The organism is Aquirufa sp. (genome assembly GCF_044377215.1).
Lineage (GTDB): Bacteria > Bacteroidota > Bacteroidia > Cytophagales > Spirosomataceae > Aquirufa.
On record NZ_JBILJM010000002.1, the window covers coordinates 57,672 to 115,342 of the forward strand.

At 40.1% G+C, this 57,671-nt stretch carries 54 protein-coding genes and 1 tRNA gene (2 of these 55 cut by a window edge); 19 read left to right on the forward strand and 36 right to left on the reverse strand.

Translation table 11 applies throughout. From position 1 onward, the window contains the following. Positions 1-316, reverse strand: the 5' end (the start) of a protein-coding gene (locus ACIQ6T_RS01425) for a helix-turn-helix transcriptional regulator (RefSeq protein WP_395783473.1). The gene continues 752 nt to the left of window position 1, outside the view; 316 of the gene's 1,068 nt are visible here — the first part of the coding sequence; its start codon is at positions 314-316; its stop codon lies off the left edge, out of view. A gap of 91 nt (positions 317-407) precedes the next feature. Between ACIQ6T_RS01425 and ACIQ6T_RS01430 the strand changes: the two genes are divergently transcribed. Next, positions 408-695: a hypothetical protein gene (locus tag ACIQ6T_RS01430; protein WP_395783475.1), complete on the forward strand. Its 288-nt coding sequence runs from the start codon at positions 408-410 to the stop codon at positions 693-695. Between the two features lie 83 nt (positions 696-778). Here ACIQ6T_RS01430 and madM read toward each other — a convergent pair whose 3' ends face one another. From madM to ACIQ6T_RS01490, 12 genes are all read right to left on the reverse strand, one after another. Beyond that, entirely contained in the window at positions 779-1,537 is a 759-nt protein-coding gene (gene madM / locus ACIQ6T_RS01435; RefSeq protein WP_395783477.1) for a malonate transporter subunit MadM, read from the reverse strand. 1 nt (position 1,538) lies between these two features. After that, entirely contained in the window at positions 1,539-1,895 is a 357-nt protein-coding gene (gene madL / locus ACIQ6T_RS01440) for a malonate transporter subunit MadL (RefSeq protein WP_377982413.1), read from the reverse strand. Position 1,896: 1 nt separating this feature from the next. After that, complete coding sequence (locus ACIQ6T_RS01445; RefSeq protein WP_395783479.1) at positions 1,897-3,348, reverse strand: acyl-CoA synthetase; 1,452 nt, start codon at positions 3,346-3,348, stop codon at positions 1,897-1,899. 125 nt (positions 3,349-3,473) lie between these two features. Beyond that, the gene (locus tag ACIQ6T_RS01450) at positions 3,474-4,547 is read right to left on the reverse strand and encodes a hypothetical protein (protein ID WP_395783481.1); all 1,074 of its coding nucleotides are present in this window, start codon (positions 4,545-4,547) and stop codon (positions 3,474-3,476) included. 2 nt (positions 4,548-4,549) lie between these two features. Continuing rightward, positions 4,550-5,986, reverse strand: coding sequence for an MBOAT family O-acyltransferase (locus tag ACIQ6T_RS01455; protein ID WP_395783483.1), 1,437 nt, complete (start codon positions 5,984-5,986; stop codon positions 4,550-4,552). 148 nt (positions 5,987-6,134) lie between these two features. Continuing rightward, positions 6,135-6,431: a Dabb family protein gene (locus ACIQ6T_RS01460; protein WP_395783485.1), complete on the reverse strand. Its 297-nt coding sequence runs from the start codon at positions 6,429-6,431 to the stop codon at positions 6,135-6,137. Between the two features lie 72 nt (positions 6,432-6,503). Then, positions 6,504-8,963 carry a PIG-L family deacetylase gene (locus ACIQ6T_RS01465; protein ID WP_395783487.1) on the reverse strand — a complete coding sequence of 820 codons (2,460 nt, stop codon included), beginning with the start codon at positions 8,961-8,963 and terminating at the stop codon, positions 6,504-6,506. Further along, a complete protein-coding gene (locus tag ACIQ6T_RS01470) occupies positions 8,960-10,327 on the reverse strand; it encodes a Gfo/Idh/MocA family protein (RefSeq protein WP_395783489.1) in 1,368 nt (455 codons plus the stop codon). The genes ACIQ6T_RS01465 and ACIQ6T_RS01470 overlap by 4 nt, the downstream gene beginning before the upstream one ends. A gap of 179 nt (positions 10,328-10,506) precedes the next feature. Further along, complete coding sequence (locus tag ACIQ6T_RS01475) at positions 10,507-11,883, reverse strand: glycoside hydrolase family 30 beta sandwich domain-containing protein (protein WP_395783491.1); 1,377 nt, start codon at positions 11,881-11,883, stop codon at positions 10,507-10,509. A 115-nt stretch (positions 11,884-11,998) separates the two neighbouring features. Next, on the reverse strand, positions 11,999-13,585 hold the full coding sequence (locus ACIQ6T_RS01480) for a SulP family inorganic anion transporter (protein WP_395783493.1): 1,587 nt from the start codon (positions 13,583-13,585) through the stop codon (positions 11,999-12,001). Between the two features lie 223 nt (positions 13,586-13,808). Beyond that, entirely contained in the window at positions 13,809-17,189 is a 3,381-nt protein-coding gene (locus tag ACIQ6T_RS01485; protein ID WP_395783495.1) for a HEAT repeat domain-containing protein, read from the reverse strand. Positions 17,190-17,197: 8 nt separating this feature from the next. Continuing rightward, on the reverse strand, positions 17,198-19,603 hold the full coding sequence (locus ACIQ6T_RS01490) for a TonB-dependent receptor domain-containing protein (RefSeq protein WP_395783497.1): 2,406 nt from the start codon (positions 19,601-19,603) through the stop codon (positions 17,198-17,200). 133 nt (positions 19,604-19,736) lie between these two features. On the opposite strand from ACIQ6T_RS01490, the gene ACIQ6T_RS01495 reads away from it, so the two are divergent. From ACIQ6T_RS01495 to ACIQ6T_RS01505, 3 genes are read left to right on the forward strand one after another with little or no spacing between them, the layout of a single operon-like run. Further along, complete coding sequence (locus tag ACIQ6T_RS01495) at positions 19,737-21,890, forward strand: penicillin acylase family protein (RefSeq protein WP_395783499.1); 2,154 nt, start codon at positions 19,737-19,739, stop codon at positions 21,888-21,890. Positions 21,891-21,940: 50 nt separating this feature from the next. Beyond that, positions 21,941-23,161 (forward strand): ATP-binding protein, encoded by a 1,221-nt coding sequence (locus tag ACIQ6T_RS01500; protein WP_395783501.1) that lies wholly within the window; start codon positions 21,941-21,943, stop codon positions 23,159-23,161. 2 nt (positions 23,162-23,163) lie between these two features. Next, entirely contained in the window at positions 23,164-24,219 is a 1,056-nt protein-coding gene (locus tag ACIQ6T_RS01505) for a response regulator (RefSeq protein ID WP_395783503.1), read from the forward strand. On the opposite strand, the gene ACIQ6T_RS01510 is transcribed toward ACIQ6T_RS01505, so the two are convergent. The 9 genes from ACIQ6T_RS01510 to ACIQ6T_RS01550 form a co-directional block, all read right to left on the reverse strand. Next, positions 24,216-24,896: a sulfite exporter TauE/SafE family protein gene (locus tag ACIQ6T_RS01510; protein WP_395783505.1), complete on the reverse strand. Its 681-nt coding sequence runs from the start codon at positions 24,894-24,896 to the stop codon at positions 24,216-24,218. The genes ACIQ6T_RS01505 and ACIQ6T_RS01510 overlap by 4 nt on opposite strands. A gap of 2 nt (positions 24,897-24,898) precedes the next feature. After that, positions 24,899-25,354, reverse strand: a complete 456-nt coding sequence (locus ACIQ6T_RS01515) for a FixH family protein (RefSeq protein ID WP_395783507.1) — start codon at positions 25,352-25,354, stop codon at positions 24,899-24,901. Further along, positions 25,347-26,741, reverse strand: coding sequence for a cytochrome c oxidase accessory protein CcoG (ccoG, locus tag ACIQ6T_RS01520; protein ID WP_395783509.1), 1,395 nt, complete (start codon positions 26,739-26,741; stop codon positions 25,347-25,349). Before ccoG ends, ACIQ6T_RS01515 begins: the two co-directional genes overlap by 8 nt. 35 nt (positions 26,742-26,776) lie before the next feature. Beyond that, on the reverse strand, positions 26,777-26,995 hold the full coding sequence (locus ACIQ6T_RS01525) for a DUF2892 domain-containing protein (RefSeq protein WP_395783511.1): 219 nt from the start codon (positions 26,993-26,995) through the stop codon (positions 26,777-26,779). A gap of 18 nt (positions 26,996-27,013) precedes the next feature. Beyond that, the gene (locus tag ACIQ6T_RS01530; protein WP_395783513.1) at positions 27,014-27,748 is read right to left on the reverse strand and encodes a cbb3-type cytochrome c oxidase N-terminal domain-containing protein; all 735 of its coding nucleotides are present in this window, start codon (positions 27,746-27,748) and stop codon (positions 27,014-27,016) included. A gap of 14 nt (positions 27,749-27,762) precedes the next feature. Continuing rightward, positions 27,763-27,924: a hypothetical protein gene (locus ACIQ6T_RS01535; RefSeq protein ID WP_395783515.1), complete on the reverse strand. Its 162-nt coding sequence runs from the start codon at positions 27,922-27,924 to the stop codon at positions 27,763-27,765. A gap of 4 nt (positions 27,925-27,928) precedes the next feature. Further along, positions 27,929-30,052: a cytochrome-c oxidase, cbb3-type subunit I gene (gene ccoN / locus ACIQ6T_RS01540; protein ID WP_395783517.1), complete on the reverse strand. Its 2,124-nt coding sequence runs from the start codon at positions 30,050-30,052 to the stop codon at positions 27,929-27,931. After that, on the reverse strand, positions 30,049-30,204 hold the full coding sequence (gene ccoS / locus ACIQ6T_RS01545; protein ID WP_395783519.1) for a cbb3-type cytochrome oxidase assembly protein CcoS: 156 nt from the start codon (positions 30,202-30,204) through the stop codon (positions 30,049-30,051). The genes ccoN and ccoS overlap by 4 nt, the downstream gene beginning before the upstream one ends. An 81-nt stretch (positions 30,205-30,285) precedes the next feature. After that, positions 30,286-32,712: a heavy metal translocating P-type ATPase gene (locus ACIQ6T_RS01550; RefSeq protein WP_395783521.1), complete on the reverse strand. Its 2,427-nt coding sequence runs from the start codon at positions 32,710-32,712 to the stop codon at positions 30,286-30,288. A 119-nt stretch (positions 32,713-32,831) separates the two neighbouring features. Here ACIQ6T_RS01550 and ACIQ6T_RS01555 point away from each other — a divergent pair, with 119 nt between their 5' ends. Further along, a complete protein-coding gene (locus tag ACIQ6T_RS01555; protein ID WP_395783523.1) occupies positions 32,832-33,233 on the forward strand; it encodes a cyclic nucleotide-binding domain-containing protein in 402 nt (133 codons plus the stop codon). A gap of 69 nt (positions 33,234-33,302) precedes the next feature. Here ACIQ6T_RS01555 and ACIQ6T_RS01560 read toward each other — a convergent pair whose 3' ends face one another. Further along, the gene (locus ACIQ6T_RS01560) at positions 33,303-34,109 is read right to left on the reverse strand and encodes an SDR family oxidoreductase (protein ID WP_395783525.1); all 807 of its coding nucleotides are present in this window, start codon (positions 34,107-34,109) and stop codon (positions 33,303-33,305) included. A 91-nt stretch (positions 34,110-34,200) separates the two neighbouring features. Between ACIQ6T_RS01560 and rlmD the strand changes: the two genes are divergently transcribed. Further along, positions 34,201-35,628 (forward strand): 23S rRNA (uracil(1939)-C(5))-methyltransferase RlmD, encoded by a 1,428-nt coding sequence (rlmD, locus tag ACIQ6T_RS01565; protein WP_395783527.1) that lies wholly within the window; start codon positions 34,201-34,203, stop codon positions 35,626-35,628. Positions 35,629-35,685: 57 nt separating this feature from the next. Here the strand turns inward: rlmD and dnaB are convergent, their stop codons facing one another. Continuing rightward, positions 35,686-37,284, reverse strand: coding sequence for a replicative DNA helicase (gene dnaB / locus ACIQ6T_RS01570; RefSeq protein ID WP_395783529.1), 1,599 nt, complete (start codon positions 37,282-37,284; stop codon positions 35,686-35,688). Positions 37,285-37,412: 128 nt separating this feature from the next. Here dnaB and ACIQ6T_RS01575 point away from each other — a divergent pair, with 128 nt between their 5' ends. Genes ACIQ6T_RS01575 through ACIQ6T_RS01585 form a run of 3 tightly spaced genes read left to right on the forward strand, consistent with a single transcriptional unit; the run spans position 37,413 to position 39,653 of the window. Continuing rightward, positions 37,413-38,351 carry a PhoH family protein gene (locus ACIQ6T_RS01575; protein ID WP_395783531.1) on the forward strand — a complete coding sequence of 313 codons (939 nt, stop codon included), beginning with the start codon at positions 37,413-37,415 and terminating at the stop codon, positions 38,349-38,351. Beyond that, positions 38,332-38,775: a GNAT family N-acetyltransferase gene (locus ACIQ6T_RS01580; protein ID WP_395783533.1), complete on the forward strand. Its 444-nt coding sequence runs from the start codon at positions 38,332-38,334 to the stop codon at positions 38,773-38,775. Before ACIQ6T_RS01575 ends, ACIQ6T_RS01580 begins: the two co-directional genes overlap by 20 nt. A gap of 8 nt (positions 38,776-38,783) precedes the next feature. Beyond that, positions 38,784-39,653 (forward strand): pirin family protein, encoded by an 870-nt coding sequence (locus ACIQ6T_RS01585; protein WP_395783535.1) that lies wholly within the window; start codon positions 38,784-38,786, stop codon positions 39,651-39,653. Between the two features lie 3 nt (positions 39,654-39,656). On the opposite strand, the gene ACIQ6T_RS01590 is transcribed toward ACIQ6T_RS01585, so the two are convergent. Both ACIQ6T_RS01590 and ACIQ6T_RS01595 read right to left on the reverse strand, forming a co-directional pair. Next, the gene (locus ACIQ6T_RS01590) at positions 39,657-42,086 is read right to left on the reverse strand and encodes an outer membrane beta-barrel protein (RefSeq protein WP_395783537.1); all 2,430 of its coding nucleotides are present in this window, start codon (positions 42,084-42,086) and stop codon (positions 39,657-39,659) included. Between the two features lie 125 nt (positions 42,087-42,211). Further along, entirely contained in the window at positions 42,212-42,586 is a 375-nt protein-coding gene (locus tag ACIQ6T_RS01595) for a DUF3127 domain-containing protein (RefSeq protein ID WP_395783539.1), read from the reverse strand. A gap of 71 nt (positions 42,587-42,657) precedes the next feature. Between ACIQ6T_RS01595 and ACIQ6T_RS01600 the strand changes: the two genes are divergently transcribed. Together ACIQ6T_RS01600 and ACIQ6T_RS01605 are read left to right on the forward strand one after the other, a co-directional pair. Continuing rightward, positions 42,658-42,741 (forward strand) — tRNA-Leu (locus ACIQ6T_RS01600). A 36-nt stretch (positions 42,742-42,777) separates the two neighbouring features. Then, on the forward strand, positions 42,778-43,761 hold the full coding sequence (locus ACIQ6T_RS01605; RefSeq protein ID WP_395783613.1) for a rhodanese-related sulfurtransferase: 984 nt from the start codon (positions 42,778-42,780) through the stop codon (positions 43,759-43,761). Here the strand turns inward: ACIQ6T_RS01605 and ACIQ6T_RS01610 are convergent. Genes ACIQ6T_RS01610 through ACIQ6T_RS01620 form a run of 3 tightly spaced genes read right to left on the reverse strand, consistent with a single transcriptional unit; the run spans position 43,758 to position 44,879 of the window. Further along, entirely contained in the window at positions 43,758-44,099 is a 342-nt protein-coding gene (locus ACIQ6T_RS01610; RefSeq protein WP_395783541.1) for an iron chaperone, read from the reverse strand. The genes ACIQ6T_RS01605 and ACIQ6T_RS01610 overlap by 4 nt on opposite strands. A gap of 4 nt (positions 44,100-44,103) precedes the next feature. After that, the gene (locus tag ACIQ6T_RS01615; protein ID WP_395783543.1) at positions 44,104-44,430 is read right to left on the reverse strand and encodes a DUF2834 domain-containing protein; all 327 of its coding nucleotides are present in this window, start codon (positions 44,428-44,430) and stop codon (positions 44,104-44,106) included. Further along, positions 44,427-44,879, reverse strand: a complete 453-nt coding sequence (locus ACIQ6T_RS01620; RefSeq protein ID WP_395783545.1) for a hypothetical protein — start codon at positions 44,877-44,879, stop codon at positions 44,427-44,429. Before ACIQ6T_RS01620 ends, ACIQ6T_RS01615 begins: the two co-directional genes overlap by 4 nt. A gap of 40 nt (positions 44,880-44,919) precedes the next feature. Here ACIQ6T_RS01620 and ACIQ6T_RS01625 point away from each other — a divergent pair, with 40 nt between their 5' ends. After that, positions 44,920-45,798, forward strand: coding sequence for a nucleoside phosphorylase (locus ACIQ6T_RS01625; RefSeq protein ID WP_395783547.1), 879 nt, complete (start codon positions 44,920-44,922; stop codon positions 45,796-45,798). Here ACIQ6T_RS01625 and ACIQ6T_RS01630 read toward each other — a convergent pair. Then, positions 45,752-46,249, reverse strand: coding sequence for a GNAT family N-acetyltransferase (locus ACIQ6T_RS01630; protein WP_395783549.1), 498 nt, complete (start codon positions 46,247-46,249; stop codon positions 45,752-45,754). The two genes, ACIQ6T_RS01625 and ACIQ6T_RS01630, sit on opposite strands and share 47 nt — an antisense overlap. Before the next feature lie 51 nt (positions 46,250-46,300). Here ACIQ6T_RS01630 and surE point away from each other — a divergent pair, with 51 nt between their 5' ends. Then, positions 46,301-47,068: a 5'/3'-nucleotidase SurE gene (surE, locus tag ACIQ6T_RS01635; RefSeq protein ID WP_395783551.1), complete on the forward strand. Its 768-nt coding sequence runs from the start codon at positions 46,301-46,303 to the stop codon at positions 47,066-47,068. Here surE and ACIQ6T_RS01640 read toward each other — a convergent pair. After that, complete coding sequence (locus tag ACIQ6T_RS01640) at positions 47,039-47,596, reverse strand: NUDIX domain-containing protein (RefSeq protein ID WP_395783553.1); 558 nt, start codon at positions 47,594-47,596, stop codon at positions 47,039-47,041. The two genes, surE and ACIQ6T_RS01640, sit on opposite strands and share 30 nt — an antisense overlap. Before the next feature lie 37 nt (positions 47,597-47,633). On the opposite strand from ACIQ6T_RS01640, the gene ACIQ6T_RS01645 reads away from it, so the two are divergent. After that, positions 47,634-48,608: a cation diffusion facilitator family transporter gene (locus tag ACIQ6T_RS01645; RefSeq protein ID WP_395783555.1), complete on the forward strand. Its 975-nt coding sequence runs from the start codon at positions 47,634-47,636 to the stop codon at positions 48,606-48,608. On the opposite strand, the gene ACIQ6T_RS01650 is transcribed toward ACIQ6T_RS01645, so the two are convergent. The 3 genes from ACIQ6T_RS01650 to ACIQ6T_RS01660 are packed head-to-tail and all read right to left on the reverse strand — an operon-like array spanning position 48,605 to position 50,380. Then, positions 48,605-49,291 (reverse strand): SDR family NAD(P)-dependent oxidoreductase, encoded by a 687-nt coding sequence (locus tag ACIQ6T_RS01650; RefSeq protein ID WP_395783557.1) that lies wholly within the window; start codon positions 49,289-49,291, stop codon positions 48,605-48,607. The two genes, ACIQ6T_RS01645 and ACIQ6T_RS01650, sit on opposite strands and share 4 nt — an antisense overlap. A 5-nt stretch (positions 49,292-49,296) precedes the next feature. After that, positions 49,297-49,998, reverse strand: a complete 702-nt coding sequence (folE, locus tag ACIQ6T_RS01655; RefSeq protein WP_395783559.1) for a GTP cyclohydrolase I FolE — start codon at positions 49,996-49,998, stop codon at positions 49,297-49,299. Next, the gene (locus tag ACIQ6T_RS01660; RefSeq protein ID WP_395783561.1) at positions 49,958-50,380 is read right to left on the reverse strand and encodes a 6-pyruvoyl trahydropterin synthase family protein; all 423 of its coding nucleotides are present in this window, start codon (positions 50,378-50,380) and stop codon (positions 49,958-49,960) included. Before ACIQ6T_RS01660 ends, folE begins: the two co-directional genes overlap by 41 nt. Before the next feature lie 81 nt (positions 50,381-50,461). Here ACIQ6T_RS01660 and ACIQ6T_RS01665 point away from each other — a divergent pair, with 81 nt between their 5' ends. The 4 genes from ACIQ6T_RS01665 to ACIQ6T_RS01680 all read left to right on the forward strand — a co-directional run bounded on the left by ACIQ6T_RS01665 (position 50,462) and on the right by ACIQ6T_RS01680 (position 55,265). Beyond that, on the forward strand, positions 50,462-51,814 hold the full coding sequence (locus tag ACIQ6T_RS01665) for a Gfo/Idh/MocA family protein (protein WP_395783563.1): 1,353 nt from the start codon (positions 50,462-50,464) through the stop codon (positions 51,812-51,814). A 4-nt stretch (positions 51,815-51,818) separates the two neighbouring features. Next, the gene (locus tag ACIQ6T_RS01670; RefSeq protein WP_395783565.1) at positions 51,819-53,015 is read left to right on the forward strand and encodes a sugar MFS transporter; all 1,197 of its coding nucleotides are present in this window, start codon (positions 51,819-51,821) and stop codon (positions 53,013-53,015) included. 70 nt (positions 53,016-53,085) lie between these two features. Then, a complete protein-coding gene (ispG, locus tag ACIQ6T_RS01675; RefSeq protein WP_395783567.1) occupies positions 53,086-55,074 on the forward strand; it encodes a (E)-4-hydroxy-3-methylbut-2-enyl-diphosphate synthase in 1,989 nt (662 codons plus the stop codon). 2 nt (positions 55,075-55,076) lie between these two features. After that, a complete protein-coding gene (locus ACIQ6T_RS01680; RefSeq protein WP_395783569.1) occupies positions 55,077-55,265 on the forward strand; it encodes a DUF6728 family protein in 189 nt (62 codons plus the stop codon). On the opposite strand, the gene ACIQ6T_RS01685 is transcribed toward ACIQ6T_RS01680, so the two are convergent. Both ACIQ6T_RS01685 and gldC read right to left on the reverse strand, forming a co-directional pair. Beyond that, the gene (locus tag ACIQ6T_RS01685) at positions 55,266-56,312 is read right to left on the reverse strand and encodes a thioredoxin family protein (protein ID WP_395783571.1); all 1,047 of its coding nucleotides are present in this window, start codon (positions 56,310-56,312) and stop codon (positions 55,266-55,268) included. It lies immediately after the preceding gene. A 9-nt stretch (positions 56,313-56,321) separates the two neighbouring features. Next, positions 56,322-56,711, reverse strand: a complete 390-nt coding sequence (gene gldC / locus ACIQ6T_RS01690) for a gliding motility protein GldC (RefSeq protein ID WP_395783573.1) — start codon at positions 56,709-56,711, stop codon at positions 56,322-56,324. A gap of 41 nt (positions 56,712-56,752) precedes the next feature. Between gldC and ACIQ6T_RS01695 the strand changes: the two genes are divergently transcribed. Continuing rightward, positions 56,753-57,671, forward strand: partial view of a competence/damage-inducible protein A gene (locus ACIQ6T_RS01695; protein WP_395783575.1) — the 5' portion only. It continues 335 nt past the right edge of the window; the window shows 919 of its 1,254 coding nt (coding positions 1-919); its start codon is at positions 56,753-56,755; its stop codon lies off the right edge, out of view.

Here is a 57,671-nt window from a genome sequence, read left to right on the forward strand (position 1 = left end):
CCTCAATCGATGAAGCTATTTGTTGCAATTCGCGATCTGAAAATGTAGGGAAAGCGCTAATGTCATCGCGTATGTATACGTAATTTCCCGTGGCACGCGAAAATCGCAGTAATTCGCCATTTTGGTCTTGGAGCGTTGGATAGCGTGTTTTCAGTAATTCCTTAAGCTCTCGAATATCTCGATTAAATGTCCGTTCGCTATAGCCAGGAATGTCGTGTTCGTCCTGCAAATAAGATGAAACACTTGTCAAATTCACTGCAAATGCTTTTTGCAGAAACAAGCCATTCAAAATTTTCAGTCGGTCCGTCGCTAACATCTTTTTTTCTTAAAGCTATGAAATTTCTTATTAACCGCCAAATGTTGGCGGTTAACTAGGATAGCTTTGTACCAACAAAAAAGCAAAACTTATGATCACACAATCAATTAAATCGTTGTTAACCTGTCTTTTGGTGGTATTTATTTTCAGTTATGTTAGTGAAGGAATCTTATTAGCCTTTGCCATGAAAAAATCACGTCGTTCAAATTGGATAAAAATCGGCCTTATCACGATTTTATTTCTAAGCTGCTTAGGCTTTATTATCGCTCCTTACCATGTCTTTGGACAAACCGAAGCAGACGGTTTATATACGTTGGCCTTCACGTTTTATGCGCTTGTTATGGCGATTGGGAGTGGAATTAGGACGCTAGCGAAATAATGTAGAGACGCGATACTTCGCGTCTATTTTTGTTTGCGTAAAAATGGATCTTAAATCATTCATAGACGCGAAGTATCGCGTCTCTACATCATTGCTTTCAGTGCAAAATACAACACCGACGGACATAGCAAACATCCAAGTCCCGTATAAAAAGTGGCCGTCATGGCGCCATAAGGTACAAGTTTAGCATCTGTGGCTGCAAGTCCTGCGGCCACACCACTCGTCGTTCCTAGTAAACCTCCAAATACCATCGCAGATTTTGGATTATCTAAACCAATGTATTTGGCAATTAAGGGTGTTCCAATAGTCACCAAAATGGACTTAATTACACCCGCGCCAATGCTTATGGCGATGATGTCCGAACTAGCGCCAACTGCCGTTCCAGTCACTGGACCTACGACGAAGGTACATGCACCGGCGCCGATAGTTGCCAAACTCTCGGCATCCGTGATTCCCATCGAAAACGCGAGTAAAGCTCCACTTGAAAACGTGATGAATACGCCAAGAAACAAGGAGAAAATACCTACTAGCCCCGTTTTTTTGATCACCGCAAAGCTGGCTCCCATGGCTGTAGATACAATCGCGAAATCCCGAAATACAGGTCCCCCCATTTGTTTAAAGCCACTCAAACCAGTTAAATCCGCAATTCCATTTTTGCCTTCTGTCAGAACGCCTGCAAAATAGGCTAAAACCAATCCCGCAAAAATGGCGATTGCAGATCCAGGTATTTTCTTTCTAAATATGATTTTGGAAATACCTTCGGCCGTATACATAATGATTCCTGTGACTAAAAACGCCACAATCAATCCATTTTTGTCCAATAATGTTTCGATGTAATTCATGTTAGCGTTGGTTTTTGTTGGCCAACAATGGCATGAGTGATAAACAAATGATTACTGGAATGATGCCTGCCAAAACTGCCAGCATTCCATTGGTAAAGGCTACGCGGACGTTTTGGATGGCCGACATCGCCACAATGATAGGGATGTACATTTTACTCCAGAACAAAATCCCTTCACCCATTTCGACATGAAATAGATTTCGTTTTTCCAATTCATTCTGGGCCAAAATTAAAAACAACATGGCAAAGCCCACGCCACCTACATTAGCCTCTATGTCTAATAATCTCCCTAAGGTCTCCCCGAGTAATTGACCTGCAATAAAACAGCCGGCTAATAAGGCCACTCCACGTAATAACATCTTATTGAATTAAGTTGACAACATCTTTTTTGGTTACTTTTCCCATCGTATTTCGAGGTAATTCGCTTACTACTAAGTATTTACGAGGCGTTTTGTAAGCAGGCATTTGTTCCCGCATCCAGGTATTTAAGTCCTTTTCATCGACAAGCCCTTGCGTGACAATCGCTGCAGCAACTAATTCTCCCCATTCATCATTGGGTAATCCCACTACGGAACAATCTTTAATGCCTGGATATTGACGCAAAACTTCTTCAATCTCCAACGCTGAAATTTTATAACCCCCAGATTTGATGATATCGACTGAGTTTCGACCTAAAATACGGTAGCCACCCAATTCATCCAACGCGGCGATGTCACCTGTTTGGAACCACCCATCCTCCGTAAATGATTCTGAAGTCGCTTTTGGTTTTTGCCAATATTCTTTAAAGACGTTCGCCCCCTTGACTTGTATTTCACCTTCTTCTGATAAACGAACTGATACACCTGGAAGCGGATAGCCCACATGTCCCGCTACGCGTGGTCCATCGTACGGATTACTCAAGGCCATGCCAATTTCCGTCATTCCATAACGTTCCAATAACAAATGCGTCGAAATCGTTTGCCAGCGTTCCATGACTGAAACGGGCAAAGCAGCTGAGCCAGAAATCATCAAACGTAATTTGGCCAACGCATTTGTCAACTCTCCCTGAACATCCTCTGGTTGCGCCTCCCAATAATTGATTAGCTTAAAATAGATCGTTGGCACCGCCATAAACACATTAATTCGCGCTTCTGTAATCAAGTCAAATATGCCCTTTTCACTGAAATTGGGCATAAACTCACAGCTAGCCCCTGCCCACAAGGAGCAAGAAACGACATTAACCACGCCATGCACATGGTGCAAAGGCAAGACACAAACAGTTGAATCTGCAGAAGTCCATTTCCAGGCCTCAATTAAGGCACTTATCTGGGCATTCAGATTTGCATGCGTGCTGACAACTCCTTTAGGTAAATTCGTTGTCCCGCTGGTATACAAGATCATGGCGCCACGGGAATCGTCGATTTCAGGTAAATCTTGCGTTTTTCCACCCTCATTTTTTCCAAGGACAATAAAACGACAACCCAATTCGGTTGCCAAATCGTTCATTAAATCTTCGAATTCAGGCGAGACAACCAAGATATTCGCACCCGAATTCTCTATCGTATAACGCAAGGATGGTATGGGATAGCTTAAGCATAGGGGAACAACGATCCCTCCGGCTTGCCAAATTCCCCATTGTACGCGCACATAATCAAATCCAGGCTGGACCATAAAGGCTACGCGACCTTCCTTTAGGTCCTGTTGGCCTGCTAATAACGTAAACGCAAATTGCTCTGCAGCTTGATGTAATTCGTTAAAACTGTAAGACTTACCGTCGGAAATGATAGCTGTTTTATCAGCAAATGGTTGGGATTTAATAAATATTTTAATCATTTATTAACTATTGATTAGTTTTAAACAACATCTATTTTTTGTCTCAATCACTTATTTTGTCAAAGAAAAATAGATGAAAGACAATTAATATATGGAATTTTTCTCAAAATACTTTGCATGGAAAATCACTGAATAACCATTGAAGATCTTATTTCTTTTGCAATTATTTTTGAAGCAATTGGCGACCAATGTGTATCATCAAACAGATAAACATCTTTTACATTTTTTGCCTTTTCTGTCAATATTTTTTTGGAGTCTAGATAAATATATTCCTTTTTCATTAAGCCCATGTGTTCAAAAAACAAGGGTTTAGTGTAGTTATTTTTGGTAGTTATTTCGTCGTAATAAAAATCAAATTTATCAGGACATGGTAAAACTATAAGTTTAATTCCTCTTTTCTTTAGTTTTCTTGCTAGCACATTTAACTCATTGTTGAGTAAAATAATATTAGCTAAATTATTGTTTATCTGTAGAGAATTGTAGTCGTTACTTGCAAAAAGTAATTTTTTGAATCCTGTAGAAAACAAAGGACGCTTGGTATTCACTTGATAAACAGCAGAAGAAAAAGCATCTTCATCAAATAAATATAAAAATGTTCTTAATGGAATTTTAAGTGTTTTTTGGCTAAAAAAATGGTCTTTGATTTTTACCGTTTCTTTTTCAGATTTGTTTTCTTTCTTTTTTTCTTGATTTGCTTTGAAAATCCTGATGAGGCTATCCGTTTTCAGTTGACCATTTTTATTTAAATCTAATCCTCTTTTTACCAATTCTCTCTCAACTGACTGTAAAACTATGTACTTAATTTGAATATGGTCGAGTACATCTCCATTTAAAATGTTACTGAGTAATTCCAATGGATTAGAATTTGAATATCGATCAAAATGTAGAACCGAAATATAATTAGAATCAGCTAAATAGTTCTTGTATCCATAATTTCCTTGCTCTGAAAACGAGTCTCCAATGACGAGCGCTGTGAATTTATTTATTTTTTTAAGGTCTAGTTCTGAAAATAATGTGTAATTCTTTTTTCGAAATAATTCATTTTGAAAAATATCCTTAATATCATAACCATATATATCAGCAATATACCCTAATCTTAACAAGTCCCCTTTATCCTCTCTGTAAAAATATACTCCTACTAAATATATGAGAAAGAATGGTGACACGAAATAGGCTATTTTCTTTATAAGTATTTTCATTCTTAAAATTCAAAATAAATAAATTGTTGGTCCTTTCCTCCAAACCAAAATAGAGAGGTAATAATCATGAAGTAGAATATGTAACGAATTGATTTATGCCATTTTAATCCAATTTTTGCTAAAGCAAAGTGTTCTTCTCTTCCAATCCATTCCAAAATAAAAAAAAATAGGATTAGTGATATTAAATCTAAATTTACGTCAAGCTCTTGAACAAAAGTGGCATTTAAGATTATACGCGATATGAAATAAAATGCATTTTCAATATTTTCGGATCTAAAAAATATCCAAGCCAAAACAGTTAAACTAAATGTTACTAGCATTGAAAAAAACTCATTTAATGTTGGTAATAATTTACCTTTGGCTACGATTTCTAAATTTTTCCTATTCGTTTGAAAGATTATTGAAGGCATAATATATAATGCATTGAGTAAGCCCCAAACAATGAAAGTCCAATTTGCTCCATGCCAAAGTCCACTAACAAAAAATATAATAAATGTATTTTTCACTTTAACTAAATTATTAACCCTACTTCCTCCTAACGGAATGTAAAGATAATCTTTAAACCACGATGATAGTGATATGTGCCATCGTCTCCAAAACTCTGCTGTGTCCCTTGAAAAATAGGGAAAATCGAAATTTTTCAATAATTCAATTCCAAAAAGTCTTGCTGTTCCTAACGCGATATCTGAATAACCTGAAAAGTCACAATAAATCTGAATTGAGAAGAACATCGCCCCTGAAATAAGGGCTAAACTGGAATAATTTTGAAAATCGTTAAAAACAATATTGGCAATTTCAGCACACTGATCTGCAATTACAATCTTTTTGAATAAACCCCACAATATTTGTCTTAAACCATCGATTATTTTAGTGTAGTTAAATATCCGCTTATTTTGAATTTGAGGTAAAAGGTGAGTGGCTCTTTCTATGGGGCCTGCTACAAGTAGCGGAAAGAAACTGACGAAAACTGAATAATCAATAAAACTTGTTTCTGCATTTATTCGTTTTTTATAGATATCAATTACGTACGAAAGTCCATGAAATGTATAAAAAGAAATGCCAATTGGTAATACGACATTTAAAGTCCATGGATTTGTATGGAAGCCCATACTACTAAGTAATTGAGTAAACGATTCGGTAAAAAAATTGTAGTATTTAAATACGCAAAGAAGACTAAGGTTAACGATCACACTCGACCAAAACCATACCTTTTTACTTGTTTCACTTTTTGTGTTAGCAATTTGAATTCCTGAAACAAAATCAAGTAGAGTAGAAAAAATTAATAGAAATAGAAATCTCCAGTCCCAGAATGCATAAAAAAAATAACTCGAAACTAATAGTAATAAATTTTGAAATTTTATACTATTTTTCGCTAAAGACCAATAAATTAAAAATACGATTGGTAAGAAAACAGCGAAATTTATTGAATTAAAACTCATTATTTATTTTTTTAAATCAATACAATTTTTGATAATTATGATCAAAAATGATTATTATTTGATTAAGCTAATCAATTGACAGTGCTAAATTAAATCATTTCGGTTCTTTAGAAGTTATAAATTTTTGTCAGCTTACATTTTAACGTTTCTAATTCTTAACCTCCATATGGTCTATCTCTTGCCATTTCTCGACCCTTGGAATCCAAACTTCCTGCACATAGTGATTATGAATCGGATGATTGGAATATAAATCATAAGCTGCTTGGTCCTCAAAATCCATACCCAATCCATGTGTATACGGATTGGTAGCATTGAATTCGAGTAGAACTTTTAGATTCATGACTCCAGGTATTTGAGCGAGCTTTCTTGATTCTGAGATGAAAAAGGATTGCTCAGCCTCTGAGGTCTCCGACTTGAATTTTAAAAATACACTGTGGTATAACATACTTATTTTGTTTACTGGTCCCAAACTTTAGCTAGGACCATCGACTAAAGTCTAGCGTCTAACGTCTAACGTCTAACGTCTAACGTCCAACATATTTGCCATTAACCTCCACGCCCCTGGTACCCCAGCTGGTAATTGGCGGAAGAAAACTAGCCCTGTATAAATAAATTGACCTTTTCCGTAACGTGCCACAGCAATATTTCCCTTTTGTTCCGCTTCACCCGGATCAGTAAATGCTAATGGAAATTTAAAGTTTGGATCGGATGATTCAGCTAAGTAAATACTGCGTTCCTGAACCCAATCAGCAAAATCGGATTCCTTTATCTCATTTGGTTTGTGAAAAATAGGAAGATCCGTTAGGAATTTTGGTGTAGCTTCTTCTTTGGTAATTCGGTTACGGGTAATGGCCAACGGGTATGGACCCATCTGGCTTTTTAGTGGACCTAAATTACTTTGTGTGTTGTACTGAACCACATAATTTCCACCTTGCTCCACATATTTCATTAATTCCGCATGAGCATTGGATAAGTAATCGACCGTATTATGCGCCCGAACACCCGTCAAAACCACATCATACTGAGCTAGATTTGTTGCCTTCAAATCAGATTCAAGTAGGTAATCCACCTGATACCCCATTTGGGTTAAACTCTCCGGAACCTTATCCCCCGCCCCTTTAATGTATCCAATGCGCTTACCTGTTTTCTTGAAATCAATATGAAGTAAATTGACAATTACAGGTGAAAAATAACGCTGTATAGGAATATGCGGGTAATTAATACTTTCCATTTGTAATGAATCAACCCAATTTCCGCGGCTTGTTTCATAGGCCAACTGTAATTTCCAAGTCTCCTTTCCATCAAATTTTTGATCCTTCTCACGTACGGTAATTGGGACATTTTTGCTCATTCCTATGGCTAGACCTTCCGGAAGATCCAATGTTCCCAAACGAGTTCCGGCTTGATTTAATACATCAACTTTCCCCGCTGCGATGGCTCCCATGGCCTTAATTTGTATGTCAAACGACTTTGAATCCCCCGAACCTTTCGGTAATAAAATGTTGGGATGATTGATTTGAAATATACTGCGTGGCGTAATTGCAATCGGTTGGGAATATTCCCCTTTAACTGGATCTACCACGAGCTCTTGGATAGGCCGACTGATCTGTAATTTTTCCCCTTCGATGGTCAAAAAGGCATGAACCAATAGTGCAGGATCTGGTGCTGCTTGGCCAATCTTCTCTTGATCCTTCACCACAAAATGCCCGGTTTCTTTGGTATTTACTAACCAATACGGCTGTGTGATTGATTGACGAACCAGTTGGGTATGGTTCCAATTGACACGTTTGTAAGGAACAACAGGCTCTTTTAACACTGTATCTTTTTCGCCAATAGCAAGTTTCAATGACGTCACATGAATCGGGCTACGAACGATAAATTCCGTTTTAATCATCATGGGATCACCTTGTGCGATCGTTCCGCGATTTGTGTTTCCAGCAAAATGTATGCCTGCTGCTTGTACAATCCATTCATCAATTTGCTTGATCTTTTTCGCTTTCAAATAGCTATCATCCAGCTTATTCAGAGCTTTGCGCACTTGAATCATATCTAGAATGCTTAAATAAGGCTTTTCTGTTTGATAATTTCGAATAAGCAGTCCGATCATTCGCTCAATTTCAGCGCCAGCTTGGCTAGTGTGCCAATGGTTTGGCACTCCCTCTTCAATCGAAATTTTGGGTGCAACTCCTCCCAAGGTTTGAAAATATTCAGTTGACTTTCCGTGATCTACGGCAAATCCAAAACCCTGAGATTTGTGTTGGCTCCGACTAAATGCAGCTAATTCCCCCGTGCTTTGGCCTATGCTCGGCAAGAAATTTCCAATTTGAATCTTGAATTGATCTTCTGAGACCGTTGACGAACTCCCAAAACGAAAGGTATTCCAAAGCAATCGTGTTGCTTTCCACGGTTTGATATCTCCTTTCAATTGTTCTGGAAAGCGTTTTGGATCTGCTGCTGCTTGATACGCCTCAATCGCTAACACCGCCGAAGCCGAATGGTGGCCATGTCCTGCGCGTGCATCGGGTGGAAAACGGGTGAAAATGATGTCTGGACGTAATTTACGTATCACATAAACTAAGTTTGATAACACTAATTCTTTGTTCCAAAAATTGAGAGACTCATCTGTAGACTTTGAAAAACCAAAATCAAAGGCCTGCGAAAAGTGTTGATTTGCGCCATCGATTTTTCGCGCAGCTAAAAGTTCTTGCGTTCGAATCAATCCTAAAGGTATACCTTGTTCATCGCCGATGAGGTTTTGACCCCCATCGCCACGCGTGAATGCAAAGTAGTTGGTTTCCCAATGTTGTTCTTGGGCGAACCAGGCCAACATATGTGTGCTTTCATCATCGGGGTGTGCGGCAATGTGCAACACGGTACCAGTTGATTCAATGCGTTTTAAATTTTCCAGTAATTGGAGTCCGTTTTGTGCCCAAACAACAGTAGGCGCTAACAATAAGGCGATAATTAGTTTTTTCATGCGTTTAATTCGTTTCGTGACCACGGCTGGCGATAGGTTCTCGCCAACAAGGCTGTTGCCTCGGGATCGTTAATAACTGTTTTTGTTGATGGATCGTAGGAAAGCGGTCGGCCTAATTTCATCGAAACATTGGCCAAAATACATGAGGCCGTTGAAATATGGCCCTCTTGGATATCTGCGATTGGTTTGGTGCCTTTGTCGATGGCAGCTAGGAAGTCCAACATATGTAATCTGGTCGCCGGCGCTGCATTTAATTCAATCCGATCTTCCGTTAAATCTTCTGGGTATTTTTCTTTCTCAAAGACACAATCACCATGTAATTTTTGCGCCTTCGGGTCCGTTGGCGTAAAATCATATTTCATCGTACTCATTCGCAACGTCCCTTTTTCACCATAAATGGTTAAGCCCCACGGATATTCTGGGTCAGGAGGTGTTCCCCAGCTGCGGTGCTGCCAAACGCAATTCAAGCCATCGTATTCGAAAACAGCTGTTTGCGTATCAGCAATGTTTGATTTGCCTTCTTTTTGTACGTAAATGCCACCTTCAGAACTAATGCGTTTAGGCCAACCGAGCCCAAGCATCCAGCGAGCTGTATCAAACATGTGAACACACATATCCCCCATGATACCATTTCCATATTCATTGAAGGTTCTCCACCAGCGGGTATGAGGTAGTCCATCGTACGGACGCAATGGAGCAGGTCCTGTCCACATGTCATAATCGAAAAAGTCGGGAACCGCCTGAATAGGTGGGTTACCATTGTTGCGCATGTGGTAATAACAATACATTTCCACATGAGCGATTTTACCTAATAAGCCTGCGTCAATAATATCTTTTTTGGCTTGAATTAAATGGGGAGTTGACTTACGTTGCGTACCCACCTGAACCGTTTTGCCATATTTTCGGGCTGCAGCAACCATGGCTTCCCCTTCTAAAACATCCACTGAAATAGGTTTTTGCACATATACATGGGCTCCTGCTTTCACGGCGTCTATCATTTGTAATGGATGCCAATGATCCGGGCTTCCAATCAGGACAATGTCAAGTTGATTTTCAGCCAAAAGCTTTTGGTAATTTCCATATAAACGGGGTGTTTTGCGGGATGTTTGACGCGCGGCAACGAGCTTTCCAGCCTGTGTCAACATGTTTCTATCAGGATCACAAAGTGCCACAACTTCGACTGGGACCACTTGCATGAGTCTAAAAAGGTCACTTTTGCCGTACCACCCCGCACCGATCAAACCGACACGTAGTGGTTTGGCAGGGTTAACTAAATCGATTCCATGCGCCCCAAACGTCGAGAGCGCTAAACTTGCCGAGGCTCCTTTGAGGAAATGTCGGCGGTTGATGTTGAATAGGTTCATAGGTTTTCAGTTGTCAGTAATCAGTTGTCAGTAATCAGTTGTCAGTAATCAGTATTCAGTATTCAGTATTCAGTATTTAGTCGCTAGTCTCTAGTCGTCAGTCCCTGTTCGTCAGTAATTAGTAATCAGTATTCAGTAATCAGTTGTCAGTTTGCAGTCTAACGTCTAGTGTCTAGCGTCTAACGTCTAACGTCTAAAACAATACTAACCACACTTTCCCCTGGCACATCCATGGCTGCATGTTTGCCTAAGAGATTAATATTTGTTTTAATTAAATCACTTGTTTCATTTTGTAAAATTAGGGCAATTTTACCATCAGGTCGTATGGCGGCTGTTCCGTTTAGTCCTTTAGGTAAACCTTGTAAATCAATGCGGACAGATCCCGTAGGTATAATTCGCGATGCTTGGCCGATGATGTAATAGGCTTGATTTCGGGTAATTTCACCTGTTTTTGAGATGGTTAGCGCTCCTTTGCATTCCGTACAACCACCTGGTGTAATTGGGCCAAAATTGGAGTCATTCGCTAAATTCCACTCCAATGCTGTTTGAGCGTGGTTATTTAGTGAGCCAATAATCACATTTTTGATATGCCACATGAAATCTCCCGCGAAATCTCCTTTTGTTCCGGTCCATTGTTCTGTGAAATATAAGGCTTTGTCAGGGTGCGCTTTTTTGACGGTACTCAACGCTGAAATATCCCCATTATATAGGTGGAATGCTGATCCATCCACATATTTGCGCGTTTCCGGATCGTTTAATATTTCAATCGCATATTCCGGTTTATCGCAGTTGTGATCGTATATGATGATTTTGGTTTTTAATTTTGCCTGAACGAATGTCGGTCCTAAGTGATTTTTAATCCACTTGTTTTGTTGGCCCGCCGTCATCAACAAACTCGGATTATTTCCAGGATGCAGTGGTTCATTCTGCGGTGTCAACGCCCATATCGTCAAACCTTCTTTAACCATCTCTTGCACGTATTTGACTAAATATTGGGCATAAGTTGCTTCATATTCAGGTGCCAACGACCCACCTTTGGTGGCCAAATTATCCTTCATCCAAGCTGGTGGTGACCACGGTGTTGCCATGAATTTAATGCCCGGTTGTATGGATTTAATTTCTTTTAACAGCGGAATAAGCGATTTTTGGGCTTTGGCTAAACTGAATTTACGTAGTGAAATATCTCCTGCAATATCATCATAACTGTATGCCTCACCATCTAAGTCGGTGGCCCCCACTCCTATCCGCAAGACTGAAATACCCATTTGTCCCGCTTGGGTACCAAATAATTCATGTAATAAGCTTGTGCGCTTAGCGGGTGCTAACGCTTGAATGACATCAGCAGATACACCGGTGAGCGTATAGCCAAAACCGTCGATGGACTGAAACGTAGTTTGAGCGTTGATGATGATGCCAGTAGACTGGCCAGATTGAAATGATAGACTTGGATTTTCGTGCCACATATCCGCACGTTTAGGCTGAGATACCCAAACTTGCGCTAGCAATGTTTGATAAACACCTAGTAGCAATATACTACAGGTCAAAATCCGATTCATCGTATAGGTTTAATTTGGATTCAAGATATTGATTTTTTTTTGAAATTGGTGTCCTGACATTTTAAAGCGCAAAAAAATACCGCGATTTTCGCGGTATTCATTATAAAAATAGAAACTACTTTATGCGCTTATGTGCAGCCGCTTTATGACTAGAAACGGCTCGGTGTTCTTCTAATCCCACAATAGTGACCGTTCCTCCCTCGCGCTCATAATCGTTTTTGAAATGCTCTAAATTTTCCATCACGGAGTGATCAACTAATTGCGTTTTAGATAAATCAATGGTCACTTGGAAAGCAGGTGGAATGGCTTCTAACTTACGCTTAATGCCCAGGAAATTTGTAAATACAGCCGCATCTGAAATCTCAACCAAGTAGGCATCACCTGTAAAGGAAACCTCCGTAGGTGCTTTGAATATGGAACCTAAAGGCTTTCCATTCAAAAGATTAACTAAAACTTCAGTTAAAATACCAGCTACAATTCCAACCAGTAAATCCACAGTTAGGGTGACTATAATGGTTACCATAAAGATTAATAACTGCTCTTTGCCTTTTTCAAACGTGCGCATGAACTCTTTGGGATGCGCTAATTTAATCCCAACGGTAATCAACATGGCAGCTAAAGCCGCATTAGGGATCAATTCGATCAAATCAGATGCCATGAGTACACAAATCAGAATGAAAAATCCATGAAAGAAATTAGCCCATCTTGTTTTGGCGCCATTCGTTATGTTTGCCGAGGAGCGTGCTACCTCTGAGATCATCGGTAATCCGCCTAAAAATGCGACTAGCGTGTTCCCGATTCCAATAGCGATTAGGTCTTTATTTGCATTGGATTTGCGATGAAATGGATCCAACATATCCATGGCTTTTACGGTCAATAAAGATTCTAAAGATCCAATGAGCGCAAACATAAGCACAAATTTGATAAAGGTTGCCGTTTGTGAAACTCCCTCAAAACTTACATTAAACTTGATGCTTTCGAGTAAATTGCCAACTTGAACAAGCGCATATCTTGGTGCGGTTGCCTGAAAATCTAAAAGTAGTTCTGCTGGAATGGCGATCGCTAAAACGACCAACGGAGCAGGAATTTTCTTGATGATTTGGTGTTTAATTAATGGCCAACCCATCATGATAACTAAGCTTATTAAACCAATCAGTGTTGCTTTGGGATCCCAGTTCAAGATAAACTCAGGTATGGAAACAAATAACGCGATGGGGTTTTTCCCTTGGCTTAATGCTGGATTAACATCCAATAAAACGGGAATTTGCTTTCCAATGATGATTAATCCAATGGATGCCAACATGCCATGTATAGCAGCTAAGGGAAAGAAATCCATCAGTTTTCCAAGCTTAAATACCCCAAAAAGGATTTGAACCATACCTGCAATCACCATAGCACCTAAAGCTAAGTGCCATCCCATTTCTCCCCCGCCAAATTCATTTACCGCACCCGCAACAATAACAATTAATCCTGCCGCTGGGCCTTTGATCGTTAATCGTGAACCTGCAAAAAAACTGACAACCATTCCGCCAATGATTGCAGTGATTAATCCCATAATGGGTGGAAACTCTGACGCCTTAGCAATTCCCAGACTTAAGGGTAAGGCCAATAAAAATACGATGAATCCCGAACTTGCATCCTGAATGAAATTTTCTTTTAAGCCCGCAAAACCATCCTTAGGATCTAAATTATGATTTTTCATGGGCAGAGAAATATGAATAAAGCAATTTTGTTTTGCTGAGTTTCGTACTGAATTTGGAATTACAAAAATACCGTATCCATGTAGATATAAGCTAAGCCATGCTATATAAAACTTTGTCTAACCTATCATAAGGAATTTTAATTAGTTGATTTACCTCATCCTCATAAACAAACATGGCCAAACCGGTTAGGTTTGGCCATGTTTAACTTGTAATTCCAAAAGACTATTTCAATGAAGCCAAGTATTCAACCACATCTCGAATCTCACGCTTACTTAATATGGATCCCATCGCTGGCATAGATGAAGGGTAATTTTCACGTGATTTGATGCGGCTCACGGCAATTCGTAACGGCTCCGCCTCGCTTGTCTTCAACTGAATTTCTTGGTCCGTTTCTGAAATCACTGATCCACTAACTTCTTGGCCATCTGTTAATTTCAAGGAAATCGTTCCATAACCTGGAGCAATCCGAGCACTTGGCTCAATTAATGCTTGCAATAATTGTTCGCGCGTCAACTTACTAGCTATCCCCTTTAACGACGGACCTACATTTCCACCTTCACCACCAGCAATGTGACACCGCACACATTGTGCCGTTTGGTTGCGATTGAAAATAAAATTACCCGCCTGAATGTTTCCACCAAATAAGGCCTCTTTGAACTCATCTGTTAACGTCCCTTTGGTTTTCAATGCATCTAATTGAGCGACCAATTTTTCCTCTTTTGTCGCTTCCACCGCTTCCATTAAGTCTAATTTAATTCCAGCAGGTAATTTACCCTGCAACATGCGCGCAATTAAATCTTGCAATATCTCCGATGTATTCGCGGGATCCATTTTGGCCATACTCTGCAATACTTGTTGCTGTTCAATGACAGTTCCTTTTTCAAAAATTGGTTGCACCACAACAGGCAATTGCGCTTTTGAAATCGCTATTTTATCCAAAGATCCCATCGCTAAACTGCGCACAGAACGATCTGAATCTTCCATTCCCTTTTGAATAAGCAAAGGCAAATTCGTATCCTTTAATCTGATCAAGGACGTCAATTGCCCACCCCGAACTTTCGCAGTTGGATGATTTATAAACAACTGAGTCTGTTCCGCTGATACATCTTTAATTCCTAATTCGGCTACTAATTGGCCCGTTGCATTCAATACCTCTGTATTCTTACTGCGAATGAATGTAGGAATGATAGGCTGAATCTTAGTAACTACATCTTGTGCATTGCGATCCAATTTACCACGATGCCGACCATCCACGCGGTCTAATACCGATGGGTCTCCCCAGGTACCCAAGGTCGCAATCGCTTCCGCACGCATCGCATCCGGAATGTTAGTGCGCTGTACATAAGCAACTAACAAATCAATTTCTTTTGCTGTTCCCACACGCAAGCAGGCATTAATTGCCCGACGAATAATTACTTCTGAAGTAATGGAAGAATTACTTAATGTCGCTGCCAAAGCAGGCAAAGCCGCACGAATAGACAAATCATCATGAATCGCTCGTGCCGCTTCCGCCACAATATACATATCCGAATCCGTTAAGAAACGAGCTACTTCTGGACTAGCTAAACGTCTTAACACCAAAACCGCCGCAATGCGTAATGAACGATTCGAAGATGTAGCCAAAGCCGCCATCGGCTCCACTTGTCCAATCCGACTTAACGCTAACACCGCCGCATGACGGATATACACATCGACATCCTTATTCTGCTCAATCAATTTCAATAAACCCGGAATAGCCGTAGAAGCCTCCGTACGTCCCAATGCCTGAGCTGCAAAGAATTGAACGCGCGGTGAAACGGATCCCAATGCCGCAATAAGCTCTTTTTCGGCACCTTTATAACGCACATCCCCAATTACCTTCAATACCTGCGCTTGAATTTCTACATCCGAATCTGATAAATAAGGCACTAAATTAGCCGCTGTAGCATTGTTTTTGGCTGCCAATTGACCAATCCCCCAAATGCCATGCACACGCGCTAATTGGTTTTCTTTTTGCTCAATCGCCTTCCATAATTCAGCTGCTTGCCCACGAGCCACCAACTCAAATTGTGCCTTTTGGCGAACACGCATATCTTCATAAGCCAATAAACTTGCTAATTGAGCTACGCCGGCTTTTGAATAATCCATCTGAATATGGGCTTTTGTCGTTGCACGCTCCGCTTCTAAATCATTCGACTTTTGGTCCACATCTATCTTCCAAACACGGCCATAATTTTTAATATCCCAGCCCGTTACCCAATCCGCAACGTATAATGCGCCCTCTGGACCAAAACGAATACCCGTAGGCAAAATCCCACTGACAACATCCACCTCGGATTTGAAATCAAACGAAGCGCCCTTTGGCTTTAAATCAAACGACCAAATGTGTGAGTTATTCACGTTGCCCACAAATTCAACTAAGAAGAATTTGTTTAACCACTTTTTTCCTAATGCAGTACCTGGATTGTAAATCATCCCCGTAGGTCCATTGTGGAAATTCCGAATCGGTGGAATAATGTAGGCTGCTTGCCCTTCCCAACGTGGAATATATAATTTCTCATCCATCCACACTTTGTACAAATTGTTCTTTGGATCCGTGTACTTTCCATATTGCCAGTTGGAGCGCCAACCAATATCCGCCCCCTCAACAATATGCACTAAACGCTCGCTTTCACCTGGATGGTCACCATCATTGTCCGAACTAATAATATTGCCATAGTGATCAAATACAAATTCATGTGTATTTCGAATACCCGAAGCAACAATTTCAAAATCCGTACCGTCTGCATTAGAGCGAACTAAAACACCTGAATTTGGATTAGCCAAATTTCGACCGTCTACCGTCGTTATATTAGCGCCAATGTCACCAATTTGCCAATAGATTTTTCCATCAGGACCCTCAATCACACTAGACATCCCATGTCCTCCAAAACCAATATGTACCGCAAAGCCTGTTGCAATGGATTTGGCATTGGTCCAAAGGCCCTTCTTATGTGTATTGTCTAAGCGCCATAAATCAGGCCCAACGGCCACAAATGCATCATTTTTACGTACGAGTAGGCCACCCGCGACATCCGTAACTTCTTCGTTGAATTGGTTTAAAATGCGCGTTCCCTGATCTGCATAGCCGTCTCCATTTTTATCCTCCAACTTCCAGATTTCTTCTTTTTCAATAGTTAAGTCATGCCAATCATGTATGCCGTCTCCATTTAAATCAGGAAGCCATGCATTCTTCTCACTGTTCTCTGGGGCAAATGTCCGTCGCAAAAAGGCCCTACGATCTTCTACCGTTTGAAAGCCAATCGACTCAGTCATCCAATCACGATGCCCACGAATGTCAAATTCAGAAACCTTACCACGATTTGCGCTATTTAGGTAAACAGCTCCTTGATCGTCAATGTCAATAGCTACAGGATCGGGTGCTAAACTATCCGATGCCCAGCGCGTAATGGTCATTCCAGACGTCAACTTGATAGGCAATTTTTCCTTGGCGGCTTGTGCACGCTCGGCAATTTGATCTTGGTCTTCTAAAATGACTTGATAGGTTTGTTTCTCTAACGCGCTTGTACAACCCCAAACGGCAAAAGCCAGTAAACTACCTGCGATAATTTTCGTTTTTTTCATAGCGTTAATTAATTTTCTTCATCCATCATGCTGCGTCGCTGTTTAGCGGCTTGCTTCGTGGTTTTAAATCGGTAATTAAAAGTTAGATTCACTTGGGTCAGTCGGCCTTGAAATCTACCTTTCGTGTAGAATCCTTCACCCATTGTTTCATTCCGATTAATTCGCGAACTAAATAAGTCCAACACGTTTAAACTTAAGGTTCCGTTTCCTTTCATTATGTCTCTAGAAGCAGAAAGGTCCATCCAAGCAATTTCTCCTCGTGTTCCTTGTGGAGTTTGTTGGGGAGCCTCGTAATTTGCCCGTATTTGAACGTCTACCCCTGAATTTAATTTTATGCGTGATGTATGTCGAACAAACCAAGAATATGTATCGCTTTGATAAGCTGCATTCACGTTTGTCGCATCTGTAATCGCCCTAAATGCATTTAAACTAATATCTGCCTTATAGGCTTTGGCTAAATTCAATGAACTCGTAACTTCAAGCCCCATAGATTGTTGGTTCGCAAAATTCTCTGGTAAAGTCCGCGAAAATCCATTCGCATCCACTGAACGGATCCGATCAATTTTACCCGTTGTATTTCGATAATAGATTGAAGAACTAATACTGCCCTGATCAAAATATTTTAAGTGGCCCAAATCATAGGAATCCGTAAACTCAGGATTTAAATTGGGGTTACCCGAAAAGAAGTTTCGATTATCCGATAAGGTAACGAAAGGACTAAGGTCGTTGTACGTAGGTCTACGGACCCTACGTGAATATCCTAGTTGCAAGGAATTGTCTTTGGAGATCAAATAATTTACATGGGCACTTGGAAATAGATTCGCATACTGACGCGGATTCTTTTCTTTGGTCTGCAGTAATTCTGTTTGAATATCTGTGTTCTCCCCACGAATACCGACTTGATACGAGAATTGGTTTACTTTATTTCCATATATCGCATAAGCTGCCGTGATGTTTTCTTGATACACAAATATGTTTTCTAAGCCAGGTATCGTTGTAAATTCTCCCGAAGCTTGTTGTTCTGTAACGATGTAATCATTCGTCATATCCCGAAAACTAGTTCGTAAACCGGTTTCAATTTTTCCATCTTTGCCCACTGGATTAGTATAATCTACCTGAAGAATCCACTGACGTTCATATTCATCATTTAACGCCCTTTGAACCAAACCATTTTCCGGGAATGCTGAACCATCCCCCTTCTTACTTACCTGCGTATATGTTTGGTCTGAACGCTCCCAATAGTCCAAGTAACGTAAGTCGGCAGAAAACTCCTTACCCTTCTTCGCAAAGCTCTTTTTAAATGTCAAAGCATATTCTGCATTTGGCTCAGCTTCCAATTCAACTTGTTGGCGATCCGTAATACTAAATAAATTCAACTTACTCAATTTATAATCTCGGTAATTGAAATCTGAAATACGTTTCACATCTGTCCGCCGGAAAATATATGAACCCGTTAAGATCGTTTTATCGTTAAAAAAGTAATCCGCTCCACCGCGAATGTTATTCACCATTCCACGAACGTTATTCTTAGAGGTTTGTTCCAAATAGTTTGTTTGGCCATTGGTATACACTTCCTGATAAATATTCCCTCTTCCTGGTGTACGGCGGTAAAATAGTCCATAGTTCAAAAAGAAGTTTAATTTATTTTTTCGGTAGTTGACAATCGCCGTTGCACCAAAATTCTCTGGATAACCCGTTGTCGTCTCAATCGCCCCATTAAATCCTTGGTTCTGATTTTTCTTTAGGACAATGTTAATAATACCTGCCATACCCTCTGCTTCATAGCGCGCAGATGGATTTGTGATGACTTCTACTTTGTCGATTAGATTACCTTGTAAGGAGCTTAGGCCGGAGGAACCGTTGATGCCCACGAGCGTAGACGGTTTCCCATCAATCAATATGCGCACATTATCGCTACCACGTAAACTAATCCCACCTTCTCCACTGACTTGAATCGAGGGTAGATTACCTAAAATTTCGGCGGCGGTCGCACCTTTGTTGGCAATATCAGTGCCTACATTAAAGATGCGGCGGTCTAATCCCATCTCCATGGATGCTTTTTGGCCTTTAACAGTAACTTCTTCGAGGGTTTTAGAACTGGGCTTTATGTCAATGTTACCCAAGTTGGTGGTTTTATCAATGGATACATTTTCTATTTTTTTTGTTTCAAAACCAATGCTCTCCACGAGAACATCATAAATTCCAACTGGAGTATCAAAAGAAAATAGCCCTTTCTCGTCGGTGATTCCACCCGAAATGACTTGCGTTGTTTTTGATTTTTGAATACGAATACTTGAAAAAGGAACAGGTGCTTGGGAAGCAGCGTCGATTACATGTCCAGAAATTTTATACCGATTTTGTGCAGGGGAAATAAATGGTAAGACCAGTAAAAACAGGTATAGGAATTTTTTCAAGGTTGATAGGTTTAAACGTAAATACAAACATAAGTAGACAAGTCGAATTAATTTGCACGAATCTGTAGGTTTATGTTGGAGAATTTCAAGCTTTTGTCGAATTTTCAATAATCTAATTTCAATCAACTACTCGATGAGCAAATACGTACTTAGTTTCCTTTTACTTTCCCACCTTCTTTTTAGTCAATCTGCTGCTGATTTGGCCCGTTGGAAAACCCAAGCATCTCATGTCGAAATAGTGCGTGATACCTATGGTGTGCCCCATATTTATGGTAAATCAGATGCAGATGCGGTATTTGGTTTACTGTATGCGCAATGTGAAGATGATTTTTCACGTGTCGAAATGAATTACATTGAGAAGTTGGGGCGCATGTCAGAAGTTAAAGGCGAGTCACAAGTAGCGAATGACTTGTATATACGTCTGATTATCGATGCGGAGGAGGCGAAAGCGGATTATGCCAAAAGCCCAGCTTGGTTGAAGACCTTGTTGCAAGCCTATGCTGATGGGATCAATTACTATTTATATAAAAATCCGAAGGTGAAGCCTGCCTTATTGACTCATTTTGAGCCTTGGTTCCCTTTATTGTGGACGGATGGATCAATTGGGGCCATATCCACTGGCGATGTGCAAGCTGAGGAGGCCGCTAAATTCTATCAAATTCGTTCTTCAGTAGCATTTACCCAGGTTAAAGCACATGGACCCGATGAGAAATTGACGGGTTCGAATGGGTTTGCGGTTGGCCCAACTCTTTCAAAAAGTGGTCATTCACTCCTATACATTAATCCGCACGTAACGTTTTATTTCCGGCCAGAAGTACATATGAATAGTGAAGCGGGAATGAACGTTTATGGAGCCGTTACGTGGGGACAGTTTTTTATCTATCAAGGATTTAACCCTTATGGTGGCTGGATGCATACATCAAGTGAAGTAGATGTAGCTGATTTATATTCAGAGACAACACGTACAAATGGTACCGGATATCAATATCAAGTAGATGGTCGCTGGTTGGACATCAAGGAAAAACAAATCTCCTTACGCGTGAAAGGTGAATCTAATCCACGTACCGTAAAGGCTTTTTATACGCATCGAGGTGCGGTCATGGCTTCGCGGGATGGCCGCTGGATTTCAGTTCGTTCTTTTAATCGGTCGTTAAAAAGTTTGGAGCAGAGCTGGTTGCGTACGAAAACCAAGGGATTGGCAGATTATACGAAAGTGATGGAGATGCGTGCAAATACCTCGAATAATACGGTTTATGCGGATAATCAAGGAAACATTGCGTATTGGCATGGTAATTATGTGCCTAAGCGGGACGCGTTAAAAGATTGGAGTTTAGTGCAAGATGGGAGTACTTCCATGAATGATTGGAAAGGATTACATGAACTAAAGGAAATTGTGCAGGTGGTGAATCCGGAAACGGCTTGGATCCAAAATTGCAATTCGACCCCATTTACGGTCTCGGGTACCTCGAGTCCGAAGCGAGCTGATTACCCCGTTTACATGGCGCCCGATGGAGAAAATTTTCGAGATAAAAATGCTGTGCGTTTGTTTAGTCGGGCACAGCGTATGGATTTGAATGGCTTGATTGCCTTGGGATATGACCGAAATTTAGCGGCATTTGAGGTGTTACTCCCGGCATTAATTCGTGATTTCGATGCGCGACCTGTGGAGGCCTTGCGGCCATTGGTGGATAGTTTACGGCATTGGGATTACCATGTTAGTAATTTATCTGTCGCACAGACCCTTGCGGTTCGTTGGGGTTTAAAGATACTACCGAAGATTCCGAAGCCTTTGACTTTTGGTGGTCAATCGGATCCGGTTCAAAACTTTATGAATTATGCGGCTAGTCATCCGGCTACGGAAACTGTGGAGGCTTTGCAAGCGGTATATGCTGATTTGATGCGAGACTTTGGACGTTGGAATGTAAGCTGGGGTGATATGAATCGTTTCCAGCGTTTGTCCAATACCGCCATTTTTGATGATGCAAAACCAAGTATTCCAATACCGTTTACGTCTTCGGCATGGGGTCAGCTTCCTTCCTATACAAGTAGACCTTTTCAAGGGTCAAAAAAATGGTATGGAGTGAATGGAAATAGCTTTGTCTGTGCGGTAGAATTTGGGTCTAAAGTAAAGGCATATTCGTTGTTGGCCGGCGGCCAACAAGGCGATCCGACGTCACCTCACTTTTTTGATCAGTCGCAAGATTATGCGGATGGGAAGTTTAAGGAGGTTTTATTTTACAAAGCGGATGTGTTGAAGCATGTGGAAAAACGATATAAGTTAAATTGACGTTGACCTATCCCCTTTAATTGTTTAAATTGAGTCTTAAATTTTCCACGATGTCTGGCACTGTTTTTTCCAATCCCAAGCAATTTGAAGCGATCTTTCACGAAGCGGCGATTGGAATATTGGTAACTAACTCGGAATTTAATGTAATCCTATCCAATGAATTTGCTCAAAATTTGTTTGGCTATGCGGGTTCTGAGTTAATGGGTCAAAATATTTCCATCTTAATTCCCAATCACCTAAAAGGTCGGCACGAAGGACATTTGGAAAAATTAAATCATCAGCCTATTTCGCGTCCCATGGGTGCTGGATTAGACCTAAAAGCCAAACGAAAAGACGAATCCCTCTTTCCTATTGAAATATCTTTAAGTCATTTTAAAGAAAAAGAACAGATGTATTACATCGCCTTTGTCAGTGATGTCACATTGAAACGTAAAGTAGAAATGGAGCTGATTTTGAAAAATCAAGAGATCAATCAGCTTAACGAATCGCTTGAAGAAGAAGTTAAAGCACGTACGCAAGCCTTGCAAAATACGCTGGGTCAATTAGAAAAACAGACGCATGAATTGGAAAATGCGCTACAAAAAGAAATTGAATTAGGAGATCTGAAAACGCGTTTCGTGTCCATGGCATCCCACGAGTTTAGAACGCCACTAACATCCATTTTGTCTTCCGCAGCACTTATTGAGAAATACACGGAAGCAGGCCAACAGCCTAAGCGTGAACAACATATTCAACGTATAAAATCTTCTGTTTCTCATTTAACTGAAATTTTGGAAGAATTCCTGTCTGTAGGCAAACTAGAAGCTGGAAAAGTGGAAGTGCGTCCAGAAGATTTTAGCGTCTCTGAATTTTATGACGACCTTGTCTCCGCTTTAGCGGGCATGAAGAAGCCTGGTCAAGACATTGAATTAACTATTTCTGACCCAGCTGCACGCTTTAGCACTGACACATCTATGTTGCGTAAAATTCTATTAAATGGCCTCTCCAATGCCATTAAATTTTCGCAAAAAAATGTCTTTCTACGCGTGCAAATGCTAACAAATTCCATGGAGATCACCATCCAAGATCAAGGAATTGGAATTTCTGAACAAGACCAAAAGCATCTATTCGAACGTTTTTTCCGTGGGGGGAATGCCAATATCATTCCAGGAACAGGTCTAGGCCTACATATCATGGATCGCTATGTGCGCTTAATTCAAGGCCAATTAACCTTAACAAGTGAAATAGACGAGGGAACAACCATTACCTACATATTACCTAATTTATCCTAGTTATGACCACTAAAATATTAATTATTGAAGACAATCAAGATATTCGTGAAAACACCGCAGAACTGCTTGAGCTTTCCGGATATGCCGTTGATACCGCCTCAGACGGCATCGAAGGAGTTCGCATGGCCAAAATTGGTAAACCGAACTTGGTTATCTGTGACATTATGATGCCCCATTTAGATGGGTTTGGTGTGTTGCAAGTTTTTGCGAACCAACCGGAATTAGCGACGATTCCGTTTATCTTTTTAACGGCAAAGACGGATCATGCCGACATGCGTAAGGGTATGGAAATGGGGGCTGATGATTATTTGACTAAGCCTTTTCAAGAAGTGGAGTTGTTGCGTGCGATTGAATCACGACTGAAAAAACAACAAACAAATTTTGCTGCGACGGATTCACGTGATGATTTGGTGGTGGCCCAACAAGCCATCGATTTTTTAGACTTTGAGAAGTTTCCAAATGATAAAAAACAACAACAACTTGCTAAAAAACAATTAGTTTATAATGAAGGCGACATGCCCACTCGCCTATTTTATTTGGTCAAAGGTAAAGTAAAAACCTATCATACAAATCGAGATGGCAAATATTTCATTACATCATTTGTCAAACCAGGTGAGTTTTTCGGCTTTGTAGACCTTTTGGAAAATCAAGCCTTTCGCGAATCAGCTGAAACGCTTGAAGATGCTACGGTTCTAAGTATTTATGCCAAAGACTTCATGGAGAAAATGAAGGAAAATATCCACGTGGAAATCTATTTCCGTAAGGCATTGACAAATTACCTCTTGAAAAATGAGTCTATTTTATTCTCAATGGCTTATCAATCACTACGTAAGCGGGTGGCTCAAGCCTTAGTGGAACTAGTTAAAACCTACGGAAATAACCAAGAAGGTCCCGTTGTCATGAAGTTATCACGTGAAGATTTAGCTTCCCGCGTAGGAACGGCTACTGAGTCCGTTATTCGTACACTGAGTGATTTCAAGAAAGAAGGTTTGATCGAAGTGAAAGGTGCTGAATTAACGATTTTGCATGCAGATAAATTGGCCAACCTCAAATATTAAGGTTTCAGTGATTCCGAAAAGGGATGGCAAATGATCGGTGCGATTTTGGCATGACGCAAATAAGCTGAATGCGCAAGTCCCATTCCGTACGCTCCACGAAATAATAATGCGATGACAACAACCCAGCCAAGCCACTTGAGCCATGGTGTGGAAGCTCCCAACCATTTAATTCCCCAGAGTGAAAAACGCAAAGCTGGTAGTGTGGCTAACCCAAAAGCCAACATGCTTAATGCGCCTAACCAAGGGTTTGGCTGGATCAATGCAATACTTAGACCACCTAATACAAGCCCGCAAGGCAATAATCCATTGCTCATGCCTAAGAAAAAATATCCGATTGGTCCTAGTTTTGCACCGATGTGATGTAAATATTTCCCCACATATTGATGGAGAAATTGAATGGCATTGTCCCCTATTTTATGCGTTAGAATTAACGCAAGTAGTATACCTGCAACAACATAATACGCCTGCCACCAGGATGGAAATAACCAGATGGATCCCAAACCAGCCACTGAGAATCCCAATATGCCATACATGAAAATCCTGCCCAAACCATATAAATACATGCGGGATGAAGTAGATCCTTTAGCATGAATTTGTTGCAATATGGGCCCGCACATGATGGCGCAATGCCAGCTGCCCGCTAATCCAATTAAGAAAGCATAATACCAGGTACCCATGTTTAGTTGATCAGTAAACGTGCTTCTTTTAAGTAGTCATGCCCGTTGACGCTCCATGAAACCGAATATTTCCAGGGTCCTTTTGTAAGGAACTCGCTTGGAATTGTCCAAGCCTCACCGTCTTTTGACGTCCATACCAGACTTTTGTCTTGTTGCGCATTCGACGGCCGGAAGAATTGTATTCGTGCCGACTCAATTCCCATGGGTAGTCGCACAAGCATTAGTTTGTGCTTAGCAAAAAATTGAACGTGTAGCGTATCGGATGTGGGGACTTTTTGATTTTTCAAGTCCAATTTTTTTTGAAACTTTTGACCATCTTCATAGTAATTATCGCCTACTAATTCAATGACCTGATGCGTCATTTTGATATAGAAATAGGCCATAAATGCACCAAATAGCACAAATGTCAGTATAATTCCATGCCCCCAGTGGAAGCCTTTTTTGCTTGATTTATTCATCTGGTTGTATAAAACTAGTTTTCAAATTTTCTTCATTTCCTTCATCGCTTATAATCTTCACAAGAACTTTTTTACCGGGTTTCCATGCTCCAGTACGTGCTTGTATAAAAAATTCCCCTTTGGCCATTTGGCCTTGTTGAATCTGTTGAATCGGTTTTCCCACCCAAACGAGTTTTAGTGGCGCATCCACCGAAACTTGGAATCCCTGTGCTTTCATTGATTTATTTAAGATGCCTAGTTGATATAAATTTCCCACCATGTGCGTCTTTTCGTCGTATTGATACGTCACTCCGGGTGTCCGCAGCAACGTGGATTCCCAGTCACGTCGTGTGATAAGCATGATAGCTAAAATACCTATGATTAACATTAATGCCGAGGTATATGCGGCTATCCGTCTGGTGAATTTTAGTTTGGTGCCCGAATATATACCGTTCAAGGAATCATATCGGATTAAGCCTTTGGGTTTATGCACTTTGTCCATGACTTCATCGCAAGCATCGATACAAGAAGTGCAACCGATACATTCTAGTTGGTTGCTACCATTTCGAATATCGATTCCCGTAGGACAAACGCGCACGCACCAGTGACAATCAATGCAATCCCCTTTTTCTTCCGTCATGGTTGCCTTCCCTCTAGGCTCACCACGTTTGTGGTCATATTGAACCAGTATCGAATTATTATCTAATAAAACTCCCTGTAACCGCCCATAAGGACAAACGACGATACAAACCATTTCCCGGAATCGAGCGAAGACGAAATAAAATACCCCGGTGAAAATCAACATGGCAGCTAAGCCTTTCATATGATCGTTTGGATTTTCATTGATCATTTTTAGCCATTCCTGTTTTCCAATAATGTACATCAAAAAGGTATTCGAGATGACAAAAGCTAGTATGAAAAACAGCATGTGTTTACTGCTCTTTTTCAGGATTTTTTCATTTGTCCAAGGGCTTTCGTTTAACCGTCGTTGTGCCTTATCATCCCCTTCAATCCAGTATTCAATTTTACGAAAAAGCATTTCCATAAATATCGTTTGTGGACAGGCCCAGCCGCACCAAATGCGACCAAACAATACAGTAAATAGACTTATGAAAATCAGGAAGGATACGAGCCCTAAGGCCACTAAATGGAAATCTTGCGGGAAAAATGGAACAGTCCAAAATATGAATTTACGTTCCAGAATGTTGAATAAGAAGATGGGCTGGCCATTGACCTCTATCCAAGGTAATCCAACTAACAAGGTTAATAGCAGGTATGAAAAATATGTCCTTAATTTATACAATTGACCAATAATCCGTCCAGGATAAATCCACAGTCGCTTCCCATCTTTGGCCTGATTATATAGATGATTTCGAAAATCATCATTATTTAAATTGATTTGAGACATAAAAAATAAGGTCCGATTGCCTCGGACCTTAGGGATTAATTAAAATGAGGAGGTTCTTCCCTGACGGTGCTTTTGTGAAGCATTTTATACATAGGGCAAATTCGAACAAAACCAGTTGTCGCGATAATGGCTGAAACCACATAAGCGGCAATAGTTAAGTTTTGAGGAATTATTTTAGCATAAGCTAAAATGATCAATACGACTGCCAAAGCAATACGTACAATACGGTCCATTTTACCAACATTCTTTCTCATAAGTGTATGTGTTTAAGGTTATTTAAGTTCTTCACCTTGTGGTTCCTTAGCTCCGGGAGGATTGGTGCCTTGCAAGGTTAATACATAAGATGAGACCTGTTGGATTTGGATTGGATTTAACGATTTTTCCCAGGCAATCATGCCTTTTTCCGGTATACCATGTGTAATGGTTCTATAGAGGTCTTTTATTCCACCCCCATGTATCCAGAATTTGTCTGTTAAATTAGGTCCTACGCCCCCCTGGCCCTTATCTCCGTGACAAGCTACGCAATTTGTCGAATAAATAGTTGAACCCGATGTTAAATCTTTCGCGTCCGTGGCAAGGGTAACATTATCTTCATTGATGGAATTAGCAAACTGTTTCATGTAGGCTTCCCGCGCTTTTTCTGCTACTGCTACTTCGGTTTTGTATTCACCCGCTTGTAAATTTTCGGTTGCATAGACGTGGTAATACGCCCCATAGAAAATACCAAAAATGATTGTTAAATAGAATAAGTACATAAACCATGGTGGTGTAGGATTATCCAATTCCTCAATCCCATCATAGGTATGTTCCATCATCAAATTCCGTTCTTCTTCAAGTGGTTTCAGTCCCGTGAATTTTTGCCACCAGGTTAACGTATCTTCGGCTTCCTGAGGCAACTGAACAAGTTTTTTTAAGGCTGCATTTAACTGAAGGGTCACGATTAAGATTACAACTCCTGTTAAGAAGATTAAACTAACCAACCAAATTTCGATAAAAGAGAATGTCATATGCTATCGTGTTTTTACTTCTTTTCAAATGGTAATTGTTTCATCTCGTCGATGTGCTTATGATCCATCAGGAACATGTACAAGCCCACCACCGAAAAAAAGACCATGAACGTAATTAATGAGAAGATCATGTAAGAGTCTGCTCCGGGAATATTTGATATAAATTGCTTGAACATGTTCTTATTTTTTAGAGATATCCGTTCCTAACCGTTGGAGATATGCAATCATGGCTATAATCTCCTTATCTGCCGAAACCTTTATTTTTTCCTCCGCCAAACGCGCTTGAATCGCTTTTGATTGTGTATTCAAATCGGTGACAGCATTTGCAATCTCCGCATTGGTATAAGGAACCCCCAATTTCTTCATGGCATTCAATTTAGCTTGCGTTTGAGATGTACTCAATGTTTGTTCATACAACCAATCGTATGCCGGCATAATTGACCCTGGAGACATTGATTGCGGATCACGCATGTGATGATAATGCCATGAATCTGGATATTTTCCTCCTTCACGATGCAAATCTGGTCCTGTTCGTTTTGATCCCCACAAGAACGGATGGTCATACACAAATTCCCCTGATTTGGAGAATTCGCCATAGCGTTCTGTTTCGCTCCGGAAAGGACGGACTAATTGCGAATGGCATCCCACGCAACCTTCACGGATATATATATCTCGTCCTTCCAATTCTAGTGAAGAATATGGTTTCACCGCCTCAATAGTAGGTACATTCGATTTGACCATGAACGTCGGAACCAATTCGACGAGTGATCCTATTAAAATCATGATTAAGGAGCCAACCAACAATTGGATTGGTTTGCGTTCAATCCACCTGTGCCAATGTTCCCCTTTTTCAGGCTCTTCAGTTACCGCTAAGGGTACGGCTTCAGCAGGCTCATTAGCTAATAACGTGCCTTTTTGCATTGTTTTGAATAAGTTGTAGGCCATCAATATGGCCCCCGTCAAATAGAGCGTCCCACCAATTGCCCGCATTAAGTGCATCGGCAATAATTGCAAAGTCGTATCTAGGAAGTTGCCATACTGCAAAGTCCCCTCTGCCGTAAATTGCTTCCACATCATACCTTGGGTAAATCCAGAGATATACATGGGTATTGCATATAGCGCAATCCCAATCGTCCCAATCCAGAAGTGAGATTTGAGTAATTTTTCTGAATATAACGTAGTTTGAAAGATGCGCGGAAACATCCAGTACAAAATCGCAAAGGTTAAGAATCCATTCCAGCCTAAAGCACCTACGTGAACGTGCGCAACAATCCAGTCGGTAAAGTGAGCTATGGCATTGATGTTTTTCAAACTTAACATAGGCCCTTCAAATGTGGCCATACCATAACAAGTAATGCCAACCACCATGAATTTCAAAATCGTATTTTCACGAACCTGATCCCATGCTCCCCGCAAGGTTAATAAACCGTTAATCATTCCACCCCAAGATGGAGCAATCAACATGATCGAAAATACAACACCCAGTGATTGTGCCCAATCCGGTAAACTGGAGTATAATAAATGGTGAGGGCCTGCCCAAATGTAAATGAAAATTAAAGCCCAAAAGTGTAGGATGGATAATCGGTATGAGTATACTGGACGATTTGCCATCTTGGGCAGGAAGTAATACATCAAGCCCAAAAATGGCGTCGTTAAGAAAAATGCGACCGCATTATGTCCGTACCACCACTGAACTAGGGCATCTTGAACGCCGGCATACACATAATATGATTTGAAAAGTGAAATAGGCAATTGCATGGAGTTAGTCAAGTGCAATACCGCCACGGTAATAAACGTTGCGATGTAAAACCAAATCGCTACATATAAATGACGTTCTCGTCTTTTAAATATCGTACCAAACATATTTACACCAAACGCGACCCAAACCAAGGTAATGGCAATGTCGATTGGCCATTCTAATTCTGCATATTCATGCGAGGTGGTAATCCCTAAAGGTAATGTGATGGCCGCAGCAACAATGATGGTTTGCCAGCCCCAAAAGTGGAAACTAGATAAGATATCACTAAACATGCGCGCCTTTAAGAGGCGTTGTAACGAGTAATAAACGCCTGCAAATATGGCATTCCCCACAAAGGCAAAAATAACTGCGTTCGTGTGAAGTGGCCGTAAACGACCATAAGAACCGTATTGGGTAAAGTTTACAACGGGGTCAACGAGTTGGGATGCAATAATGACGCCCACTAACATGCCGATTACACCCCACAAAATTGTTGCTAATGCAAAGTTTCTAACAATCGTATTGTCATAAGCGAAATGCTCTATCGTGGTAGATTTTGTATTCATAAAGGTTTATTTATTTTTTCTTCTGTTAATATGCGCATCGCTGGCGTAATCAAGTCTTCTTGTTGGCCATTCTTAATCGACCACACAAACGCTATTAAAAAGCCCACAGCCATCAGTAAACTCAATGCGATCATTACGTACATGATTTCCATAGGTATGGGTGTTTATTTATTCCAAAATTCAAATTTATCACTCGGCAAAAACATGACTTACGTCAATTTTGGTATTTCATTTTATGACTTTAGTGTATATCCTTTCCAACTCATGCCCAGATTCGCAATGAGTAACATACTAATTGAATTTACAGGCATTAAAATCGCGGCGATTAAGGGTGATAAATCCCCTTGAACGGCGTAGCTTAATCCAATGGCATTATACACTAAGGACAAAAGAAAACTAAGTTTGATCAATTTTAGGCCAAATTTGGAGAAGGCTAATAATGTAGGTAATTGAGCCAATTGCTCTCCTTTTAAAATGGCATCACTCGCTGGCGTAAAATGTAAATGATCATCAGAAATCGCAATTCCAACATGTGATTGTCGCAAAGCCCCCGCATCATTTAAGCCATCCCCGATCATTGCCACGCGCTTTCCTTGATCTTGCAACGATTGAATAAACTTCATTTTATCCATTGGGCTACATTCAAATTGATAGGTACTCGGATCCGGAAACCAATCCAAAATGCTTCCTGCATGGGCCTGTTTATCTCCTGAAAGTAAATACACCTTGTATTTAGCTTGCAACTGATGAATCATCACCTCAATTCCAGCTCGGTAAACCCAGGGAAATTCAATAAATCCTACAGAGATACCTCCAATTTGAATATACAATTGCGATTCGGATCGGATGTAGTCGTTGTCTTTGGGTACTTGGTGTCCGGTGAATTTGGCATTGCCTAGACGATATTCGATTCCTTCTATAATGGCTTCAAGCCCTTTGCCCATTTTTTCAGCAAATTTTTCTAAGTGTACAATAGGCTGATTTTTAGGCAGATAGCGTACGAATTGACGCGACATGGGATGTGTGGATTGTAAGGCCAACGAATAAAGTGCACTCCATTCTGATGAGCTTAATTCTCGGGTTAATTTTGCGATCGGATTTTGGGTACTCGGTAACGTTAATGTGCCCGTTTTGTCCAATACAATCGTATCTACCTGAGCCATGCGCTCAAAGGCTTGGATGTCCTTGATGAAGAAATTACTTTTTGCAAGCCAACGAATCCCGTGGCCTAGCGCAAATGGATATGAGATTGCCAAAGCACATGGGCAGGCAATAACTAAAATGCTGACGACGGAATTGGACCAACGGCTTGGGTCGGTAAAATGCCAGTAACTGCCTACGAGGATGGCTAGACTAATGAGGCCCACTGTGAAATATCCGCCAACTTGATTCGCAAAATTTTCCCAATTTTCTGTTTTATGTAATGGGTCTTTAAAGGCCTGTTGCTCCCATAATTGGGTCAAATGACTCTGTTTAAGTTCTTTTTTGATTTCAATTTCGATACGCTCGCCGGTATGTCGGCCGCCCGCATACATCGAATTCCCTTCATTAAGTTTGAGTAATTCACTTTCACCCGTCACAAAACTGTAATCCATTTGACTTGATCCAGTAATCAACACCGCATCTGCTGGAATGATTTCTTGGTTTCGGATGATCAAATGATCACCTATTTTGATTTCATTGAGCGGATAATTCACTTCAATGCCTTCTTCCAATTTGCTTATTACTAAAGGGAAATAAGCTTTGTAATTACGCTCAAACGATAGGAAATCGAAGGATTTTTGTTGGAACCACTTCCCTATCAACAAAAAGAAAATTAGTCCCGATACGGAATCTATGTAGCCAGCTCCTGTATGAGAAAATACTTCGTAAACGCTGCGGCCATAGCCAACGAGGATGCCGAGTAAAATGGGTAGTTCAATTGTCATTTTGCCCAGCTTGATGTGAGCCCATACATTTTTGAAATATTCCGAACCGGAATAAAATACCGCAATGCTACCTAAAGCGATATTTAAATAACCAAATAGCTGTTTAAGCGAGCCATCTTCGATACCTAAATATTCAGGGAAACTAAACAACATGGCGTTACCTGCGCAAAAGCCAGCAATCCCCAGTTTGATAAATAACTGAGTTTGATGATTCGCTCGTTTTCGTTTTTCTTCTGGAACCTCATCAGACGAGATTAAAGGTTCATAGCCCAAACTAGCAAGCAAAGTAGCTAATTGGCCCAAATTAATCTGATCCTCCTGAAACCAAACTGTCAGATCTTTTTTGCCAAAATTCAAGGTCGTTTTGACGATTCCCGGATTTAACTTTGACAGGTTTTCTAATAGATATAAACACGATCGACAGTGAATAGCTGGTAAATGAAAATTGACTTTCGAAACTCCTTGACTTGAAAAACTGATGAGTTGATCTTGAAAATGGGGATTATTTAAAAATTCAAAATTTTGTTCGGAAGGCGCTTTTCCTGGATTTACATCACAGACATAATAATCTTCCAGGGAGTTATCAGTGAGTAGTTGGTATACCTGTTTACATCCATGGCAACAGAAGGCTTTTTCTTCGAAATGGGCAATTTCATCCAAACAGGATTTATGGCAATGGAAACAGGTCGTTTCTGTTAGGTTGGTTAATTGATCTGCTTCACTTGCGTGCATGTCACTAAATTTTAGACAAAAATGAATCCTTTTTCTGCTTCAATTTGTGATATATCGCACCATGAAAACTGATGATTGTCATAAATCAGTTTCTAGAATGCGTCTACTTTTGTTCGGCAATGAAAATAACGAAGGATCTTCTAATTGAGACGGAACGAAAAATACTTGGTAGCGGTATTTTGATCAATTATTTACCAGCGGAGTTTTTGTTTAGACAAGGCCAAAAAGCTGAGTTTGTGTTTTACTTAAATCGGGGTTCCATGGAAATGCAATGGCCCGAGAAAGATAAGAAGATACAGATTGGCCAGCGAAATGTTTTCATTGGGTTAGACGAGGCTTTTAGCCAAGGACGTTATGTCTGTACAGCTATGACGACTGAATTGTCGGAGTTTTTGGTATTTGAACGAGCTTACTTTATGGAGTTAATTAATGAATTCGAATACGCGATTCCTTACTTAGAATCAATGCAAGAGGCATTTATTCGGAATTTAAGCCCCAAAGAAATTAGCTATTTTACCTAGCCAACTAATATTAATAGAGTGGTAAGTTATGGGTGTAAGCTCCTGCTGGATTTTATCTGGCAGGACTTTTTACGTTAATGGACTATCTTTTTCTTTTTTTAAGGTGTTGTAAACGATACGGTCTAGCCAGCCGTTCATCCATTTATTTAAGAATACCGTTAGCTTACCTTGGAAAGTTAACACCAATGTTTTTTTTCTGGCTTCATAGGCCTTTCGGATTTCATTTGCTACTTCTTCTGCCGACATCATTTTGCCTTCTTCACGCATGGAGTTTCCGGCAATTGAACCATCGCCAACTAAAGATGCGCTTCGGATGTTGGATGCCGTAAATCCGGGGCAGGCAGTTAATACGTGTACACCCGTGTCTAATAATTCAGTTCGTAAGGCTTCTAGAAAGCCATTCATAGCAAATTTTGAGGCTGAATATCCGGTTCTTACCGGTAAACCACGGTATCCCGCAATGGATGAAATTCCGATGATTCCACCCTTGGTTTGTTTTAAATAAGGTAAAGCTGCGTGGCATGCATACACAGTACCCCAAAAATTAATGTCCATCACTTGTTTTAAGACGTTCAGGTTGACCGTTTCAAACATCGACCGCATCGATATACCTGCGTTATTGATCAGCAAATCGATCTGTCCGTAGGTTTCTATTGTCTTATTAATCATGGCCTTGGTCTGCTCATCAGAGCTGCTATCGCAAATGATTGCCGTTACATCAATCTTAGCTTTGATTAATTCTTCTGCTGCGATTTGCAAATTCTCTTTATTTCTACCTGTGATAACGATTTTGGCTCCCTGGTTTCCAAATTCAAAAGCCAATGCTTTTCCAATTCCTGATGAAGCGCCTGTGATGATGACAACCTTATTTTTCATACCTAATTATTTCCATGCGAAGTTAAGGTTTTATCTGGAATTGGTTGGCTTGACCATTTAAAGCCTTATTTTTGCACATATTTACAAATAGATGAGTAAGAAGAAGGAAAAGAAAGTGCCGGTGGTGTTGGAGCAAATAGCCATTTTAGATTTTGCAGCTGAGGCTAAATGCATTGCCAAAGTGAACGATGAAGTCATTTTTGTTCAGGGCCCGGTAGCTCCTGGTGACATTGCGGATCTCCGCATTTTAAAATCAAAAAAGAGTTTCAAGCAAGCGCAAGCCATTCATATTCAGCCTTTATCCGAACATCGGACGGAGGTTGCTTGCGCACATTTTGGTATTTGTGGAGGTTGTAAATGGCAGCACGTTTCCTATGCTTCTCAAATTGCTTTTAAAGAACGTCAAGTGCGCGATAATTTAACACGTATTGCTAAGGTTAAATTGCCTGAATTTCAGCCTATTTTAGGTAGTTCGGAGGAATATTATTACCGAAATAAGTTAGAGTTTACGTTTTCTTCGGCTCGGTGGTTGACCGAAGATGAAATCGGGAAAGAAGATTTGGGATCAATGAATGCCTTAGGTTTTCACGTTCCAGGTCGTTTTGATAAAATTTTACCGGTGGATCATTGTTATTTACAACCTGATCCATCTAATGCCATTAGGAATGGTGTGCGTGATTTTGCTCAAGCCAATGGAATTTCTTTCTATGAGTTGAAGATGCAAAAGGAAGGTGCATTACGAAACCTGATTATTCGAAATACGCTGACGGACGAACTGATGGTGACGGTGCAATTTGCTTATGCATCTGAAGATGAAATTCATTTAGTGATGAACTATTTGAAGTTGGCATTCCCCGTGATCACGTCATTAAATTATGTCATCAATCAAAAAGGAAATGACACTTTCCATGATTTAGACGTAGTTTGTTTCCATGGAAAACCATTTATGGTAGAAGTAATGGAGGATTTGAAATTTCAAATCGGTCCTAAGTCTTTCTTCCAAACAAATGCCAAACAAGCGCTTCATTTATACCAATTGGTCCGCGAGTATGCATGCTTAACGGGTAATGAAGTTGTTTATGATTTATACACGGGAACTGGAACGATTGGCTTATTTCTTGCCAAACACGCCGCTAAGATTGTGGGCCTCGAATATGTCGACATGGCCGTAGAAGACGCGAAAATCAATGCAACTTTGAATGGAATTACCAATGCCACCTTCTTTGCGGGTGACATGAAGAAGGTACTGACGCGTGAATTTATTGCGATTCATGGGAATCCAGATGTCATCATCACAGATCCACCGCGTGCGGGAATGGATTTAGATGTGGTGAATCAGATTTTAGAGGTACAGCCTCACACGATTGTTTACGTAAGTTGTAATCCGGCTACGCAAGCACGTGATTTGGCATTATTAGACGTTGCCTATACAGTCGACGTTGTTCACCCGGTGGATATGTTTCCTCAGACGCATCATGTGGAAAATATTGTGAGGTTAAAGCTAAGAAATAAGAGGTAAGAAGTGAGAGGTAACAACTACTCTTACCTCTCACCTCTCACCTCTCACCTCTCACCTCTAAAAAGGGCTATTTAACGGATCAAAATCTTCTTCTGGTGGCAAGTTCATTTTACTTCCCTTGAACACTGAATCAGAATTTCCTTGTTCGAATGTTGATGTCTGATCACCAAGAGCACTTAATTTAAAGTTTTCTCCGCCATCACCGCCGCCAAAAGGTTGGAAGTCTAAATCACAATATTTGGTGAATTTACCAATGAATTTTAACCAAACACTGTCAAGTGAACCGGAACGGTTTTTGGCCATAATGATCTCTCCCATGCCAGCTAGTGAATTTCCTTGATCATCTGCAGTGATGCCGTAATATTCGGGACGATAAATAAACATTACCTGATCTGCATCTTGCTCGATGGCTCCAGATTCACGAAGGTCGGATAGTTGAGGTTTTTTATTTCCACCACGTGTTTCCGTGGAACGATTTAATTGCGATAATGCAATAACTGGTACGTCGAGTTCTTTGGCTAATTGCTTCAATGCACGTGAAATCTGTGCAATTTCTTGTTCCCGGTTTCCGCTAGCTCCTTTGCCGGAAGAATCGCCGGTCATCAACTGCAAGTAATCGATGACAATTAATTGAATGTCTTTTTGGGCTTTTAAACGTCTACATTTTGCACGCAATTCCAAAATAGATAAGGCGGGTGTATCGTCAACGTATATTGGGGCTTCAAAAAGTCCTTTGATCTTCGTGTGAAGCTGTTGCCATTCATGCGGTTCTAATTTTCCACGACGAATTTTATCGGCCTCAATTTCTGCTTCCGCGGAAATAATACGATTAACTAATTGAACCGCACTCATTTCAAGAGAGAAAAGTGCCACTGCCTGGCCATGGTCGACAGCTGCGTTCCGACAAGCCGAAACGACAAAGGCTGTTTTTCCCATACCTGGACGTGCGGCAATGATAATTAATTCTTGTTTTTGCCAGCCAGAGGTTAAACGATCCAAATCTGTAAATCCGGATGGAACCCCAGTTAAACCACTTTTCTGTAATTGTTTCTTTTCTAATTCTTCAACAGCCTTTTTCAAGATATCCGACATACTTTCGTAATTCTTACGAATGTTTGATTCTGCAATCGTGAAAAGTTCCTGTTCCATCTTATCTAAAATATGAAACACATCCGTTGTGTCCTCATAAGATAGTCGTTGGATTTCTGAAGAGATTTGAATTAACTGACGCTTAATATACTGCTCAATGATAATACGCGCATGAAACTCCACATTAGACGTGGAACTAACACGAGATGTTAATTGGGCCAAATAACTCGTTCCTCCGGCCTTTTCTAAATCCCCTGTACTTTTTAAATGGTTGTTGACCGTTAATAAATCAACCGGCTGTGACGCTGTAAATAGGGCTTGAATCGCCCCAAAAATCTTTTGATTGGAATCTTTATAAAAAGTTTCTGGTTTTAATAATTCAATAACATTGGCTAAAGGTTCTTTTTCCAACATCAATGCACCCAATAATGCTTCCTCCAGGTCAATAGCTTGGGGAGGTAATTTCCCTAATCCCAAGTCGCTTAAGCGCTGCGGAGCATTTGAACGAACATTGCCAGAGCCTTGTCGTCCTTTATTGAAAATTTGTGCGGGGGTATTCGAATCCATAGACTACAATTTTACAAATTTTATATAAAATTAACATGTAAATCATCGGATAAAATTTCAAGATTTCCCTATTTTAGTACTTTCATTCATGCCATAATCATAACTAGTTGATCGAGAAAAATATATCCTTGTCCGAAATCTCCTTGATTGAGTTTCTTGGAGTTTCCAATGCACATTTTCAATTACTCGTGGACGCATTTCCACAAACGAAAATCATCTCTCGCGGAGACCAGTTGACCATTCGAGGTTCAGATGATCAAATTGCTCTAGTTGAAGCGATCGTCAATCAATGCATTCAGCACTTGAATAAACACAGTACGTTTACGGCAATTCACATGAAGGCCTACATCGATTCGGTGTTAAACCCAACGGGTGAAGAGACGGTTACCCCATGGGTGGAGGATAAAGATGTGTTGCTTTTTGGGAACAAAGGAATTGTAATCAAAGCGAAGACGCCTAACCAACGTAAACTCGTAGACGCAGCTAATGAAAACGATATCGTTTTTGCCATTGGACCTGCGGGTACTGGTAAAACCTATACAGCGGTGGCTTTGGCTGTTAAAGCATTGAAAAATAAAGAAGTTAAAAAAATCATCATTACGCGTCCCGCGGTAGAAGCTGGAGAAAATTTAGGTTTTTTACCTGGTGATTTGAAGGAAAAAATTGATCCATATTTACGCCCCATCTATGATGCCTTGGATGATATGATCCCTGCGGAGAAGTTGAAATTCTATTTGGAAAATCGGACTATTGAAATTGCACCTTTGGCCTATATGCGTGGACGGACTCTAAACAAAGCATTTATTCTGCTTGATGAAGCGCAAAATACGACTTCGATGCAGATGAAGATGTTTTTAACTCGAATGGGTATTCAGTCAAAAACCATCATTACAGGTGATAAATCACAAGTTGATTTGCCTAAAAATCAAACATCTGGCCTGGGAGAGGCCGAACGTATATTAAATGGAATAGAAGGTATTTCGTTTGTTGAATTGGATGGTTCAGATGTTGTCCGACATCGATTAGTTCGTAAAATTATTGAAGCCTATGGAAAGCAGGATAAATAAAATTACGCAGGCCCTATCCCCTGTTGAAATTGATCTTGTTTTTGCGATTCGGACGGAGGTTTTTGTCGTGGAACAAAAATGTCTACCTGTTGAAGAATTCGATGAGTTAGATGCAGTTGCCATTCACTATCTGTACTGGGTTAACGGCATTCCAGTAGCTACGGGTCGCTATCGTAAAACCGACAAAGGAATAAAAATTGAACGCATTGCCACCTTAGCTGCTTATCGTGGTCAGGGGTATGCCTCTAAAATGGTGCGTTTTTTGATTCAGGAGGCACAAATCACTTATCCTGGTGCGAATTATTTCTATTTACATGCCCAACAATCAGTGATGCCTTTATATGCGTCTGTCGGTTTTGTTGCTTTTGGTGGAACCTTTATTGAAGCCGATATTGTTCATCAAGCCATGTCATTACATCTTTAATTAAATCCATGTCAACCAAATCAATTCAAGCTATTTACCCTCCGGGTCCTCCTCATTTTGTAGGTGACGGATTTCGAGTACATAATTTTATTCCGAGTAGGCATGGCTTAGACATGGAGCGCATGAGTCCATTTATCATGATGGATTATGGTGCCAAATTTTATTTCCCTCCTTCAGATACACCACGTGGCGTGGGTGTACATCCCCACCGGGGATTCGAAACAGTAACCATTGCATACAAAGGACGTGTCGCGCATCATGACAGTGCAGGTGGTGGTGGAATCATTGGAGAAGGCGATGTGCAATGGATGACTGCCGCTTCAGGTGTATTGCATAAAGAATACCACGAAGAAGAATTTAGTAAATCAGGTGGTGATTTTCAGATGGTTCAGCTGTGGGTTAATTTACCGGCAAAGGATAAGATGTTGGCACCCAAATACCAAGCAATTTCAAATAAACAGATTCCGCGTGTTCCTGTTCATTTAGGCGAGGTGGAAGTGATAGCAGGTTCTTATCAAACTGCACGCGGAGCAGCAAGTACCTTCACGCCAGTTAATTTGTTGAATGCCAAATTGAGTTCTGGAGGAAAGGCAAGTTTTGATTTTCCTGCCAATTACAATACGGCGTTACTGGTTATAGAAGGTAAAATTCAAGTTAATGGAGTTGAGGTAGCCCCAGAAAATCATTTCGTTTTGTTTGATACCGATGGAACTCAATTTGAGATTGAGGCATCTGAAGAATCTGTGGTTTTGATACTTAGCGGCGAACCGATCAACGAACCGATTGCTTCACACGGACCTTTTGTGATGAATAGCCGACAAGAAATTATGCAGGCTTTTGAGGATTTTGAAAATGGAAAATTCGGTAATTTAGAGTAAATACTATTTTGTTTTTACACGAGATTTTTCGGCATCTAATCCGGTTGCTCGTACCCTCGCTCCTTTTATAGACATATTTCCAAACCGGTAAGTGAAATTCAAACGAACTACACGCGAATCTTGACGTGGTCGAACGACAATATCCAAGTCGCCGTATTTGATATATACATTTGGATTCGAGGTAAACAATACGTCTTGTGCGTTTAAACGCAAAACACCTCGCTTGTTGAGCATTGTTTTTTGAATACCTAAATTAAGTGCTCCTCCTGCTCCAAAAATAAAGGCACTTTCCAACCCACCCGTGAAATAATTTCCGCCAATTTCAAATCGGAAATCTTTTGGTAACGTGAAAATGTGGTTCGTGTTTATATAGAACATGTTTCTTGCTGGGCTTAAAGCTGTATTTTCAATCTTACCTGTTAACTCTGCCCGATTGAAATAGATATCGGTGTTGTTCGTCCACCATTTTTTAATTGGTATAGGTAGTGAAAAACCTAAACTGTAATTAGTCCTTTCGGCCATATTAGCGGTGGTTTGATACGATTTTCGTGCTTCCGTATCCTGTTTTAATATTTCAGTGATGACATTGGTCGTATGGCTGTAGCCGAATGTTGTGCTGAAGGCGCCTAAAAAGGTATGGCTTAATTCAATCGAATTAGTTAGCTGTGGCGTCAGCATGGGATTTCCCACTTTAAACGTGTAATTATCTAGAAAGAATACGAATGGATTTAGGTCCCCATAATTGGGACGGTCGATCCGACGGGAATAGTTAAATCCAAAACTGTGTTTTTGGGAATAATCATATTGGATAAATGCACTTGGGAATAGCTGTGCGTAATCTCTGTGGAACGTTGAATCTTTCACGTTTGACGTATACGCTTCCGAAATTCCATCAGCCGCCGTCCATTCGCCGCGTAAGCCGAGCTGATAACTTAATTTTCCAATGGCTCGTTCCGTATTTAGGTAGGCGGCATGAATTTGCTCGCGGTAAATGAATTGATTGCTTTGACCTGTTAAAAACTTAAACTGTGCGTCACCTTCATTTTTTCCTTGAAAGCGCAAATCGTTATCTGTCTGTACGTAGGAAGATTTAAGACCGGTTCCCCATTTTGATTTTAAGAAAGATGGAATGACGTAATCTAGTTTAAAGGAGTATTGGTCCACGAATGATTTGGCATCATTAATCAACAAAGAATCGACACGCAATGGTTTGAAATTACCTGTTAAAAACTGAGATTTTAGATTTGAAGTACTATTGTCGGCAAAGCGCGCATAATCCAAGTCAATCGTCAATTCCCTCCCTGTGCTATCATACGTATGTTTTACATTGAAATTAGCGGCATAGTTTTGACTTGGATTTCCCACATTATTGATCGTATTTAATCGGAAAAGGGCATCGCCTGTTGTCGTATTTTGCGTGGTTTTATTCAAGCCATCCCGTAAGGTATATTGATTGAAATTGCCTGAAACCAAGATGCCCAACGTAGTTTTTTTGGAGAAATACCAGTCAACCCCACCTTTGAGTTGGGTACTTTGATTCTCGTTTTTATAGGCAAAGCTATTTTCCCAAACTTCATTTTGCGCCCTAAAATTTCGAACTAAGTTATTTTTTTCTAACAGTGTTCGATTGATTACAGAACCGTTCCCAAACCAGTTCCAGCCATTTTTTCGGTAGTTAAGATTTACTCCTGCACTCTCACGGGCATAAATCCCTTGGGCAAAGGTTGCATTGGCAGATCCATTCAGACCAATGTTTGAATTCTTTTTTAACTTAATGTTAATGATTCCTCCCGTTCCCGCTGCATCATAACTTGAGGAAGGGTTGGCCATAATCTCTAATTGGGATATTTGGTCTGCTGGTAAATTCTTCAGATAATTCGCTAAATCAGCTCCTGTTAAATATGAAATTTTGCCATCAATCATCACTTTGGCTCCTGATTTTCCGCGAAGTGAAATGTTGCCATCTTTATCTACAATCACCCCTGGGGAACGCTCTAATAGTTCCATGGTGGTATTTCCGGCAGCCATGGCCGAGTTCTCTACATTGACAATTGTCTTATCTAATTTCCTTTCAATAAATGGTTTGGTCGCTGTGACTTTAACCTCCGCTAATTCAGTGCTCAGCGGACTTAAGGTAATGATGCCTAATTCAATTTTACTATCAGCCGTAATTTCTTCTAGGTTCAATTTGATGGATTTTAATCCGGTGGACTGAATTGTCAGGGTAAACTTTCCTAACGGTAGTTTGCTCACACGTAAATCACCGTTTTCATCCGTATTCATTCCCTTGACGATGCTAGAATCAGCGGATTTTTTTAACAGAATCGTCGCAAAAGGAAGTGATTCTTTATTGGTATCTTGAAGATGGAGGTGTAATGAATTTTGGCCAATAGCCGAAAAGCTACTTAGTACGAGTAAAAAAAGAAATCTCATGCAGTTGAACTAAATGTAAAAATTGACCAGCAAGATGCACGTGAAGTACAAACAGTTGTCTGATCAAAAAAAGAAATGCCCAAGGTTTGAGCCTTAGGCATTAGTCTTTCAAATAGTAGTTGAAATTAAAATGGCAAATCGTCACCACTTTCAGCAGCCAATGGAGGGAATTGATATCCGCCAGCAGGGCTTGCTTCAACATTAGGTGGAACGCTTGGGCTAGAGCCCGAACGATCAAGACGATAGGCACGAATTTCAGTGTACCAACGTTCATTATATTCGCGTGATTCTACATTAAATTGAACCTTTACGATTTCTCCTTCTTGTACCGGTGCTAGATCTTGGGTTTTGTCTCCCCACACCGACATACAAACTTTTTTAGGATATTGATCTTGTGTTTCAAGGACAAACTCTTGTTTGATCCAGTTGGAACCATTTTTACCTGTTCCTGTAACCTCAGGTAATTTCTTGATTAGTTTTCCGCTTAGTTCTAAAGCCATTAATTGAATTATTTGAATTTTTGAATTGTTGGCAAGTAAGTAAATATTTGGTAATTTTGCTAACCGTTTTTGGCGATGTGGTGAAATTGGTAGACACGCTACCTTGAGGTGGTAGTGCCGCTTTAGGTATGGGAGTTCGAATCTCCCCATCGTCACGAAATTTTTTGTTTAATCTGTAAATCATGTTGAAGATGAAGCCTTACAGTGTGTTACTTTATTATAACTATATTCCTATTCCCAATCCGGAGGAGTATCGCATCAAACACCACCTTTTTTGTATCGAAAATAATCTGCTCGGCCGTGTCATTGTCGCAGCTGAAGGATTAAATGGTACGATTTCAGGTCTTGCATCAGATTGTGATGCCTACATGCGTTGGTTAGAAAATGACCCAATTTTTGCCGGTACTGATTTTGATTTCAAAATAGAATCTCACGATAAACATACGTTTAACAAGCTTCATGTGCGTGTTAAAGCAGAGATTGTTCATTCTGATTTACCAGTGAATCCACGCATTAAGACGGGTAAACATCTAAAGCCGAAGGAATTTAAGGAGATGTTGAAAAACGATCCCGATGTAGTCTTGGTCGATATGCGTTCTAATTATGAGCATGAGTTGGGTAAGTTCAAAGGAGCCTATACCTTCGATATGGAGAATTTACGTGATTTGCCTGAGCATGTACAAGAGATTGAACATTTGAAAGGTAAAAAGGTAATTACGTATTGTACTGGAGGGATCAAGTGTGAAAAAGCGTCAGCTTATTTGTTGGAGAAAGGTTTTGAGAATGTATACCAACTCCACGGTGGGATAATTAAATATGGTTTGGAGGAAGGTGGCGAAGACTTTGATGGTTCGTGTTACGTGTTTGATAACCGGGTGGCCACGCAAGTTAATTCAGTTAATCCGGAGGTTATCTCCACTTGTTTTGTTTGTCAGGAAGCATCTGATCACATGGTGAACTGTGCAAATCCGGAATGCAATGAGCATTTAGCTATTTGTCCGAGTTGCTTGAAAGAAATGGAGGGTGCTTGTTCGACAGCATGTAAAGACCATCCGCGAAAGCGTCCTTACAATGAAAAAGGATATTATTCCAAAAATTCGGTGGGTTATTCGCCGGAGCTAGGATTCAAGTCCTTTGGCAGAAATGAAAAAATAGAAAAGAGAAAAATGCTTTAAACTATTTTTTTAGTAACCTCCTCTACGCGGTATCTCGTTATATCCTTGATAAGATCCAACGGCATAGGTAAATGGTATGGGAATTTTACTGAGCCTTTCGCTCCCTCAAATGAGTTTAAGCGTTCACTAAATTCCGTTAATGCGCGCGGTCCAGGATAAAATCCGATGTGGTTGTTCCAAGCCGCAAAGTGTACTAGGTTTTTCTGGTACTTGAAAGTTGGCATTTCGTATGACATGATCTCTTGCGTTCCTTCTGGAACAACGGATCGAATGGCATCTCTAACTTCGCGTAATATTTTCTGAGTGGCTTCAGGAAATGTATTGATATATTCTTCCATTGATTTAGGCTAATTGACGATGTCTGACAAACAAAAATAAGGGAAAGGCAAAAGCGAAGCCAATCAATACCGTTGCTGCTAAGTATAGGTAAAGGTATTTGATTTTGATGCGGATTCCTTCGACCAACATAAAAAAGGTTCCCGTAATAGCTCCCGTCCAAAAATCACAACTCAAACTTTTAGCATAAGGATCCATGGTCCAGGTGCTTTTGCAAAATGCAATCACATCAAAGTTCCCTCCATTTTCTTGTATACCCACAAAGACAAAATAGGCTGTAAATCCACCGCCTACGATGGATAAAAGCAAATACAGATAATGCGCATTTTTCATACGATTGATTTTATAGTTATTTTTCTTCCTCTTAATTCAATGATTTCATTGATTTGTTTTCCTACAAGTAATTCACCTAAGGGCGAATCTGCTGAAATCGCATAAAATGGCGTTCCTGAGCAGCTTAATTTTCCTATTCCCACAGATAAATAATAGTTTTCCGCATCCGTTTCGATGAAACTGCCTAGGCCCACGCGCGTTGGATTTTCGTGTATATCAATGCGCTTCATTTGGGCTAGTTGGCCTTTTAGCATATCCAAACTCGCACTTATCTTATCCATTTCCCGTTGCATCATTTCTCTGCCCGTTTCAAACTTATCGCCTGCACTACTTTTGGTATCGGAATCTCGGGATTCTTTGGCCAACTGAAAATCCTTTCTCCCCTGCTCCATTCGCTCCTCTAGATGTTGGAGAATAACCGAATGAATTTCTGCTTTGTTGCTAACCATATAAATGAAATGATTTCGGAAATTATCAATAATTTCGCGGATGACCTATTTCTCGCCAACTGACTTAATCATAAATCCGGACGGTAGTTCGTATCATTTAGCGATTCGCCCAGATCAATTGCCTGACCAATTGATCTTAGTGGGTGATCCTGAACGGGTTCCCAAAGTCTCCCAATATTTTGATCGAATCGATACCCAAATTCATAAACGTGAATTTATAAGCCATTTTGGAGAACTAGGCGGTCGGCGCTTAGGCGTAATCTCCAGTGGTATTGGTGCGGATAATGTGGAAATCGTGTTGAATGAATTGGATGCGTTGGTCAATATCGATTTTGAGACACGTCTTGAAAAATCAGTTAAAAAATCCTTGAATCTGATTCGCATAGGTACTTCTGGGAGTATTCAATCTGCTATACCTGTAGATACTTTTTTAGTTTCGGAGGCAGCTATTGGATTTGATAATTTGGCGCAATTTTATGGATTTGAATCAGATAAAATGCTTTCAAGTGATCTATTGCGGGATTGGTGTGAATCGATTCATTATCCATTGCCTGTGTATGGCGCTCAGGCTAGTTCAAAACTAATAGAACAATTTCAGATGATTCCGTTGCGCGGATATACGTTAACTGCTCCTGGGTTTTATGCGCCTCAAGGAAGAACTGTTCGGATGAATTCCATGTTGCCAAATTTCTTGCAGTATGTTGCGGCCAATGCATTTGATGGTCATTTGATTACTAATATTGAAATGGAAACAGCGGCATATTATGCCTTTGCAGCATCTTTGGGTCATGAAATGATATCGCTTAATGCCATTTTAGCGAATCGCCAAACGCACGAATTTTCACAAGACCCCGAAGGTCAGATCCAAAAACTTATTGAGCTGACTCTAGATTCAATTGCATCACATAATCGTCCATAACATAGCCATTACCTATATCTAGGACCATTTCTTTTGCTCGGAAGAAGCCTATTTTTTCATAAAATTGAACAGCTGAATTGAATTTATTTACATTTAATTCAATTTGCCTCACTCCTGCTTTGAAAGCTACATCTTTAATGAATTCAATGATTTTGGTACCTGCGCCTTTTGATTTTTGGTCTGGATCAAGATAGATTTTGTGCAATTTCATTTTGCTGGGTTCCGTTATTTCCATCGCGAAATAACCAATCACCAGATCTTCTTCTACGGCCAAATAAAACGCTATCTGTGAATTGATTTGCTTCATCAAAACTTCCGTTCCATACATCATAGCCAACATATAGATCGTTTGATCCTCGGATAAAATATGGCTGTACGTAGGACGCCATGCTTTTTCAGCGATTTGTTGGATAACTGGTATATCAGAAATGACTGCTTTTCGGAATTGCATAGACTAATTTAATGCGCGCAAATTTGTAAATTGCGCACAAATATACAATCTATGAAGCCACTTATTTTAATTGCCAATGATGATTCTATTTCTTCCAAAGGAATTCGTGTTTTAACTGAAATTATGTCAGAAATGGGTGAGGTAGTTGTAATTGCACCGGATACGCATCAGTCTGGCATGGGACATGCGATTACCATGGGAGCTCCTCTTCGCGTGACAGAAACTTTTGACTTTGGTCCTCAGGTCAAATCCTATAAATGTTCCGGAACTCCTGCCGATTGCGTAAAAATTGGAAAACATTTGATTTTAAAGGATCGAAATATTGATTTAGTCGTATCTGGAATTAATCATGGTTCCAACGCCTCGATTTCTGTTTTATACTCAGGAACAATGTCGGCCGCCATCGAAGCTGCCATGGAAGGAATTCCTGCCATTGGATTCTCCTTATGTGATTTTCGGGCCGATGCAGATTTCAGTCATTGTCATGATTTTATAATTAAAATAAGCCAACAAGTATTAACGCATGGTCTACCGAAAGGCTTGACGTTGAATGTTAATTTTCCGGAGAAGTCGGCAGAAGCGCCGAAAGGAATTAAAGTCGTTAAGCAGGCAGATGCGGTTTATCGGGAACGTTTTGCAGAGCGCAAGGATCCGTATGGCCAGCCTTACTATTGGATGGATGGCGATATTGAACATTTCGACAAAGGAAATAATACAGATTTGGATGCTCTAGCAGCCAATTACGTGAGTATTGTACCTATCAAATATGATCTGACTGATTATGATGAGTTACGTGAGATGCAAACTTGGGAACTTTAGCGCGTAAGTCATTAAGGTCGCTGCTGATAATACATCTTTAATTTCCCCGTTTAGTGCCATTTGAATGGCCTCTTGAACGGGGATTTTTTTGATTTGTAGTATCTCGGTAGATTCGGGCTCAGACTCTTTCATGGATAAATTTTCTGCCAAATACATCATCGATTTTTCATCAGTAACTGAATTTGAGAGGTACTGCTCCCCCAAAAACGTCCATTTTTCTGCAATTAGGCCTGTTTCCTCTTTTAGTTCACGTTTGGCTGCGTCAAGTGGTAATTCATGTAGACAACCTCCCTCAGGTAATTCCCACGAATAGGCATGGATGGTGTAGCGGTATTGGCCAACTAAATAGGTGTTCCCTTCACTGTCGATAGGCAGCACAGCGATCGCTGTATTTTTAAAATGGACTTTCCCGTAAATCCCTGGTTCTCCATTGGGTTTAATGACATCATGATGTTCGATTCGAATCCAATCGTTTTCGTATCGTATTTCTTCACGGAGTGTTTTCCACGGGTTTGATTCCTGTTCCATCCAACAAAAATACTATCTTTGTTGACAATTTACGCGCATGAAACAAAGGCTAATTATTTTTTCCTTTTTCTTGAGTTTGCTGATCATGTCGGCAAAGTTTTATGCCTATTATCTAAGTGGTTCCACGGCCATATTAACAGATGCATTAGAGTCCATCATTAATGTTGTTGCAGCAGCATTTGCCTATTATTCAATCTATTTGGCTTCATTACCTCGCGATTTAAACCATCCCTACGGTCATGGGAAAATTGAATTTTTCGCTTCTGGACTAGAGGGAGTTTTGATTTTGCTTGCGGCAGCCTATATTTTCCTACATGCATCTCAGCATTTGATTGCAACGCCGAGTTTACAGCGTTTAGATTTCAGTATGTATGTTTCGTTGGGGTCAGCATTACTAAATGGTATCATGGGATTTTACCTCGTTCAAGTAGGGAAAAATTCGCATTCTCCTGCGCTAGTTGCTGATGGGAAACATTTGAAATTAGATGCTTATAATGGCTTTTTTATCGTTTTTGCCTTGGCAGTCACGTATTTAACTCAATGGCTTTGGGTGGATGCATTAGCTTCTTTGTTATTTGCAGCGATGATGTGCTGGCAAGGTATTCGCCTAATTCGAGAATCGGTTGCAGCTTTGATGGATGAAACAAATCCTACTGTTTTTAATAAAGTAATTGAATGGATTACGCAGCACAGACGGGTTGTTTGGATTGACCTGCACAATTTACGTATTCAGCAATATGGCGGTGATTTACATATTGATTGCCATTTGACCTTGCCACGTTACTGGGATTTAAACCGCGTGCATGATGAAATTCATGACTTTGAAGTCAAAATTAGTGAAGTTTTACCTACTGAAATTGAGATATTTGTACACGTAGATCCGTGTTTGGATGATTGTTGTTCACACTGTGCAATAGACGACTGTCCTATACGGAAAGCTCCTTTTACCAAGAAAATCAATTGGAACGCCACCAATATGGCATTAAACCAAAAGCACTTTTACGCGCTTTAAGCTGGTTTTAATTTACCCATTCCTCCGTCTACGCCCATAATTTGACCTGTAATCCACGAATTCTCTGGATCCAATAAGAAATACGTCAAATTAGCCATGTCTTTTGACTCTCCCACGCGTCCTAAGGGATGACGTTTACCACTTGCCTCAATTTTTTCTGGAGAATTGAGTAAACCTGCTGCAAGAGGCGTATTTGTTAATGAAGGAGCAATGGCATTTACACGTATTTGTAAAGCTGATAATTCTGCGGCAAGTGAACGTGTAAGTCCTTCAATCGCACCTTTGGAACTAGCAATTGAGGCATGAAATCCCATACCCGTTTGAACAGCTACGGTACTAAATAGTACGATTGAGCCTGATCCGTTTTGTTTTAGATTAGGAAGATACGTTTGAATCACTTTTACAGCGCCGAGTACGTTGATTTGAAAGTCCGACTGGAAATCCGCTTGGGTTAGTCGGTGAAAAGGCTTTAAAACAATACTACCTGGATTGTATACAATGCCCTCAATCGGCCCATCGATTGTTGGCAAGGCTGCATCTGTAGACGCATCCCAAACATGATTCTTGCAATTTTCAGCAGCTGTACGTGCAATGTTAATGACACGATGTCCTGCTTCTAAAAGTTTATTAGCCGTAGCGGCGCCAATTCCATGACTGGCGCCTACAATGATATAAGTTCCCAAATTGCTTAGTTGTGAAGTGAGTCTAAAAATTCTCGCTTTGTATTTTCTTCTTGGAATTTACCTCCGTAAAATGAAGTAATCGTAGATGTGGCATCATCTTTTACCCCACGCGAGGAAACACACAAGTGTTTAGCATCAATAAATACAGCAACATGATCTGTTTCTAAAACTTTTTGTAGGTATTTGGCGATTTGCATGGTTAATCGTTCCTGAACCTGTGGACGTTTTGCAAAATACTGAACAATACGGTTAAGTTTTGATAAACCAATTACTTGACCAGACGAGATGTAGGCAATATGTGTTCTACCTACGATGGGTACAAAATGATGCTCGCAATTCGAGTAAAAACTGATGTTTTTCTCAATCAACATCTCATTGTATCCGAATTTATTATCAAAGAGCGCTATTTTGGGCTCATTTGCGGGATTTAATCCACTGAAAATCTCTTTAATATACATTTTTGCAACTCTTTTGGGAGTGCCACGTAAAGAGTCATCAGTAAGATCTAAACCTAAGGTCAACATGATTTCGCGAAAATGTGATTCAATTTTCTCGATTTTTTCTGCATCAGAAAGATTAAAAGCATCCTCCCTCATCGGTGTTTCGATTGAGGTGGCTACGTGATTATCTCCAATTTCTTCGTCATTTAACAAGAAATGGTCTGTATCAATTAGCAGGGAATTCAACGAAATTTCTTTCTGTTTCATATAATTTTATTTTCAATTCTAATGTTGAGTCGATGTGTGGTCTGAGTTTACCAAAAATAACAATAGCTATATTTTCGGCTGTTGGATTTAAATTTGCAAACTCAGGTACATCTAAATTTAAGTTATGGTGATCGAATTTTTTACAAACTTCGCGTTGCACCAAATCCGATAAAATTTTTGTATCAATTACATAACCAGTATCCGGATTAATTGTTCCCGTAACTTGAATAATTAATTCATAATTATGTCCGTGGTAATTGGCATTATTGCACAAACCAAAAACTTGCTTGTTTTTTTCGTCACTCCAAGCGGCATTGTGTAACCTATGTGCGGCATTGAAATGTTCTTTTCGGAAGATACTTACTTTAGGTGCGTCGTTCATTTTTTTATATAACTTGTAAATTTACAAGACTAATTTGATTAAATTTCAATTTCAACTTCTTTAAACCTCGTAAGACAAATTATGAAGCGAAGAAAATTTATCGCTAAATCGCTCGTCTATTCTTCAGGCGCTGCTTTTTTACCACACTTAGCTAAATCACAATCATTACAACAAACAAAAGTGCGTTTAGGTTTTATCGGAGTTGGCCTTCGAGGCCGCGATCACCTCGGAATGGCGCTTTATCGTGACGATGTTGAAATCGTGGCCATTTGTGATATTGACCCCAATGCAATTTTACAGGCTCAGAAATTGATTACCGATAAAGGTCGCAAGCCTGCTGCTGTTTATCAAAAGGGCGATCATGATTTTGAAAATTTAGCTAAACGCACTGATATCGATGGTGTTGTTATTGCGACACCTTGGGAATGGCACGTTCCCATGGCACTCGAGGTTATGAAACAAGGTAAATATGCGGGAGTTGAGGTATCCGCTACCGTAACTTTACAAGAGTCTTGGGATTTGGTCAATATGTTTGAAAAGACTGGATCACATTGCATGATTTTGGAAAACGTATGTTACCGACGTGACGTGATGGCTACACTCAATATGGTCCGTCAAGGGATGTTTGGTTCACTATCACATGTTCAATGTGGCTACCAACATGACCTTCGCGAGGTAAAATTCAATAATGGGAAGCAAGCTTATGGTGGAGGTGTTGAATTTGGTGCCAAAGGTTTTTCTGAAGCCAAATGGCGCACGCAGCATTCGATTGATCGAAACGGCGACCTTTATCCTACGCATGGATTAGGTCCGGTGGCAGAGATTTTGAATATTAATCGAGGAAATCAATTTGCCTACTTAACCTCTATGGCTTCACCTGCGATGGGTTTACATCAATATATCGAAGATAAAGGAGGTAAGGATCATCCCAACGCGAAAGTTAATTTCAAATGCGGCGATGTTGTTCAGACGATGATAAAATGTCATAATGGGGAAACCATTTTGATTACGCACGATACAAATTTACCACGACCTTATTCTTTAGGATTCCGAGTTCAAGGAACAAAAGGGATTTGGACAGAAGATAACAAGTCTATTTACCTGGAGGGAGTTTCTCCGAAACAACATCGTTGGGAAGATTTTAAGCCGTATCAAGAAAAATACGATCATCCGCTTTGGAAGGCACATGCAGCAGATGCTGAAAATGCAGGACACGGAGGAATCGATTATTTTGTACTCCGCGCATTTATAGAATCTATTAAAAATAAAGTAGCTCCACCAATCGACGTATATGATGCGGCGGCTTGGTCGGCCATTTCACCACTTTCAGAGGAGTCTATCGCGAAGGGCTCCGCTCCTATCCAAATTCCAGATTTTACGCGTGGAAAATGGAAAACCAATAAACCAATCTTTGCATTAAACGAACAATACTAAATCTATGACTAACGCTAAACAATCCAATGGCCCTTTAATCATGATCGGAATACTCTTTTTTGTATTCGGATTCGTTACTTGGGTGAATTCAGTACTTATTGCATTTTTTAAGGATGCGTTCCAACTGAATAACTTTCAATCATTATTAGTTACCTCAGCCTTCTTTATCTCCTATTTTGTTATGGCTATTCCTTCTTCATGGGTATTGGCCAAAACAGGGTTTAAAAATGGCATGTCTTTTGGTTTATTAGCCATGGCTGCAGGAACGTTGTTGTTTATACCTGCTGCCAAAGCAGAGAATTATAGTTTATTCTTATTAGGTCTTTTTGTGATCGGTACGGGTTTAGCGCTTTTGCAAACGGCATCGAATCCCTATGTTACAATTTTGGGGCCTTCTGAGAGCGCAGCACAGCGAATTTCTGTGATGGGAATTTGTAATAAAGTTGCTGGAATTCTAAGCCAAGTTATTTTTGGTGGATTGCTTTTGTCATCTGCTGCGGGAGCGGCTAAACTTGAAACTGTCATTATGCCTTATGGTATAATGACCGCTATTTTGGTTGTCTTGGCCTTATGGGTGCGTTTTTCTACGCTACCAGAAGTGGAAGCGGAAGAAACTGAAGAAGAAAAGAGCGCTACCAAATCCAGTGTTTGGGAATATCCCAATTTAGTTTTGGGTCTCATTGCATTCTTTTTGTATGTAGGTGTCGAGGTAATGGCTGGGGATACGATTATCAATTATGGCGTTTCTAAAGGTTTCAGCATGGATATTGCTAAATCTTTTACCAGCTATACCCTATATGGTATGTTGGCCGGCTACATCGTAGGTATATTTTTTATCCCTAAATACCTTAGTCAATCCAAAGCATTAAACTATTCAGCAATTTTAGGAATTGTTTTCTCTGTAGGCGCTGTAGCATTAGATGGATATTTATCTGTTTTATGCATCGCATTATTGGGCTTAGCTAATGCATTAATGTGGCCTGCTTTGTGGCCTTTAGCTATTCAGGGATTGGGTAAGTTTACCAAAATTGGTTCTGCTCTAATTATCATGATGATTTCTGGAGGTGCCTTAATTCCTTTGGTATATGGTTCGATTGCTGATAATCTTGGCGATACGCAACTGGCCTATGTGATTATGGTTCCGTGCTATTTATTTATACTTTATTATGCAACAATTGGTCATAAAAAGAGTTCTTGGTAAGTAGAAAGATAATGTAGAAAAGCCCCCTCTCTCCATTGATAGCTGGGGCTTTTCTTAGTAATTTTGTTTTATGTCTCGAATATTTCAATCTCCTAATGCTCATTTAATTGCCGATGGCAATCAGTACGCACGTTCGCTCGTTTCTTATCAACGCAGAGAAACTATACCTGTTCAGATTGGAGATTTATATTTAGGATCAGATTTTCCTATTCGAATCCAATCCATGACGACTGTGGATACGATGGATACGCAAGGTTCTATCGAACAATCCATTCGGATGATCGATGCAGGTTGTGAGTTAGTTCGAATTACCGCCCCTTCTGTCAAAGAAGCTCAAAATTTAGAAAATATTCGGAAAGGATTACGTGCTCGTGGATACCATACACCTCTAGTTGCGGATATTCATTTTACCCCCAATGCGGCTGAACTTGCTGCAAGAATCGTAGAAAAGGTTCGGATTAATCCAGGCAATTATGCCGATAAAAAGCGCTTTGAGACCATTGAGTATACAGATGCTTCCTATCAATCAGAATTAGAACGTATACGGGATAAGTTTTTGCCATTGGTTAATATTTGCAAGGAATATGGCACTGCGATGCGCATCGGTACAAATCATGGTTCTTTATCAGACCGTATATTAAGTCGGTACGGTGATACCCCATTAGGTATGGTCGAGTCTGCTTTGGAGTTCTTACGCATTTGTGAGGATGAAAATTATTTCAATGTTGTTCTTTCGATGAAATCCTCCAACACGCAAGTGATGGTGGAAGCATATCGTCTGTTAAGTAAGAAATTAGTTGATGGTCAGTTCAAGGCTTATCCATTGCATTTGGGTGTGACAGAGGCTGGTGAAGGGGAAGATGGCCGTATTAAATCGGCTGTTGGGATTGGTACCTTATTAGAGGATGGATTAGGTGACACGATTCGTGTTTCATTAACGGAGGATCCTGAATTTGAAATTCCTGTTGCGCAGGAACTTGCGCGTCGTTATCAATCACGGGCATCTATTAGTACACCGATTCCTTCCTTCAAGACCAATTTACCAGGTATAGATTCGCCTATAAATCCGTTTGCACACGAACGAAGAATTACGAATGAAGTATGCAATTTTGGCGGCCATCAAGTACCACGTGTGATTGCCGATTTTTCACAGATTGCTCAGATTAGTATGAACGATTTAAAAGCTTTGGGACATTTTTATTTGCCAGAGCCAGATAAATGGGCTATGAACGACCTGGGTGCTGATTATATTTTCACCGGGGATATTGGTATCGATTTTATGTTACCGAATGGATTAAAACAAATTGTTAATGCGGCGCATTGGAAAGGCGATGTACATGTTTTCCCCTTGTTTAGTATTGAATCATTCGAATCAGATATTCCTAAGCACCCAGAGTTAAATTTCATTACGTTAGATTGTTCTGATTTATCATTGGTAAATCGCCTACCAAATGAACGTGCTGTGTTGATTTTAAGTAGTGAAAATCCACACCAAATGGCTGATTTGCGCCGAACATTTTTCGAATTACTACAAAAGAATATTCAGATTCCCGTGGTGATTCAATTAGCCTATTCGAATGTGGACTCAAATCAATTGCAATTATTTGCGCCCACGGATGCAGGTGGTTTGTTTATTGATGGATTAGGTGATGGTATTATGCTTTCAATGCCTTATGTGACAGATAAATATGAATTATTGAATGCGACCGCTTTTGGAGTTTTGCAGGCTAGTCGGATGCGTATTTCTAAAACAGAATATATTTCTTGTCCATCATGTGGCCGAACGCTATTCGATCTTCAAGAGACAACTGCGCGCATTAGACAGGTAACTGATCATTTGAAAGGTATTAAAATTGGTATCATGGGTTGTATTGTCAATGGTCCAGGTGAAATGGCAGATGCCGATTATGGCTATGTGGGTATTGGTAAAGACAAAATCGCCCTATATAGAGGCCAAGAGGTTGTTAAAAAATCAGTTCAAGCAGATGCTGCTGTAGATGAGTTGATTCAGTTGATCAAAGATGATGGTAATTGGAGAGATCCACAGATAACGAATTAATTATGAGCAGATTAAAGGAACAATTTAAAATTGGCGAAATTTTCACCTATTTCATTCGGGTTTTTCAGAAACCTAAACCAGGCGCCCCCACAAACTTTAACATTCGCACGATGCATACGATCAACAAGATATCGATCGTCATGTTTTTGTTTTGTATCCTTGTGATGCTTTATCGTGCCTTTTTGCGCTAATTAGCGAAGCCCAAATTTACACCAATTTGCTTGTGCGTATTTAAGGGCCGCTTTGTCTTTTGTTTTTGAATTGACAAAATCACATAAATATTGGTATTCTTTCGGACCGGGTGCACTTGGAAGTGCATCGATTAATTGATCGATAACTTTGATTGCGGCCATTGCCTTCTTTTGCTTAAATAAAAGAATACTTTCGGCCATCCATGTTCGGCGAACAATGGACTCTTTATCAATTCCGGTCTTTGCCATTTGATCCTTCAATTTCGCAATTTCAATTGCTGAAAGCTTATTGACTTGAGAACTGGTCATTACAATCTGAAAAATATTCTCATATATCATTTTAACCAGTGATGGATCTGCGATGCGATTGTATTGCGCTAAATGACTGACGTAATAATCAAAAAGTGCATTGTTATTATTCATCATGACCATTTGGATGATGTTTATCGCGCTTTGACTCACATATTGGTTGGTGGGCATTACCTTAATGAGTTCATTCACCAATTTTATATTCGTTATTGTATCTGCCGTCAAACGCGCAACTTGTGCATAGTTTAATAAGAAGGCAAAACTGCGTTCTCCTGCTTTGTATTTACTCGCAAAATTTGTGGCTTGTTCAGCAGGATTTGACGCTTTTTGAGCAATACTGTTCACATTAATGATGGTGTTTTCCTTTTCGCCAAATGCTTTTGCTTGAAGTAATTTCATGCTTTTGGGATCAAAAAACAAAAATGTAGGGGTCGCGTTAATGTTGATTTTTAATTGCTGTATTGCTTTTAAATTTTCAGGCTTACGTACGTCTAATTGAAAATTAACGAAGTTGGCATTATACAAAGCACCTACCTGTGGCTGAGCAAATGTCCCTTTAAATGAATTGCATACATGGCAAGTTGGCTCATATACTTCTACAAAAAGTAATTTATTTTGTTGTTTAGCCGCATTGATTGCTGCTTGTAAATTGGCCGATTTGATAAAGTTTATCCCTTTTTGCGCGTGTATACTGGTGGCGAAAATGATACAAAGGAAGAGTGATTTTAGTAGACGCATATTAATAGATTATTGGCCTTTTGATGCAGCCGTGATTTCTTTTTTCAAATTCTGAGATAGTTTTTTACAAACTTGCTCAACCTCAAATGCAAATTCAGTATCCCCAGTAGCTTGTAATGCTGCATCGCCGACTGTCCCCATGATTTCAATAAAAAACCGTTTCATATCGAGTGTCTCCATATCTTTAGTCCATAGAGGTAGAGTTAAAGTCCCTTTGTGATACGGGTCCCATGTCGCGACTAAAATGGCTTTTGTTTCCTCGATACCTTCGTTTGGATTGTCGGTTGCTGACCAAGATATTTGTTCAGGTATATTATTTTCGTCAAGTTGTATATTAAAATGGATTTCAGATTGTTTCATTTCAGGCGTTTGTTTTTCGTTTGTTTGATGTAATTCCAAACTAAATAAATCGTATTTTCGTACAAAAGTAAGAAAACTTAATGGTTCGAGCAGAAATTATTACCATTGGCGACGAGATACTATATGGTCAAATCCTTGATACGAATACACAATGGATTAGTCTCGAGTTAGATAAATTAGGGATTAAAACCGTGCGGAAATCATCCGTAGGTGATCAAATTGATGAAATCGTTCAAATACTTAAGGAAGCACAAAAGCGAGCTGATGTTGTTTTTATTACGGGTGGTCTTGGGCCAACCAAAGATGATTTGACGAAAAAGATACTTGCAGATTTTTTTGGATGTTCGCTAGCTTATCATGCTGAAGCATTGCAAGATGTGACTGATTTTTTTGCGAAGCGAGGACGTGAATTAAGCGATTTGAATCGTGATCAAGCATTATTGCCAACAAAATGTACATTTATACCCAATAAGCAAGGTACAGCACCTGCTATGTGGTTTAATGAATTAGATACTATTTGGATATCCATGCCGGGTGTACCTTTTGAGATGAAGTCGATTATGGAGACGGAAGTACTCCCACGATTGGTTAATTATTTTAAATTGCCTGTCATTGTTCATCAGCTGGTGAAAACGGTAGGAATAGGTGAATCATATTTGTCTGATTTAATTCAAGACTGGGAATTACAATTACCTAGTCATATTAAATTAGCCTATTTGCCTTCTTTGGGTATTGTGAAACTTCGTTTAACTAGTTTCGGAGATTCAGCTAAAAGTCTGCACGAGCAAATTTCGCATGAGTTTGCAAAGGTTATGCCTTTAATTAAATCATACGTTTTTGGTTATGAAAAGGATGAGCTCGCCGATGTTGTTGGCAAACTTTTGATAGAACAAAAATCAACATTAGCCTTAGCAGAAAGCTGCACGGGTGGATATTTAGCACATCAATTCACGCAACACCCAGGAAGCTCAGCCTATTTTTTAGGGGGTGTACTTGCCT

What these genes read in the sequence shown, in the direction of transcription:
- ACIQ6T_RS01625 (WP_395783547.1), top strand. Translation starts at nt 44,920, where the DNA reads ATGACCTATTTCTCGCCAACTGACTTAATCATAAATCCGGACGGTAGT.
- ACIQ6T_RS01680 (WP_395783569.1), top strand. Translation starts at nt 55,077, where the DNA reads ATGAGCAGATTAAAGGAACAATTTAAAATTGGCGAAATTTTCACCTAT.
- ACIQ6T_RS01455 (WP_395783483.1), bottom strand. Translation starts at nt 5,986, where the DNA reads ATGAGTTTTAATTCAATAAATTTCGCTGTTTTCTTACCAATCGTATTT.
- madM (WP_395783477.1), bottom strand. Translation starts at nt 1,537, where the DNA reads ATGAATTACATCGAAACATTATTGGACAAAAATGGATTGATTGTGGCG.
- ACIQ6T_RS01485 (WP_395783495.1), bottom strand. Translation starts at nt 17,189, where the DNA reads ATGAAAAAAACGAAAATTATCGCAGGTAGTTTACTGGCTTTTGCCGTT.
- ACIQ6T_RS01445 (WP_395783479.1), bottom strand. Translation starts at nt 3,348, where the DNA reads ATGATTAAAATATTTATTAAATCCCAACCATTTGCTGATAAAACAGCT.
- ACIQ6T_RS01665 (WP_395783563.1), top strand. Translation starts at nt 50,462, where the DNA reads ATGAAGCGAAGAAAATTTATCGCTAAATCGCTCGTCTATTCTTCAGGC.
- ACIQ6T_RS01530 (WP_395783513.1), bottom strand. Translation starts at nt 27,748, where the DNA reads ATGACATTCTCTTTTATCGAAATTTGGTTGGTTAGTTTAATCTTCTTA.
- ACIQ6T_RS01640 (WP_395783553.1), bottom strand. Translation starts at nt 47,596, where the DNA reads ATGGAACAGGAATCAAACCCGTGGAAAACACTCCGTGAAGAAATACGA.
- ACIQ6T_RS01580 (WP_395783533.1), top strand. Translation starts at nt 38,332, where the DNA reads ATGGAAAGCAGGATAAATAAAATTACGCAGGCCCTATCCCCTGTTGAA.
- ACIQ6T_RS01585 (WP_395783535.1), top strand. Translation starts at nt 38,784, where the DNA reads ATGTCAACCAAATCAATTCAAGCTATTTACCCTCCGGGTCCTCCTCAT.
- rlmD (WP_395783527.1), top strand. Translation starts at nt 34,201, where the DNA reads ATGAGTAAGAAGAAGGAAAAGAAAGTGCCGGTGGTGTTGGAGCAAATA.
- ACIQ6T_RS01670 (WP_395783565.1), top strand. Translation starts at nt 51,819, where the DNA reads ATGACTAACGCTAAACAATCCAATGGCCCTTTAATCATGATCGGAATA.
- ACIQ6T_RS01620 (WP_395783545.1), bottom strand. Translation starts at nt 44,879, where the DNA reads ATGGTTAGCAACAAAGCAGAAATTCATTCGGTTATTCTCCAACATCTA.
- ACIQ6T_RS01645 (WP_395783555.1), top strand. Translation starts at nt 47,634, where the DNA reads ATGAAACAAAGGCTAATTATTTTTTCCTTTTTCTTGAGTTTGCTGATC.
- ACIQ6T_RS01560 (WP_395783525.1), bottom strand. Translation starts at nt 34,109, where the DNA reads ATGAAAAATAAGGTTGTCATCATCACAGGCGCTTCATCAGGAATTGGA.
- ccoG (WP_395783509.1), bottom strand. Translation starts at nt 26,741, where the DNA reads ATGTCTCAAATCAATTTAAATAATGATGATTTTCGAAATCATCTATAT.
- ACIQ6T_RS01480 (WP_395783493.1), bottom strand. Translation starts at nt 13,585, where the DNA reads ATGAAAAATCATAATTTAGATCCTAAGGATGGTTTTGCGGGCTTAAAA.
- ACIQ6T_RS01430 (WP_395783475.1), top strand. Translation starts at nt 408, where the DNA reads ATGATCACACAATCAATTAAATCGTTGTTAACCTGTCTTTTGGTGGTA.
- ACIQ6T_RS01630 (WP_395783549.1), bottom strand. Translation starts at nt 46,249, where the DNA reads ATGCAATTCCGAAAAGCAGTCATTTCTGATATACCAGTTATCCAACAA.
- ACIQ6T_RS01510 (WP_395783505.1), bottom strand. Translation starts at nt 24,896, where the DNA reads ATGGGTACCTGGTATTATGCTTTCTTAATTGGATTAGCGGGCAGCTGG.
- ACIQ6T_RS01610 (WP_395783541.1), bottom strand. Translation starts at nt 44,099, where the DNA reads ATGGAAGAATATATCAATACATTTCCTGAAGCCACTCAGAAAATATTA.
- ispG (WP_395783567.1), top strand. Translation starts at nt 53,086, where the DNA reads ATGTCTCGAATATTTCAATCTCCTAATGCTCATTTAATTGCCGATGGC.
- ACIQ6T_RS01500 (WP_395783501.1), top strand. Translation starts at nt 21,941, where the DNA reads ATGTCTGGCACTGTTTTTTCCAATCCCAAGCAATTTGAAGCGATCTTT.
- ACIQ6T_RS01660 (WP_395783561.1), bottom strand. Translation starts at nt 50,380, where the DNA reads ATGAACGACGCACCTAAAGTAAGTATCTTCCGAAAAGAACATTTCAAT.
- ACIQ6T_RS01515 (WP_395783507.1), bottom strand. Translation starts at nt 25,354, where the DNA reads ATGAATAAATCAAGCAAAAAAGGCTTCCACTGGGGGCATGGAATTATA.
- ACIQ6T_RS01465 (WP_395783487.1), bottom strand. Translation starts at nt 8,963, where the DNA reads ATGAAAAAACTAATTATCGCCTTATTGTTAGCGCCTACTGTTGTTTGG.
- ACIQ6T_RS01460 (WP_395783485.1), bottom strand. Translation starts at nt 6,431, where the DNA reads ATGTTATACCACAGTGTATTTTTAAAATTCAAGTCGGAGACCTCAGAG.
- ACIQ6T_RS01525 (WP_395783511.1), bottom strand. Translation starts at nt 26,995, where the DNA reads ATGAGAAAGAATGTTGGTAAAATGGACCGTATTGTACGTATTGCTTTG.
- ACIQ6T_RS01470 (WP_395783489.1), bottom strand. Translation starts at nt 10,327, where the DNA reads ATGAACCTATTCAACATCAACCGCCGACATTTCCTCAAAGGAGCCTCG.
- folE (WP_395783559.1), bottom strand. Translation starts at nt 49,998, where the DNA reads ATGAAACAGAAAGAAATTTCGTTGAATTCCCTGCTAATTGATACAGAC.
- ACIQ6T_RS01550 (WP_395783521.1), bottom strand. Translation starts at nt 32,712, where the DNA reads ATGCACGCAAGTGAAGCAGATCAATTAACCAACCTAACAGAAACGACC.
- madL (WP_377982413.1), bottom strand. Translation starts at nt 1,895, where the DNA reads ATGTTATTACGTGGAGTGGCCTTATTAGCCGGCTGTTTTATTGCAGGT.
- ACIQ6T_RS01475 (WP_395783491.1), bottom strand. Translation starts at nt 11,883, where the DNA reads ATGAATCGGATTTTGACCTGTAGTATATTGCTACTAGGTGTTTATCAA.
- ACIQ6T_RS01505 (WP_395783503.1), top strand. Translation starts at nt 23,164, where the DNA reads ATGACCACTAAAATATTAATTATTGAAGACAATCAAGATATTCGTGAA.
- ACIQ6T_RS01495 (WP_395783499.1), top strand. Translation starts at nt 19,737, where the DNA reads ATGAGCAAATACGTACTTAGTTTCCTTTTACTTTCCCACCTTCTTTTT.
- ccoS (WP_395783519.1), bottom strand. Translation starts at nt 30,204, where the DNA reads ATGGAAATCATGTACGTAATGATCGCATTGAGTTTACTGATGGCTGTG.
- dnaB (WP_395783529.1), bottom strand. Translation starts at nt 37,284, where the DNA reads ATGGATTCGAATACCCCCGCACAAATTTTCAATAAAGGACGACAAGGC.
- ccoN (WP_395783517.1), bottom strand. Translation starts at nt 30,052, where the DNA reads ATGAATACAAAATCTACCACGATAGAGCATTTCGCTTATGACAATACG.
- ACIQ6T_RS01590 (WP_395783537.1), bottom strand. Translation starts at nt 42,086, where the DNA reads ATGAGATTTCTTTTTTTACTCGTACTAAGTAGCTTTTCGGCTATTGGC.
- ACIQ6T_RS01595 (WP_395783539.1), bottom strand. Translation starts at nt 42,586, where the DNA reads ATGGCTTTAGAACTAAGCGGAAAACTAATCAAGAAATTACCTGAGGTT.
- ACIQ6T_RS01555 (WP_395783523.1), top strand. Translation starts at nt 32,832, where the DNA reads ATGAAAATAACGAAGGATCTTCTAATTGAGACGGAACGAAAAATACTT.
- surE (WP_395783551.1), top strand. Translation starts at nt 46,301, where the DNA reads ATGAAGCCACTTATTTTAATTGCCAATGATGATTCTATTTCTTCCAAA.
- ACIQ6T_RS01685 (WP_395783571.1), bottom strand. Translation starts at nt 56,312, where the DNA reads ATGCGTCTACTAAAATCACTCTTCCTTTGTATCATTTTCGCCACCAGT.
- ACIQ6T_RS01605 (WP_395783613.1), top strand. Translation starts at nt 42,778, where the DNA reads ATGAAGCCTTACAGTGTGTTACTTTATTATAACTATATTCCTATTCCC.
- ACIQ6T_RS01615 (WP_395783543.1), bottom strand. Translation starts at nt 44,430, where the DNA reads ATGAAAAATGCGCATTATCTGTATTTGCTTTTATCCATCGTAGGCGGT.
- ACIQ6T_RS01450 (WP_395783481.1), bottom strand. Translation starts at nt 4,547, where the DNA reads ATGAAAATACTTATAAAGAAAATAGCCTATTTCGTGTCACCATTCTTT.
- ACIQ6T_RS01535 (WP_395783515.1), bottom strand. Translation starts at nt 27,924, where the DNA reads ATGTTCAAGCAATTTATATCAAATATTCCCGGAGCAGACTCTTACATG.